Annotated in this window: 47 protein-coding genes (2 of these 47 cut by a window edge); 35 read left to right on the top strand and 12 right to left on the bottom strand. The window is 67.0% G+C overall.

What is annotated here, in order from left to right; translation table 11 throughout:
- Together BLQ10_RS07920 and BLQ10_RS07915 are read right to left on the bottom strand one after the other, a co-directional pair.
- A protein-coding gene (locus BLQ10_RS07920) for a galactose oxidase early set domain-containing protein (protein WP_254785459.1) crosses the window boundary here: on the bottom strand, positions 1–2,175 show its 5' portion. The gene continues 267 nt to the left of window position 1, outside the view; the window shows 2,175 of its 2,442 coding nt (coding positions 1–2,175); the start codon lies at positions 2,173–2,175; its stop codon lies beyond the left edge, outside the window.
- 485 nt (positions 2,176–2,660) lie between these two features.
- Positions 2,661–3,320, bottom strand: coding sequence for an acVLRF1 family peptidyl-tRNA hydrolase (locus BLQ10_RS07915; protein ID WP_091560377.1), 660 nt, complete (start codon positions 3,318–3,320; stop codon positions 2,661–2,663).
- 65 nt (positions 3,321–3,385) lie between these two features.
- On the opposite strand from BLQ10_RS07915, the gene BLQ10_RS07910 reads away from it, so the two are divergent.
- The 15 genes from BLQ10_RS07910 (at position 3,386) to nusB (ending at position 17,839) form a co-directional block, all read left to right on the top strand.
- Positions 3,386–4,852, top strand: coding sequence for a replication-associated recombination protein A (locus BLQ10_RS07910; protein ID WP_091560375.1), 1,467 nt, complete (start codon positions 3,386–3,388; stop codon positions 4,850–4,852).
- A gap of 253 nt (positions 4,853–5,105) precedes the next feature.
- Positions 5,106–5,504 carry a cupin domain-containing protein gene (locus tag BLQ10_RS07905; RefSeq protein WP_091560372.1) on the top strand — a complete coding sequence of 133 codons (399 nt, stop codon included), beginning with the start codon at positions 5,106–5,108 and terminating at the stop codon, positions 5,502–5,504.
- A gap of 187 nt (positions 5,505–5,691) precedes the next feature.
- Entirely contained in the window at positions 5,692–6,318 is a 627-nt protein-coding gene (gene rpsD / locus BLQ10_RS07900) for a 30S ribosomal protein S4 (protein ID WP_018773157.1), read from the top strand.
- A 167-nt stretch (positions 6,319–6,485) separates the two neighbouring features.
- Positions 6,486–6,860: a DUF948 domain-containing protein gene (locus BLQ10_RS07895; protein ID WP_091560370.1), complete on the top strand. Its 375-nt coding sequence runs from the start codon at positions 6,486–6,488 to the stop codon at positions 6,858–6,860.
- Positions 6,861–6,880: 20 nt separating this feature from the next.
- Positions 6,881–7,147, top strand: coding sequence for a DUF6167 family protein (locus BLQ10_RS07890; protein ID WP_254785458.1), 267 nt, complete (start codon positions 6,881–6,883; stop codon positions 7,145–7,147).
- A 175-nt stretch (positions 7,148–7,322) separates the two neighbouring features.
- Positions 7,323–10,001: an alanine--tRNA ligase gene (gene alaS, locus BLQ10_RS07885; RefSeq protein WP_091560368.1), complete on the top strand. Its 2,679-nt coding sequence runs from the start codon at positions 7,323–7,325 to the stop codon at positions 9,999–10,001.
- A gap of 10 nt (positions 10,002–10,011) precedes the next feature.
- Positions 10,012–10,596, top strand: coding sequence for a Holliday junction resolvase RuvX (gene ruvX, locus BLQ10_RS07880; RefSeq protein ID WP_254785457.1), 585 nt, complete (start codon positions 10,012–10,014; stop codon positions 10,594–10,596).
- Positions 10,593–12,374: an endolytic transglycosylase MltG gene (mltG, locus tag BLQ10_RS07875; RefSeq protein WP_091560364.1), complete on the top strand. Its 1,782-nt coding sequence runs from the start codon at positions 10,593–10,595 to the stop codon at positions 12,372–12,374. Before ruvX ends, mltG begins: the two co-directional genes overlap by 4 nt.
- Complete coding sequence (locus BLQ10_RS07870) at positions 12,371–13,255, top strand: shikimate dehydrogenase (protein WP_091560361.1); 885 nt, start codon at positions 12,371–12,373, stop codon at positions 13,253–13,255. Before mltG ends, BLQ10_RS07870 begins: the two co-directional genes overlap by 4 nt.
- Positions 13,256–13,281: 26 nt before the next feature.
- Positions 13,282–14,481, top strand: coding sequence for a chorismate synthase (gene aroC / locus BLQ10_RS07865; protein WP_091560359.1), 1,200 nt, complete (start codon positions 13,282–13,284; stop codon positions 14,479–14,481).
- Positions 14,482–14,546: 65 nt separating this feature from the next.
- On the top strand, positions 14,547–15,101 hold the full coding sequence (locus BLQ10_RS07860; protein ID WP_302847299.1) for a shikimate kinase: 555 nt from the start codon (positions 14,547–14,549) through the stop codon (positions 15,099–15,101).
- Positions 15,101–16,192: a 3-dehydroquinate synthase gene (gene aroB / locus BLQ10_RS07855; protein WP_091560357.1), complete on the top strand. Its 1,092-nt coding sequence runs from the start codon at positions 15,101–15,103 to the stop codon at positions 16,190–16,192. The genes BLQ10_RS07860 and aroB overlap by 1 nt, the downstream gene beginning before the upstream one ends.
- Positions 16,192–16,710, top strand: a complete 519-nt coding sequence (locus BLQ10_RS07850) for a tetratricopeptide repeat protein (protein WP_091560355.1) — start codon at positions 16,192–16,194, stop codon at positions 16,708–16,710. The genes aroB and BLQ10_RS07850 overlap by 1 nt, the downstream gene beginning before the upstream one ends.
- Before the next feature lie 155 nt (positions 16,711–16,865).
- Entirely contained in the window at positions 16,866–17,429 is a 564-nt protein-coding gene (efp, locus tag BLQ10_RS07845) for an elongation factor P (protein WP_018773146.1), read from the top strand.
- Entirely contained in the window at positions 17,429–17,839 is a 411-nt protein-coding gene (nusB, locus tag BLQ10_RS07840) for a transcription antitermination factor NusB (protein WP_091251831.1), read from the top strand. The genes efp and nusB overlap by 1 nt, the downstream gene beginning before the upstream one ends.
- A gap of 53 nt (positions 17,840–17,892) precedes the next feature.
- Here the strand turns inward: nusB and BLQ10_RS07835 are convergent, their stop codons facing one another.
- A complete protein-coding gene (locus BLQ10_RS07835; protein ID WP_091560353.1) occupies positions 17,893–19,146 on the bottom strand; it encodes a PrsW family intramembrane metalloprotease in 1,254 nt (417 codons plus the stop codon).
- A gap of 135 nt (positions 19,147–19,281) precedes the next feature.
- Here BLQ10_RS07835 and pyrR point away from each other — a divergent pair, with 135 nt between their 5' ends.
- The 13 genes from pyrR to BLQ10_RS07770 all read left to right on the top strand — a co-directional run bounded on the left by pyrR (position 19,282) and on the right by BLQ10_RS07770 (position 34,702).
- On the top strand, positions 19,282–19,893 hold the full coding sequence (gene pyrR / locus BLQ10_RS07830; RefSeq protein WP_091560352.1) for a bifunctional pyr operon transcriptional regulator/uracil phosphoribosyltransferase PyrR: 612 nt from the start codon (positions 19,282–19,284) through the stop codon (positions 19,891–19,893).
- The gene (locus BLQ10_RS07825; RefSeq protein ID WP_091560347.1) at positions 19,890–20,936 is read left to right on the top strand and encodes an aspartate carbamoyltransferase catalytic subunit; all 1,047 of its coding nucleotides are present in this window, start codon (positions 19,890–19,892) and stop codon (positions 20,934–20,936) included. The genes pyrR and BLQ10_RS07825 overlap by 4 nt, the downstream gene beginning before the upstream one ends.
- Positions 20,936–22,324, top strand: coding sequence for a dihydroorotase (locus BLQ10_RS07820; RefSeq protein ID WP_091560345.1), 1,389 nt, complete (start codon positions 20,936–20,938; stop codon positions 22,322–22,324). The genes BLQ10_RS07825 and BLQ10_RS07820 overlap by 1 nt, the downstream gene beginning before the upstream one ends.
- On the top strand, positions 22,321–22,842 hold the full coding sequence (locus tag BLQ10_RS07815; RefSeq protein WP_091560343.1) for a PH-like domain-containing protein: 522 nt from the start codon (positions 22,321–22,323) through the stop codon (positions 22,840–22,842). Before BLQ10_RS07820 ends, BLQ10_RS07815 begins: the two co-directional genes overlap by 4 nt.
- 40 nt (positions 22,843–22,882) lie before the next feature.
- Entirely contained in the window at positions 22,883–24,127 is a 1,245-nt protein-coding gene (gene carA, locus BLQ10_RS07810) for a glutamine-hydrolyzing carbamoyl-phosphate synthase small subunit (protein ID WP_091560469.1), read from the top strand.
- The gene (carB, locus tag BLQ10_RS07805; RefSeq protein WP_091560341.1) at positions 24,127–27,426 is read left to right on the top strand and encodes a carbamoyl-phosphate synthase large subunit; all 3,300 of its coding nucleotides are present in this window, start codon (positions 24,127–24,129) and stop codon (positions 27,424–27,426) included. The genes carA and carB overlap by 1 nt, the downstream gene beginning before the upstream one ends.
- Positions 27,419–28,285, top strand: a complete 867-nt coding sequence (pyrF, locus tag BLQ10_RS07800; protein ID WP_091560339.1) for an orotidine-5'-phosphate decarboxylase — start codon at positions 27,419–27,421, stop codon at positions 28,283–28,285. Before carB ends, pyrF begins: the two co-directional genes overlap by 8 nt.
- A gap of 179 nt (positions 28,286–28,464) precedes the next feature.
- Positions 28,465–28,782 carry an integration host factor, actinobacterial type gene (gene mihF / locus BLQ10_RS07795; RefSeq protein ID WP_175558520.1) on the top strand — a complete coding sequence of 106 codons (318 nt, stop codon included), beginning with the start codon at positions 28,465–28,467 and terminating at the stop codon, positions 28,780–28,782.
- Positions 28,783–28,823: 41 nt separating this feature from the next.
- A complete protein-coding gene (gene gmk / locus BLQ10_RS07790; RefSeq protein ID WP_091560334.1) occupies positions 28,824–29,396 on the top strand; it encodes a guanylate kinase in 573 nt (190 codons plus the stop codon).
- A 39-nt stretch (positions 29,397–29,435) separates the two neighbouring features.
- Entirely contained in the window at positions 29,436–29,696 is a 261-nt protein-coding gene (gene rpoZ, locus BLQ10_RS07785; RefSeq protein ID WP_090581074.1) for a DNA-directed RNA polymerase subunit omega, read from the top strand.
- Positions 29,697–29,748: 52 nt separating this feature from the next.
- A complete protein-coding gene (locus BLQ10_RS07780) occupies positions 29,749–31,056 on the top strand; it encodes a bifunctional phosphopantothenoylcysteine decarboxylase/phosphopantothenate synthase (RefSeq protein ID WP_091560331.1) in 1,308 nt (435 codons plus the stop codon).
- Positions 31,057–31,133: 77 nt separating this feature from the next.
- Positions 31,134–32,369, top strand: a complete 1,236-nt coding sequence (metK, locus tag BLQ10_RS07775) for a methionine adenosyltransferase (protein ID WP_091560329.1) — start codon at positions 31,134–31,136, stop codon at positions 32,367–32,369.
- Positions 32,370–32,527: 158 nt separating this feature from the next.
- Positions 32,528–34,702 (top strand): primosomal protein N', encoded by a 2,175-nt coding sequence (locus tag BLQ10_RS07770; RefSeq protein WP_091560327.1) that lies wholly within the window; start codon positions 32,528–32,530, stop codon positions 34,700–34,702.
- Positions 34,703–34,714: 12 nt separating this feature from the next.
- Here BLQ10_RS07770 and BLQ10_RS07765 read toward each other — a convergent pair whose 3' ends face one another.
- The 4 genes from BLQ10_RS07765 to BLQ10_RS07750 form a co-directional block, all read right to left on the bottom strand.
- Entirely contained in the window at positions 34,715–35,800 is a 1,086-nt protein-coding gene (locus tag BLQ10_RS07765; RefSeq protein WP_091560324.1) for a glycosyltransferase family 4 protein, read from the bottom strand.
- Positions 35,797–36,723 carry an alpha/beta fold hydrolase gene (locus BLQ10_RS07760; protein WP_091560323.1) on the bottom strand — a complete coding sequence of 309 codons (927 nt, stop codon included), beginning with the start codon at positions 36,721–36,723 and terminating at the stop codon, positions 35,797–35,799. Before BLQ10_RS07760 ends, BLQ10_RS07765 begins: the two co-directional genes overlap by 4 nt.
- 11 nt (positions 36,724–36,734) lie before the next feature.
- On the bottom strand, positions 36,735–37,604 hold the full coding sequence (locus tag BLQ10_RS07755) for an aldo/keto reductase (RefSeq protein ID WP_091560466.1): 870 nt from the start codon (positions 37,602–37,604) through the stop codon (positions 36,735–36,737).
- An 82-nt stretch (positions 37,605–37,686) separates the two neighbouring features.
- Positions 37,687–38,649, bottom strand: coding sequence for a sugar-binding transcriptional regulator (locus tag BLQ10_RS07750; RefSeq protein WP_091560465.1), 963 nt, complete (start codon positions 38,647–38,649; stop codon positions 37,687–37,689).
- Between the two features lie 171 nt (positions 38,650–38,820).
- On the opposite strand from BLQ10_RS07750, the gene BLQ10_RS07745 reads away from it, so the two are divergent.
- The 3 genes from BLQ10_RS07745 to glpK all read left to right on the top strand — a co-directional run bounded on the left by BLQ10_RS07745 (position 38,821) and on the right by glpK (position 43,039).
- Positions 38,821–40,572, top strand: coding sequence for a glycerol-3-phosphate dehydrogenase/oxidase (locus BLQ10_RS07745; RefSeq protein WP_254785466.1), 1,752 nt, complete (start codon positions 38,821–38,823; stop codon positions 40,570–40,572).
- A gap of 157 nt (positions 40,573–40,729) precedes the next feature.
- On the top strand, positions 40,730–41,482 hold the full coding sequence (locus BLQ10_RS07740; protein ID WP_091560318.1) for an MIP/aquaporin family protein: 753 nt from the start codon (positions 40,730–40,732) through the stop codon (positions 41,480–41,482).
- Between the two features lie 42 nt (positions 41,483–41,524).
- A complete protein-coding gene (glpK, locus tag BLQ10_RS07735; RefSeq protein ID WP_091560317.1) occupies positions 41,525–43,039 on the top strand; it encodes a glycerol kinase GlpK in 1,515 nt (504 codons plus the stop codon).
- A gap of 135 nt (positions 43,040–43,174) precedes the next feature.
- Here glpK and BLQ10_RS07730 read toward each other — a convergent pair whose 3' ends face one another.
- From BLQ10_RS07730 to BLQ10_RS07715, 4 genes are read right to left on the bottom strand one after another with little or no spacing between them, the layout of a single operon-like run.
- Positions 43,175–44,089, bottom strand: a complete 915-nt coding sequence (locus BLQ10_RS07730; protein WP_175558519.1) for a hypothetical protein — start codon at positions 44,087–44,089, stop codon at positions 43,175–43,177.
- Positions 44,090–44,117: 28 nt separating this feature from the next.
- Entirely contained in the window at positions 44,118–47,261 is a 3,144-nt protein-coding gene (locus tag BLQ10_RS07725; protein ID WP_091560314.1) for an efflux RND transporter permease subunit, read from the bottom strand.
- 1 nt (position 47,262) lies between these two features.
- Complete coding sequence (locus BLQ10_RS07720; protein ID WP_091560312.1) at positions 47,263–47,721, bottom strand: hypothetical protein; 459 nt, start codon at positions 47,719–47,721, stop codon at positions 47,263–47,265.
- A complete protein-coding gene (locus BLQ10_RS07715; protein WP_254785455.1) occupies positions 47,718–50,867 on the bottom strand; it encodes an efflux RND transporter permease subunit in 3,150 nt (1,049 codons plus the stop codon). Before BLQ10_RS07715 ends, BLQ10_RS07720 begins: the two co-directional genes overlap by 4 nt.
- Positions 50,868–51,742: 875 nt before the next feature.
- Here BLQ10_RS07715 and leuS point away from each other — a divergent pair.
- From leuS to BLQ10_RS07700, 3 genes are all read left to right on the top strand, one after another.
- Positions 51,743–54,274, top strand: coding sequence for a leucine--tRNA ligase (gene leuS / locus BLQ10_RS07710; protein ID WP_091560307.1), 2,532 nt, complete (start codon positions 51,743–51,745; stop codon positions 54,272–54,274).
- Between the two features lie 122 nt (positions 54,275–54,396).
- Complete coding sequence (locus BLQ10_RS07705; RefSeq protein WP_254785454.1) at positions 54,397–55,476, top strand: DegV family protein; 1,080 nt, start codon at positions 54,397–54,399, stop codon at positions 55,474–55,476.
- Positions 55,477–55,570: 94 nt separating this feature from the next.
- Positions 55,571–55,756: a hypothetical protein gene (locus BLQ10_RS07700; RefSeq protein ID WP_090581036.1), complete on the top strand. Its 186-nt coding sequence runs from the start codon at positions 55,571–55,573 to the stop codon at positions 55,754–55,756.
- 112 nt (positions 55,757–55,868) lie between these two features.
- On the opposite strand, the gene BLQ10_RS07695 is transcribed toward BLQ10_RS07700, so the two are convergent.
- Positions 55,869–56,357, bottom strand: coding sequence for a hypothetical protein (locus BLQ10_RS07695; protein ID WP_091560306.1), 489 nt, complete (start codon positions 56,355–56,357; stop codon positions 55,869–55,871).
- A 581-nt stretch (positions 56,358–56,938) separates the two neighbouring features.
- Here BLQ10_RS07695 and BLQ10_RS22705 point away from each other — a divergent pair.
- Positions 56,939–57,671 carry the 5' portion of a ComEA family DNA-binding protein gene (locus BLQ10_RS22705; protein WP_254785453.1) on the top strand. It continues 323 nt past the right edge of the window, so the window shows 733 of its 1,056 coding nt (coding positions 1–733); its start codon is at positions 56,939–56,941; the stop codon falls past the right edge of the window.

Here is a 57,671-nt window from a genome sequence, read left to right as displayed (position 1 = left end):
CGAGGTGATGGCCGGCCGGGGCCCCTTGAACAGGTACGGCGGGCTGTAGACCGAGATCCTGGCTTCGAAGGAATTATCCAGCGGATTGGAGCCCATGACCGCCACGCGGCCGTCCGGCAGGAGAATGGAGGTCGAATGGTAGTTGCGGCCAACAGGGTCTGCCGCCACAGTCTTCCAGGAGTTCGTCGACGGAGTGTAGATGGCAGCCGTCTGGATGTTTCCCGAGCGGTTCAACTGGGCGCCGTTCGCGGCCAGCACGGTGCGGTCGGGAAGGTTGAGGACGTTGACGTACATCTTGCCGGGTCCGGGGAGGTCCGGTCCGGGCACGTAGTGCGGGCTGGGCTGTTTGAGGTCGATGATGTCCACGAGGTTGATGGCGGGTGTATTGCCGTCAGCGTTGCCGCCGCCAACGATCATGAGTTTCTGGTCCTGGGCCGGACCAATGAAAACGGAGCCGGCCTGGTCCCTGAGATCCTTTTGCCGCAGCCCGGGTACGTCCCAGATCTGCGCGGTTGTCCAGTCGTAGATCGAGGATCCCGTCCCCGGCAGCCCGTTGCCGAAGGTGTGGCCCCCGGAGTAGAACATCCTGCCGTTTTCGAGGAGGAACATGTGCGGATAGGTGCCCCAGAAGCTCCACGTCTGCGGCACCTGGTTTTGCGGCAGCCACTTCATGGCCGAGGTGTCGAACATCTCCGTCAATACGGTGCCCTGGGCCTTTTCGTCGAGCCCGCCGGCAGACCAGATATCGCCGTTGCCCAGCTTCGTCAGCGACGGGTACCAGTGGGCCCCGGCCATGTCGGCCAGCTGATGGAAGGTGTCGTCGGCGGGGTCGAAGTAGTAGCTCTTCTTGGACCCCTGGAAGGTTGTCGGCCCCACGTTGGCGGTGGGGAACGCCTGGGTGCCGCCGGCGAGGAGCACTTTCCCGTCCGGCAGGGTCACGTGTCCGGCACAAAACATGTCGTAGGGCACGGGGATGTTCTTGAAGTCGTTTGTTGTGGGTGACCAGACCACCGCCCGGAACGATCCTGCATTGAAGTTCGTCTCGTCGTTGCCCGAACCGGCGATCAGCAACAGACGTCCGTCGTGGAGCAGTGTTGAATGCAGCGCCCGCACGGGCATTTGCGAGGACAGAGTTTCCCAGGATCCGACGGCGTCCGGCCCGCCCACCGGAGCCGGTCCCGCTGTCTCGTATTTGGTCAGCGAGTAGTTGGTGGTGGACAAGGTGCCGTTGCCGGCGATGGAAACCCCGAGGGAAATCCGGTCGACGCCGTTGGGGATCGCCGGCGTTCGTGCCTGGCCTGTCGTCCAGCCGGAAACGGGCGGCAACTCCTTGAGGTCGGTCCAGTACTGCCAGCCGTTGGCGGTATGGCTGAAGACTGTCAGTCCGGACGGGCCCGCGGCGGTGGTCTTGTAATCGACCTTGAGGTCGTACTGTTCCCCTGGCGTGACGGCGGGTGCGCAGCCCGGCGCGTCCGATTGGATGAGTTTTACGTCTCCGGATTGATAGGCCGTGACATTTAAGGAAAAGGATCGCGCTCCGGCGGGTGAATTCGTCGGGACGTCATTTGAGAGTGAACTCGCTATTTGCCGGTCTCCCCACCCGGCCAGCATAAAGCACGTTGGTGTTGGGGTTCCGCTTGCGAGGCTTCCGTTGATTATCAATTCGCTGGTGTTTTGTGTCGGCGCCGGGATTTCCGTCAGGGAATAGTCGTCGGTTGCGAGAGTTCCGTCAATTCCAAGCGAAAGCCCGAAACTGATAAAATCCGTTCCGTCGGGAATTGTGGGTGTAGGGGCAGTAGCGAGGGTCCAGCCCGCTGCAGGTGCCTGCTGCTGGATGTCGCCCCAGTAGCTCCAGCCCTGGGCGGTATGGCGGAACAGGGTGAGCGACACCGGCGCCGTGGACTTGTACCAGACCTGGATGGTGTAGCCGCGACCCGGGACCACGGCCGGCGCGCATTGGGTGCTCTCCTCCTGGATGAGCTTGCGATCGCCCGCCGTATGGCCCTGGAGAGTGACGGAGACCGCCCTGCCGCCGAGCCGACCCTCGACGAAGTTCCAGTTGCCTTCGGTTCCCCAGCCGGCCCGCTTGAAGCAAGTGGCGTCCACGGTTCCCTCCTCCAGAGACGAGTTCCTCACGAGATTGACGGCGTCGGCCGCCACGGCAACGGTGCCCACGACAAAATTCAGGGGGATAAGGAACGCCAGGATGAGCGCTACTAAGCGCCGGGGGCGTTGTAGGTTATTCACGGCCCGCCGCAATCTGTGCGATGCGTATTTTGCCGCTGTAAGTGCTGACTGCGGTGGGTGGTGATTCCGGATTTATCATTCTGGGAATCGGACGGTCAATGTTGCACATTGAATTCCCCATTTAGCGATTGATCTTCAGTGACAAATGATGCATTTGAGTCTATGGGCGACAAAATGCAAGGGAAACGAGTAAAAATTACTCGACTTCAAGCGGCGCCAGGCAGCGGCGTGTACTCAGGTGGTGGCCGGGGTTTCTGCAGAACTACTTGGTTATCGGGTGGAAGCCAAGGTCAGCGCCCTTCCGGCAGTCCCGCGCCGGCCGGAGCCGCTGGGCCTGAACGGCAGGGGCGCGCCAAAAGGATGTAGCAAAGAGAGCCGAAGCCGGCGTGCCGGGAACTACACGGCAGGACCCGCTACTGCGGGTCGGTCACCAGGATCCGTACCGAGCACAGGTCCGCGGCGGCCTTCTTCAGGACCGAGGCGCGTGGATCCGGGACGTCCAGAAACGCGAGCCGCGACAGGCCGGCGTAGCGTTTCAGGACGGGCTCGGCGAGCACCTGGTCCGCCAGCGTCCGGTCGCCGCCCGGCGCCAAATATTCGATCCGGTGCTCTGCGAAGATCCGTCCGGCGTGCTCGGCGACTGCTTCGACGAGGGCATCGGCCTGGTTGGCTCGCCGCCGCGCAAAACGCTGCTGGGACCAGCCGCCGGCGGCCGTCCGGGACTGGACGTGGCGCGTGCCGGTCTTGGCCGCCAGCACAGCGCCGGCGCTGACCACAGCCACCGAATATCCACCGCGGCGCACCAGCACGGTACCGATGCTCCGGCGCTGCCCGGCCAGCGAGGCCAGCCGCGAGATGGCGTCCTGGCCGCTCCCGGGCCGGCCGTCCACGGGCCAAGGCGCCCGGAGCACCGCCACGGCGCCGTCCGCGGCGCGCAACTGCAAGCCGGCGTCGAGCTCCTCCTCCACCAGTGCGCCGTCCATCAACGTGCCATGGCTCGCGGCGAAGCGGTCCACCCAGCCCGGCAGCCGGTCGCCGGAGACGAAGGCCACTCGGGTTTCGGGGCTGGACATGGCAGGCTTTCCGTTGCAGGGGTGATGGTGACAGGGCGGGCAGGAACTAGAAGTAGCCTATCTATGTGGATGATCTCTTTGGCGCAGGGCGGGACAACGCCGACGGAAGCGACGACCCTGGCGAAGATGTCAACGGCGGCGGCGACGATTCCGGCCACGCCCGGAGCCATGCCCGCTCTGGCGCCGGGTCAGCCTCGCCGCGGAGCCCGCTCGCCGTCCGGATGCGGCCGCGCACCCTCGATGACGTCGTGGGCCAGCAGCACCTGCTCGGCCAGGGCTCCCCGCTGCGCCAGCTGGCTGCAGGCTCCGACGCGACCGGCCCCGCCGGGCCGAGCTCCGTGATTCTCTGGGGTCCTCCCGGCACCGGCAAGACCACCCTTGCCCACGTCATTGCCAAGGGCCGCGGCCGGAAATTCGTCGAGCTCTCCGCCATCACCGCCGGCGTCAAGGACGTCCGTCGCGTGATGGATGAAGCGCTGACCGCACGCGACCTCTTCAAGACCACCACCGTCCTCTTCCTCGACGAGATCCACCGCTTCAACAAGGCCCAGCAGGACGCGCTGCTTCCCGGCGTCGAGAACCGCTGGGTGGTGCTGGTGGCGGCCACCACCGAAAACCCGTCGTTCTCCGTCGTGTCCCCGCTGCTGTCCCGCTCGCTGCTGCTGACGCTGAAACCTCTCACCGACGCCGACGTCGAGGGCCTGCTGCAGCGGGCCGTTGCGGATGTCCGCGGTCTGAACGGCAAGGCCGAGCTCAGCGCCGACGCGCTGGCGCACCTTGTCCGGCTCTCCGGCGGCGACGCCCGCCGCGCCCTGACTGCCCTCGAGGCCGCCGCTGGCGTCGCCTTCGGAGACACGGACGACACCGACGCCGCCGGCGCAGGAACGGCGGAGCCCGTCACGATCCAATTGCGGCACACGGAACGGGCCCTGGATGTCGCCTCGGTTCGCTACGACCGCGCCGGGGATCAGCATTACGACGTCGCCAGCGCGTTCATCAAGTCGATCCGGGGCTCGGACGTCGACGCCGCCCTGCACTATCTCGCCCGGATGCTGGAGGCCGGTGAGGACCCCCGGTTCGTGGCCCGCCGGATCGTGATCTCCGCGGCCGAGGACGTCGGCATGGCGGACCCGACGGCGCTGCAGACCGCCGTCGCGGCGGCCCAGGCCGTGCAGCTGATCGGCATGCCGGAAGGCCGCATCATCCTCGCCGAGGCCGTGGTGCATCTGGCCACCGCGCCGAAGTCCAACGCCGCGTACATGGGCATCAACCAGGCGATCGCCGACGTCCGCGCCGGGCTCGGAAACGGCATCCCGGCCCACCTGCGCGATGCCCATTACCCGGGCTCAAAGCAGCTCGGTCACGGCAAGGGCTACAAATACGCCCACGATGCCCCGCATGCCGTGGCCACCCAGCAGTACCCGCCGGACGACCTCGTCGGACGCAACTACTACCAGCCCACCGCCAACGGGGCCGAACGCGACATCGCCACCCGGCTCGAGCGGCTTCGGAAGATCATCCGCGGCAAGTGAAGGGCCCGTGACCAGCGGCTGTTCCGCCGCGGCCCCGCAGCGCGGAATCCGCCGTTGACATAGGGGCCAAGAGGTCTAACGTGGAATTACGTCAGCATCGATCTGCTGGCCCCCGTGCGGCGCAGGGGACAGCGCGGTCACATCGCCGGCTCTCGCTATCCGGACCCCTGAACGGCAGCCGGCTTCGCTCCATCCCAGATCGTTTAGCGCAAGCGTCCCTGCCCCGTCCCAGTTATTCCTCAGTGAGCGTCCCATGAGTATCAATTTCGTTTCAGCCATGGCAGTGAAGTCCTTCGATGTGCCCGACAAGAAGCGGTGCCCGGACAAGGCCGAATTCGACCTCTGCACAGTGAACGACTACTCGGTGGCCCGACTGATCCTGGGCCCGGGGTGGCGGTGGTCGGAGAACACCAGGCCCTACGAGCAGACTGAGGTGTGCCTGCACCACCATCTCGGTTTCTGCATATCCGGAGAAATGGAAGTCGAAACGGCCGAAGGGCTGCGCTCCACGATCCACGCCAACGACACCTACGCGATCCCGCCGGGCCACGACGAATGGGTAGTGGGCCCTAAACCGTTCGTGGCCGTGGAATTCCTGGGTGCGGCGTCCTTCGGGCGCAGCGGTGCCCGGGGAGTGCACGCCAGAGTCTGACTTCGGTCCGCCGGCCCGATCTGGTAGGCTGATTCGTTGTCTGGCAAGGCACGGACGCACAATCCATTGAAACTTCGCATTTGATGAGGGTTGCCCTGTGCCCAGTAGCAAAAGGCAGCGGTTGGCCGATGCTCTCCATCGTGGAGGCCAGTAACACTGACACACCGCAGATATTGGAAGGACACAAGTGGCTAACAACACTCGTGCTCGCCGTACCGCACGCCTTTCGCGTGCACTCGGCATCGCTCTGACCCCCAAGGCCGCCAAGTACATGGAGCGCCGCCCGTACGGCCCCGGCGAGCATGGCCGTGCCCGCAAGAAGCAGGACTCCGACTACGCCGTACGTCTGCGCGAAAAGCAGCGTCTGCGCGCCCAGTACGGCATCCGCGAAGCCCAGATGACCCGTGCCTTCGAAGAAGCACGCCGCACCAAGGGCCTGACCGGTGAAAACCTGATCGAACTGCTCGAAATGCGTCTCGACGCCCTCGTGCTGCGGGCCGGCTTCGCCCGCACCATCGCCCAGGCCCGCCAGCTGGTTGTGCACCGCCACATCCTCGTTGACGGCATCCGCGTTGACCGTCCGTCTTTCCGCGTCGGCGAGGGCCAGCTGGTTCACGTCCACAGCCGCAGCGAGACCATGCCTCCGTTCCAGGTTGCAGCAGCCGGCGCTCACCGCGACGTCCTGCCGATCGTTCCGGCTTACCTGGACGTCAAGCTTGACGCCCTGCAGGCCCGCCTGGTGCGCCGCCCCAAGCGTTCCGAGATCCCCGTGACCTGCGAAGAGCAGCTCGTCGTGGAATTCTACGCACGCTAATTCAAAAGGCAGCACCTACAAAGAAGCCCGTGGCAAGCGCCGCGGGCTTCTTTGTATGTAAGGTACTTGGGGGAGTTCCCCGGGAGCCGGTTCTGGCGGCCGGTTAAATCCGTCGGAACCCGACGCAACGAGCAGGTATCCACTGCAGTTCAAGGAGATGAGTGTCTATGTCTGGTGGCGATATTGCCGGCCTGATCGCGGCTGGGGTGTTTGCACTGCTGGTCCTGCTGCTCGCCGTGCCGATCCTGAAACTCGGGGGAGTGTTTGACGAGGTGCGGACCTCCATCCGCTCCATCAGCGATGGCGCTACCCCGCTCATGGACGAAGTCACCGCCACGGTGACCACCACCAACGAGCAGCTGAAGAAGGTCGACGGCATTTCCTCCAACGTCTCGGACGCCTCCGCCAACATCTCGGCGCTTTCCTCACTCATGGCCGCCACTCTCGGCTCGCCGCTGATCAAGGTGGCAGCGTTCAGCTACGGCGTGCGCTCCGCCTTCTCCACCAGCAAAAAGCCCGCCACCGGCCGTCGCAGCCGCTAAAGCCTCCAGGAGAACCTGACATGAACAGAATCATCTGGATGGGAATCGGCGTCGCGATCGGCGTCATCGCCTTCCGCAAGGTCACCGAAGCCCAGTCCGCCCTTGGCCCCGAGGGGCTCAACCGGGCCGTGGGACGGCTGGCGGACGGCCTGTACGACTTCGCCGACGCCGTCCGCGAAGGCATGGGAGAGCGGGAAGCCGAGCTCCGCTCCGCCCTTGGCATCGACACGGCAGCGGATATTGCTGGCGGCGGCACCGTTGCCCGCCGGGATGCGGTCCGGCGCTAGCCGGGAGAGAATTAGTAAGTACGGTGCCCCTCAGGGGCGTGCCGGCACGTCGGCACCTCTTAAAAGGAGTCCCGGATTGACGGGACCCGAATCAGTGCCGGACCTCAGCTTGTCCCGCGCAGCACAGACGCGGGCCACATAACGCAGTGAATATTGAAGGGTAAGAAATCAGCTCATGAAGTCGCAGGAGATCACCAAGCGCTGGATCGACTTTTTTGTCAGCAAGGGACACACCGCCGTGCCCTCCGCCTCCCTGGTCTCCAGCGACCCCTCACTGCTGTTCACCGTGGCCGGCATGGTCCCGTTCATCCCGTACCTGACGGCCCGTGAAGAGGCCCCCTACCAGCGGGCCACCAGCGTGCAGAAGTGCATCCGGACCGGTGACATCGAGGAAGTCGGCAAGACCGCCCGCCACGGGACCTTCTTCCAGATGTGCGGCAACTTCTCCTTCGGCGACTACTTCAAGGAAGACGCCATCAAGTTCGCGTGGGAGCTCCTCACCACCAGCGTGGACGACGGCGGGTACGGGCTGCCGCCGGAGCGGCTCTGGGTCACCGTCTACGAAGAGGACGACGAGGCCGAGCAGCTGTGGCTGAAGAACACCGGCATGCCGGCCGAGCGGATCCAGCGGATGGGCAAGTCCGACAACTACTGGTCCACCGGCCAGCCGGGCCCGGCCGGTCCGTGCTCGGAGATCTACTACGACCGCGGCCCGTCTTACGGCGTCGAGGGCGGCCCCATCGCCGATGAAAACCGCTACGTCGAGATCTGGAACCTCGTATTCATGCAGTACCAGATCGACAACGTCCGCTCCAAAGTGGATTTCGACATCACCGGCGAGCTGCCCAAGAAGAACATCGACACGGGCCTAGGCATGGAGCGGCTCGCGATGATCCTCCAGGACGTCGAGAACATGTACGAAACCGACCAGGTCCGTCCCGTGATCGACCGCGCCGCGGCGCTCTCCGGCCGGGAGTACACCTCCGCGGAGTCCGCCGAGGACCCGCACCACACCGACGACGTCCGCATGCGCGTGGTTGCCGACCACATCCGCTCGGCCCTCATGCTGATCGCCGACGGCGTCACCCCCTCCAACGAGGGCCGCGGCTATGTGCTGCGCCGCCTGATCCGCCGAGCCGTGCGTTCCATGCGCCTGCTCGGCGTCGAAAAGGCCTGCCTGCCCGAGCTGCTGCCGGCCTCGCGGGACGCCATGAAGGGCGTCTACCCGATCGTGGAGACCGACTTCGAGCGCATCAGCCGGATTGCCTACGCCGAGGAGAAGGCCTTCCTGCGCACCATCGCCTCCGGCACCGCCCGGCTGGAGGACGCCGTCAAGGAGTCCAAGGCCGCCAACCAGCCGCTCTCCGGCGCCGACGCCTTTGCCCTGCATGACACGTACGGCTTCCCGATCGACCTCACCCTGGAAATGGCCGAGGAAGCCGGGCTGAAAGTCGACGAGCCCGAGTTCCGCAAGCTCATGCTCGAACAGCGCCAGCGCGCCCAGGCCGATGCCAAAGGCAAGAAGGGCTCGCACGCCGACCTGAGCGCGTTCCAGGAGCTGCTGTCCGCCGGCGAGACCGTCTTCACCGGCTACACCGAGCTTCAGGGCGAGTCCAAGGTCCGAGGCATCCTGTCCGGCGGCCGGAAGGTCGCCCAGGCCTCCACGGGCGAGGAAATCGAACTGGTCCTGGCCGAGACGCCGTTCTACGCCGAGGCCGGCGGCCAGGCCGCCGACACCGGGCTGATCACCGGCGACGGCTTCGTCGTCGAGGTCCTGGACGTTCAGCGCCCCGTCAAGGGCCTCAGCGTGCACAAGGCGATTGTCCGCGAAGGCGAAATCGGGTCCGATTCGCTGGTTCAGGCCGCCGTGGACCGGGAACGCCGCCACGCCGCCGAGCAGGCCCACACCGGCACGCACATTGTGCACGCGGCCCTGCACCAGATTCTCGGCCCGGAGGCCCTGCAGCGCGGCTCCTTCAACAAGGCCGGCTACCTGCGCTTCGACTTCGCATGGGGCGAGGGCCTGAGCGCCGCCACCCGGTCCGAGATCGAGGAAGTCTCCAACATCGCCATCCGCAACAACTTCCGGGTGGAAACCAAGGTTATGGGGCTCGCCGAGGCCAAGGCGCTCGGCGCCATGGCGCTGTTCGGCGAGAACTACGGCAACGAGGTCCGGGTCGTGGAAATCGACGGCGCCTGGTCCCGCGAACTTTGCGGCGGCACCCACGTCGAGAACACCTCCCTGATCGGGAGCCTGTCCCTGCTCGGCGAACAGTCCGTCGGCTCGGGAAACCGCCGTGTCGAAGCCTTCGTGGGCATGGACGCCTTCCGGCATCTGGCCGCCGAGCGGGCACTTGTCACTGAGCTCACCGAAATGCTGAAGGTTCCCTCCGGGCTGCTCGCGGACCGGATTTCCAGCACGCTGACCAAGCTCAAGACGGCCGAAAAGGAACTCGAGCGGCTACGCAAGGAGCAGCTCACCGCCGCCGCTGGCCAGCTGGTTGGCACCGCCAAGGACGCCGCCGGCGTCAAGGTCATCGCACACGACGCCGGCCAGGTCAGCGGCGCGGACGACCTGCGCGGCCTGGCCCTGGACCTGCGGACGCGTCTCGGTTCCGAGCCCGCCGCCGTAGCGGTGGCCGGTGTCAGCAACGACCGCCCCGTCATCCTGATCGCCACCAACGAAGCCGCCCGGGGAACCGGAGTCAAGGCAGGCGCCCTGGTGCGGCTTGCCGCGGGCATCCTTGGCGGCGGCGGTGGCGGCAAGGACGACGTCGCCCAGGGCGGCGGCACGGACGCCGCCAAGGTCGGCGCTGCCCTCAGCGCCGTCGTGGACGCGATTACCCGGCGATAGCGGAGCCTACGTGTCTGAAGCTGCTGTGGCCGGCGTCTATCCCCGGGGTGTGAAGCTTGGGGTGGACGTCGGCACCGTCCGCGTGGGTGTGGCCGTCTGCGACCGCGACGGAATCCTGGCGACCCCGTTGCGCACGCTGCAGCGGAACGTGAAAAAGAACACCGACGTGGGTATCCTGGCCGCCCTGGCCGCGGAACTGGACGCCGTGGAGATTTTCGTGGGACTGCCGCGCACCATGAAGGGCGAAGAGCACGCCTCGGCCAGGATGGCCACAGAGTACGCGCAGTTGCTTGCCCGGGCCCTGCACGGCGCCGGATCTGACGTGCCCGTGCGCCTGATTGACGAGCGGCTCAGCACCGTGACCGCCCACCGCAACCTGCACGAAGCTGGCATGAGCAGCAGAAATCACCGTACAGTAGTTGATCAGGTTGCGGCGGCAGGTATTCTGCAACATGCGATTGATATGCAAAAGGCCAGGGGAACGGAGGTCGGAAACCGCGTGTACGCGGAGTCTGCGCCGGGGCCGACCGGAGGCGGCGCACAGACCGGCCCGGCCGTACAGACGCACACTTCAGAAGATGGAAGGCTACAGTGAGCCCGGTCAACAGAGACGACTCCTCCGGTGACGCCCTTAGTGGTGCCGGCCGACCGCTGACGCGCAAAGAGATCCGGGCCCAGGAAAAGCTCCTGGCGACGCAGGGACACAACGTGATCCCGCCGCAGGCTTTTGAGACGGGACAGGACGTTCCGACGCCGGCACCTGCGCCGGAGCGCGAGCTGCCGCAGGCCGCCCCGGAACTCCCCGACGCAGCACCGACCGTGCACGAAGACGCTGTTCATGAAGCGCCCGTGCACGAAGAGCCCGTGCACGAAGAGCCCGTGCACGAAGAGCCCCTGAACACAGAAGCTGTGCACGACGAAGCCGTGCACACAGAAGCTGTGCACGACAAAGCCGTGCACGAAGAGCCCGTCCGCGAAGACTTCACGCAGATGATCCCTGTCCGCGATATCCCTGGCCGCGAAGAGCCTGTCCGCGATGTCCCTGTCCGCGAAGAGCCCGTCCATGAGGACGCCGTCTTTGCGACGGCAGGCCAGCACGGCTATGAAGCCCGCCATGACGCGGCGGCCCACGGCACCCGCCCTCGCGGCGGTTACGCGCTGCAGCCCCACCATGTGGGACAACAGGATGAGGCCCACCATGTCTACGACGACTCCGTCGACCACCACGATCAGGCGCACCCGGACGCCGAGTACCACGGTGAGCCCGGCCACGAGCTGATGGCCGGAGCGGTCCGCTACGACAAGGTTCCGTCCAAGAAGGTCCGCCGCCGGCGCCGCTTCCTGGCCCTGGTGTTGTCCCTGACGGTCTTCGTCGTCGCAATCGCTGTTGGCGCGCAGTTCCTCAAGCCCCTCCTGGGCATGGACAAAATGGCCGATTACCCCGGCCCGGGGACCGGAAACGTCACCATCACGGTCGAACCCGGCGCCGGGCCGAGGTCCGTGGCCACCGAGCTGGAGTCGAAGAAGGTCGTGGCGAACGCGGACACGTTCTTGAAGGAGTTCACCGCTTCCGGCGGTGCCCTGAACCCCGGCACTTTCTCGATGCGCCAGGAAATGAAGAACTCCGATGCCGTGGCCGTCCTGCTCAACGAGGGCCAAGGCAAGGTCATGTACTTTGCGCTCAACGCCGGGTTGCGGGTCAGCGAGTCCCTGCAGGCGATTTCCGAGGGCACCGGGATTTCGGTTTCCGACTTGAAGGCGCTCAGCGATGCGCCCGCGCAGTTCGGCGTCCCGAAGAAAGCCAAGAACCTCGAGGGCTTCCTGGCGCCGGGGGAGTACCGCTTCCCGTTGGGCACCTCTGCCAAGGAGATTCTGCACAAGCTCGTCGGCACCACCCTGGATGAACTCAAGGCCCAGGGCGTCACCGATTCCGCGAAACAGTACGACGTCGTGACGGTAGCGAGCATCGTGCAGGCCGAAGGCGGCCAGGCCGAATACCGTGACGTCGCCGGCGCCATCTACAACCGCCTCAAGCCGAACAACACCGAGACGAACGGGCTGATCCAGTCCGATGCCACGGTCACCTATGGGCTGGGCATTCGCAGCTTCCACATCGACGAGGCCCAGAAGGCTGACAAGTCGAATCCGTACAACACCTACGCCAACCAGGGGCTGCCCGCCGGGCCCATCGGCTCTCCCGGCAAGACGGCCATTGACGCCGCCGCCAAGCCCAAGACCAACAGCTACCTCTACTGGGTCACCATCAACCTGGACACCAAGGAGACCAAGTTCTCCAAGACCCTGGCCGAACACAACGGGTACGTGGAGCAGTACAACGCCTGGTGCGCGGCCAACCCGGGACGTTGCGTATGACGCTGCGGGCGGCCGTCCTTGGGCATCCCATCATCCATTCGAAGTCGCCGGCGCTGCACCGCGCCGCCTACGCCCACCTGGGCGTGGACATAGCCTACTCCGCCATTGACGTGACCGAGTCCGCGCTGCCGGATTTCATGCGACAGGTCAGGGACGAGGCGCGCGCTGACGGTTCCTGGGTCGGGCTCTCGGTCACCATGCCGCTCAAGTCGGCCATGGTGGCGGAAGTGGACGAAGTCCGGGGCGTCGGGCGGGCACTCGGCGTCGTCAACACCGTTGCGTTCGAATCGGACGGCGACAGTGCTGCCCACACCAAGTTGGTTGCGTACAACACGGACGTCGCCGGGATCATCAACGCACTCCGGCACGCGGGGGCCGCCCCGGCGCCCACCGCCGTGATCCTCGGCGGGGGCGGGACCGCGGCCGCAGCCATCGCTGCGCTCAAGGAGCTGGGGGCGGTCTCTGCCGAGGTGTTCGTGCGCGATCCCGGCCGTGCCGGGGAGGCCCGCGGGGCTTCCGCTGCCGTGGGGGTCCCCGTCCAGGTGCTTCCCCTCGCCGGTGCGGCCGCCGCCGTCGCCGCGGCCGACGTCGTCATCTCCACGCTGCCGCCCCGCGCGGCAGACGCACTTGCCGCGGAACTGGCAGGAGCACAGCTTCCGGAGAGCCCGGGCGTGCTCCTGGATGTCTCCTACGATCCGTGGCCCAGCCGGATCGCGGCGGTCTGGCAGGAAGCCGGCGGCACGGTGGTCCCGGGACTTGAAATGCTCATCTACCAGGCGGTGGAGCAAGTGCGGCATTTCACCGGACTGGGCGAGGCCCTCCCGGCCGGAGTCATAGATGTGATGTGTGACGCAGTCGGGGCGCCTCGACGGGTGTTCTAACCGCCCGACGTGGCAGGATGGAATGTATGTTGCGTTGGTTGACTGCCGGAGAATCCCATGGCCCGGCACTGGTCGGAATAATTGAAGGCGTGCCCGCCGGTGTGGAACTCACCAGCGCCCACATCAGCGAGGCCCTGGCCCGCCGGCGGCTCGGCTATGGCCGCGGCGCCCGGATGAAATTCGAGCAGGACGTGGTCACGATCCTCGGCGGAGTCCGGCACGGCTTGACCCAGGGCGGCCCTGTCGCCATCCAGGTCGGCAATACCGAATGGCCCAAGTGGGAACAGATCATGTCTTCCGATCCCGTGGAGCCGGAAATCTTGGCCGACCAGGCCCGCAACGCCCCCCTGACGCGGCCGCGGCCCGGCCACGCCGACTTTACCGGCATGCAGAAATACGGCTTCGACGAGGCCCGCCCGGTCCTGGAGCGCGCCAGCGCCCGCGAGACGGCCACGAGGGTGGCGCTCGGCACGGTCGCCGCAGCGTTCCTCAAGCAGCTCGGGATCGAACTCGTCTCCCACACCGTGTCCATCGCCAGCGTTGCCGTGCCGGAAGGCCGGCCGCTGCCGGTCCCGGGCAACGTAATTGCCCTGGACGCCGATCCGCTGCGCTGCTTCGACCGCGAAACCTCGGACGCCATGGTGGCCGAGGTCGACGTCGCGCACAAGGAAGGCGAAACCCTCGGCGGCGTCGTGGAAGTGCTGGTCTACGGTCTCCCGCCGGGACTGGGCAGCTACGTCCACTGGGACCGGCGCCTCGACTCGCGCCTGGCGGCGGCTCTGATGGGCATCCAGGCCATCAAGGGCGTTGAGGTCGGCGACGGCTTCCGTACCGCGGCGCGCCGTGGCTCGGCCGCCCACGACGAGATCGTCAAGGACGCGGACGGCAAGATCATCCGCACGTCCAACCGCGCAGGCGGGATCGAGGGCGGCATGAGCATTGGCGATGTCCTGCGCGTCCGTGCCGCCATGAAGCCGATCGCCACCGTGCCGCGCGCCCTCAAGACGGTCGACGTCAGTACGGGGGAGGCCGCCAAGGCCCACCACCAGCGCTCCGACGTCTGTGCCGTCCCGGCCGCCGGCGTCGTGGCCGAGGCCATGGTGGCCCTCGTGATCGCCGAGGCGGTCACCGAAAAATTCGGCGGTGACTCCGTGCAGGAGACCGCCCGCAACATCAAGGGTTACCTGGGCAGCATTCCGGCGTCCCTGGACTCGATCGGCCAATAGTGCCGGCCGGGAAAACCGACGGGCACTCGACCGCGGCAGCGCCCGCGGCAAAAAATGCCGTCCCGGTGGTCTTGATCGGACCGATGGCCGTGGGCAAATCGGCAATCGGACAGCAGCTCGCGCAGCATCTGGGGTGCGCGTTCGTGGACACCGACGCCCTCGTGGTGGCCCAGCACGGGACGATCGCCGAGATCTTCGCCAGCCGGGGCGAGCACGCCTTCCGTGAGCTCGAGGCCCGGGCTGTGGCACAGGCCATCGAAGCAGCGCAGGGGAGCACCGCCGTCATTTCGCTCGGCGGCGGGGCTGTCCTTGACTCCGGTACACAGCAGCTCCTGGGCCGCTGTACCGTTGTGTATCTCGAATGCGACGCCGAGACTGTGGCGGAACGCATCGCCAGAAATTCGGGCCGGCCGCTCCTGGCCGGCGACGCCATGGGCCGGTGGCGGACCTTGTTCGCCACCCGGCAGCCGGTCTACGAGCGGCTCGCCGACCTCGTCCTCGATGTCCGCAGCGGCAGCGTTCCGGAGCTGGCCCACCGGCTGGAAGATGCGCTGGAGGAGCACGCCGTGGCGAAGACCGCGGCCGTGCCCACTCCGGCGGCGACAAAGGAAGTTGAATAGTGAGTACCGAATCAACCGTCATCAAAGTCACCGGACAAACGCCGGGTGAGAACTACGACGTCGTAGTCGGCCGCGGCCTTCTGGCAAGCCTGCCGGGCCTGCTGGGCGAGCGCGTCAAGCGCGTCCTGGTCATCCACCCCCGCGCGCTTCGGCTGACCGGGGACACCGTCCGGGAAGAGCTGGCCGCCGCCGGTTTCACCGCGCTGACCGCAGAAATACCCGACGCCGAAGAGGGCAAGCACATCGAGGTCGCCTCCTTCTGCTGGCAGGTGCTGGGGCAGAACGACTTCACCCGCTCCGACGCTGTCGTCGCCGTCGGCGGCGGCGCCGTGACGGACCTGGCCGGCTTTGTCGCCGCGACCTGGCTGCGCGGCGTTAAGGTCATCCACATGCCCACGAGCCTGCTGGGCATGGTGGACGCCTCGGTCGGCGGCAAGACCGGCATTAACACCGCCGAGGGCAAGAACCTGGTGGGTGCGTTCCACCCGCCCGCCGGCGTCCTCGCGGACCTCGACACGCTGGAGACGCTGCCGAAGAATGAGATCATCTCCGGCATGGCTGAGGTCATCAAATGCGGCTTCATCGCGGACCCGGCCATCCTGGACCTGATCGAAAAGGACCCGTCCGCGGTCTCCGATCCCCGCTCGGACCTGCTGCGTGAACTGATCGAACGAGCCATCAGCGTTAAGGCCCGGGTGGTCTCCGAGGACCTCAAGGAAACCGGCCAGCGCGAGATCCTGAACTACGGCCACACCTTGGGCCACGCGATCGAACTCGCCGAGCGCTACTCCTGGCGCCACGGTGCCGCCGTCTCCGTCGGCATGATGTTCGCCGCCGAACTCGCCCGCAGCGTCGGCCGGCTCAGCGACGCCGACGCCGACAGGCACCGCAGCATCCTCGAATGCCTCGGGCTTCCCATCACGTACCGCCGCGACCGCTGGCAGGCCCTCCTCGACGGCATGCGCCGGGACAAGAAGTCCCGGGGTGACCTGCTGCGGTTCGTGGTGCTCGACGGCGTCGGCCGGCCCGGGATCCTCGACGTCCCGGACACGTCACTGCTGTTTGCCGCCTACCAGGAGATTGCCTCCTGATGAACATGGTCAAGGGCGGCACGAGCGAGTGGCCGGACGCGGGTGTTCCCGGGGTCCGGATCAACCCGCAGACCCTGATGCCCCAGATCGTCAATGAGGAGGTCCTGGCCGAGGCGTTGGCGGTCTCAACGGACCCGGGGGACCTGATCCTCGTCCGGCTCGTCGAAGGGCACGCGGCCGAAGCCGCCGAGCTCCTCGCCGAGGCCCGCTACAAGGACCCCGGCTCGCTCCGCCTGCGGATCTTCGAGGCGGACGTGCTCCGGGTATCGAACCGGTTCGACCGGGCCGTCGAAGTGTTCCGCCAGCTCCTCGCCGAAACCCAGGGCACCTTGGAAGAGGCGGCCGTCCGCCAGCACCTCGGCCGGTCCTACTTCGCCGGCGGGAACGTTGGCGCCGCCGTCGAATCCTTCGCAAAGGCGCTGGATTTGCGCGTGGCCGGGTCGGCAGACGCGGCACTGATCTACGCCTCGACGGTGGCGCTGCAGCGCGCCCGGGACGTGCTGGAACAGCAGTCCTGAGCCTCCGTCAGCCAGCTGTCGGCGGGAACCGGTAGAATAGATCTTGGATTTTTGACAAATACGCGCTGGCGGGCCGCTTGGCATGCCGGCCCGGCATAGAACGTCTGGCTGATAGCACCGGCCAGATGGAACCAGAGAGAAACTAAGAGGATACAGTGGCAACCACTAACGACATCAAGAACGGAACCGTCCTTAAGCTTGAGGGCCAGCTTTGGAACATCATCGAGTTCCAGCACGTCAAGCCCGGCAAGGGTGGCGCGTTCGTGCGCACCAAGATGCGCAACGTGATGTCCGGCAAGGTCGTCGACAAGACCTTCAACGCCGGACTGAAGATTGAGACCGCCACGGTGGACCGCCGCGACTACCAGTACCTGTACCAGGACGGCGCCGACTTCGTCTTCATGGACACCTCGGACTTCGACCAGCTCACCGTTTCGGCCGCCACCGTCGGCGACGCCACCAACTTCATGCTCGAAAACCAGATGGTCAACATCGCCATTCACGAGGGCAACCCGCTCTACATCGAGCTGCCCCCGAGCGTCGTCCTCGAGATCACCTACACGGAGCCGGGCCTGCAGGGCGACCGCTCCTCGGCCGGCACCAAGCCCGCCACCCTCGAAACCGGGTACGAGATCCAGGTGCCGCTGTTCGTCGAGAACAACACCAAGGTCAAGGTCGACACCCGCGACGGCAGCTACCTCGGCCGGGTCAACGACTAGTGAGTGCGCGAGGTAAGGCCCGGAACCGGGCCCTCGATGTGCTTTTTGAGGCCGAGCAGCGCTCTGCCTCGGCGTTCGACGTACTGAAGTCCCGCCGCGAGCAGACAGACCAGATCGTCAACCCGTACACCCTCGAAATTGTCGAAGGCGTGGTGTCGCACCAGGCTGCCATCGACGAATTCCTGGAAACCTATTCGCAGGGCTGGACCCTGGAGCGCATGCCCTCCGTGGACCGCATCATCCTGCGAATCGGCACTTGGGAACTGCTCTACAACGACGACGTCCCGGACGGTGTGGCGGTCAGCGAAGCTGTGGCCCTGGCCAAAACGCTCTCCACGGACGAGTCGCCGTCGTTCATCAACGGCCTGCTGGGCCGGCTGCAGCAGCTGAAGCCGTCGCTGCTCGCCTGAGACCCCGTGCCACGAAGAACCCCGCCCAGGACATCCTGGGCGGGGTTCTTTCGTTAACCGACGACGGCGGCCCGGAGCGCGGCGATCTCGGCGAGCTGGTGCTGCTCATCGAGTTGGTGTGCCGGCACGTCCCGGCCGCTGAGGATCCGTTGCCGGGTGAAGGCAAGCTGGGTAGCCGCATCGAGCAAGGCCTTCATCTGCGCGCCCCGCCCGACGGACTTGGCCCAGCGCAGCGCAGATCGGCGTCCCCCGGCGGTGGCCAGCATTTCCACCTCGGCCGCGCTGAACCAGCCCGCGGCCGCGTATTCCTGGAGCCGCTGGCGGGTGAGCCTGCGCTCCGCCACCCGCAGCAGCCCGATGACCAGGACCGCCAGCAGGAAGATCGGCACCTGCACCAGCAGGTACTGGGCCAGGAAGTCCTGGCCCATCCGGTTCCAGCCGCTGTGCAGCAGCATCGCGGGGACGAGGCCGACGAAGAACGCCAGCACGGACAGCCCCGTGCGCCCGCGGCGCGCGGCGAAGCCCATGACCAGGCCGGTGGTTCCCGTGAAGATGGCGTGGGCGAAAGGGGACATGACCCCGCGGAGGAAGAACACCACCGCGAGGTCCGTGCCGGGGTCGCTGGACTCGGCGATCGCGCGGCCGAAGTAGAGGATGTTCTCGGTGAACGCGAAGCCTGCCGCGATCGTGAAGGCGAACACCACACCGTCCACCGGCCCGTTGAAGTGCTTCGGGGCGAAGAGCAGGAGCACCAGCAGCCCCAGGGACTTAGCGAATTCCTCCACCACCGGCGCCTGGACCGTCACGGCGAACGTCGTATAGTCCAGTCCCGAGGCAGGCCCCGCCACCAGCGAAAAATACGGCTGGATCAGCATCGTGACCGCTATCGAGACGGCGGCTCCCCAGACAAAGGCGAAAAGCAGCAGCGGCTTGGGCTCAGGTTCCCAGCGGTCGATGAAGCGCACCGTCAACAGCACGGTCCCCAGTGGGATCAGGGAGGCGATGAAGCCAATGACAAAGCCGGAGATTCCGGTCCTTTCCAGGAGGAAGGGCAGGACCAGGAAGAGGCTGACGAACGCGAGGAACCCGCCTGCCAGCACCAGGCCAAAGACGCCGGCGGAACTGCGGCCGCCCGGAAGGGCCGGCGGGAGCGCCGGCTCGAACTGGCCGCGGGTGTTGGCCGGGGCCCGCCGGTAGGAGGCCGGCTGGACACGCCCCAGCCACGTCGGGTTGGCCTGCTGGGGCAGCGGTCGCTGGCCGGCGGCGCCGGGGTGGTCGTGCCCGGGCCGCGGCTCGTTCGTCGTCATGGAATCGAGCCTATGTCCGTGTGAGGTTAAACGCATTCCGCGGAGACAGTGCGTCAGCCCCCCTGTGGTAATTTGAAAGAGCAAATAATCCTTTTTTAATTCCGTCCCGTGAGGCGGGGAAAGGGGAGACGAGCTTTGACTTCTGTGCCCTCAGCACCGGGTCCGGCGAAGGTGGTGCTCACCCGGGTTGTTCTCAACCAGGCTGACATCGACCGCGCCCTCACTCGTATCGCCCATGAAATTCTCGAGGCCAACAAAGGCTCCCAGGACCTCGTCCTGCTGGGCATCCCGCGACGGGGTTATCCACTCGCCGTCCGCCTCGCCGCCAAGATCGCCGCCGCCGATCCCACCGTGGACGCCGCCGCGATTGTCGGCCAGCTCGATGTCACCATGTTCCGCGATGACCTCTCGCACCAGCCCACCAGGCCGCCCTACCCCACTCAGCTCCCGCGCACCGGGATCGACAACAAAGTTGTTGTGCTGATCGACGACGTCCTCTACTCCGGACGCACCATCCGGGCAGCCCTCGATGCCATCATCGACCTCGGCCGCCCGCGGATTGTCCGCCTCGCCGTGCTGATCGACCGTGGCCACCGGGAACTGCCCATCCGCGCGGACCACGTCGGCAAGAACCTGCCCACCTCCTCGTCCGAGAAGGTCCGTGTCCGCCTGGAGGAAACCGACTCCGTGGACGGCGCACCCGACGGCGCCCCCGTGAATGAAGTGGTCATCGAGGCCACCGCATGAGGCACCTGCTCTCCACCGAAGACCTGAGCCTGCACGACGCCATCCGCATCCTGGACACCGCCGAGGAAATGGCGGCCGTGGGGGAGCGCGAGGTCAAAAAGCTCCCCGCGCTGCGCGGCCGCACCGTGGTCAACCTGTTCTTCGAGGACTCCACCCGCACCCGGATCTCCTTCGAAGCCGCCGCCAAGCGGCTCTCCGCCGACGTCATCAACTTCGCCGCGAAGGGCTCCTCCGTCTCCAAGGGCGAGTCACTCAAGGACACCGCCCAGACGCTCGCCGCGATGGGCGCCGACGCGGTGGTCATCCGGCACTGGGCCTCCGGCGCCCCGCACCGGCTCGCCGCGACCGACTGGATCGACGCCGCCGTCATCAACGCCGGCGACGGCACCCACGAACACCCCACCCAGGCGTTGCTGGACGCGTTCACCATGCGCCGGCACTGGTCGAAGCTGGCCGGCACGCCGTCGGCCGGTGCCGACCTCAAAGGCATGCGCGTCGCCATCGCCGGGGACGTGCTGCACTCCCGCGTGGCGCGCTCCAACGTCTGGCTGCTGCGCACCCTCGGCGCCGAAGTCACCCTCGTCGCGCCGCCCACGTTGCTGCCCATCGGCGTCGACAAGTGGCCGTGCGCCGTCAGCTTCGACCTCGACGAGACCCTCGCACAGGGCGTGGACGCCATGATGATGCTCCGGGTCCAGGCCGAAAGGATGAATGCATCCTTTTTCCCGACCACCCGCGAATACTCGCGCCGCTGGGGCTTCGACGACAACCGGCTCCGAGCCCTCGACAGCCTCGGACTCAAAGACACCATCATCATGCACCCGGGACCGATGAACCGCGGCCTGGAAATCTCCGCGGCCGCGGCCGACTCGCCCCGCTCCACCGTGCTGGCGCAGGTCCGCAACGGCGTCTCCATCCGCATGGCGGCACTGTACCTGCTGCTTTCCGGGGAGAACCGCGAACCGGCCGCGGCACCTGTATCTGCATCCGCGTCCCACGCCGCCAATCCGAACCTCACTTATTCCCACCAGGAGAGCCACTGATGGCCGAACAGCAACAGCACGCAGACAACAGCGCCGCCTACCTCATCCGAGGCGCCGCGATCCTGGGCGGGGCAGCCGAGGACCTCCTGATCCGGGACGGCGTGATCGCCGCCCGCGGCCGGCAGCTGGACGCCGACGGCGCCGGGGTGAGGGACGCAACAGTAATTGACGCCAGAGGCCTCATCGCGCTCCCGGGCATGGTGGACATCCACACCCACCTGCGCGAACCCGGCCGCGAAGATGCCGAAACCGTCGAAACCGGCACCCGGGCCGCCGCCCTGGGCGGCTACACGGCCGTCCACGCCATGGCCAACAGCACCCCGGTGGCGGACACCGCCGGCGTCGTCGAACAAGTCCTCACCCTTGGCCGGACCGCCGGCTGGGTGGACGTCCGGCCGGTGGGCGCCGTCACCGTGGGACTCGCGGGGGAGCAGCTCGCCGAACTCGGCGCCATGGCCGACTCCCGCGCCCACGTGCGGGTGTTCTCCGACGACGGCATCTGCGTGCACGATCCCGTGCTGATGCGCCGCGCCCTCGAATACGTCAAGGCGTTCGACGGCGTCGTCGCCCAGCACGCGCAGGAACCCCGGCTCACCGCCGGCGCCCAGATGAACGAGGGCGAGGTCTCCGCCGTCCTCGGCCTCGCCGGCTGGCCGGCCGTCGCCGAAGAGAGCATCATCGCCCGGGACGTGCTGCTGGCCCAGCACGTCGGCTCCCGCCTGCACGTTTGCCACGTCTCCACGGCCGGGTCCGTGGAGATCATCCGCTGGGCCAAGTCCCGCGGCGTCAACGTCACGGCCGAGGTCACCCCGCACCACCTCTGGCTCACGGATGAGCTCGCCCGCAGCTACGACCCCGTCTACAAGGTCAACCCGCCGCTGCGCACCGACGCCGATGTCCAGGCCCTCCGCGCCGCCCTGGCAGACGGCACGATCGACGTCGTCGGCACCGACCACGCCCCGCACCCGAGCGAACACAAGGAATGCGAGTGGGCGCAGGCGGCCATGGGCATGACCGGGCTGGAAACCGCGCTCTCCGTGGTGCAGCACACCATGATCGAAACCGGTTTGATGGGCTGGGAAGACTTCGCCCGCGTGACCTCCACGGCTCCGGCCGCGATCGGCCGGGTCCAGGACCAGGGCCGCCCGCTCGAGGCCGGGGAGCCCGCGAACGTCACACTCGTGGACCCGGCTGCGCGCTGGACGGTGGACCCTTCTAAGATGGCAACCATGGGCCGTAACTCTCCGTTTGCCGGCCGGGAACTGCCGGGGAAGGTAGTGGCGACGTTCTTCAAGGGCCACCCGACCGTTCTCGACGGAAAACTCAACACCCCGTACCGGTGGCCGGTCGACGCCGTCGACGCCGGACCGGCGGGCCGCCGCCCATGACGGTCAAGGACCTTTCCCTGCTCCTCACGCTCGTCCTGACCGGCGTCGCGCTTGTCCTCATCGCCGTCGGCTGGCGCAACCGCCTGCGCCGCCAGTCCGACGTCGAGGCCCTCCCCGAGGTTCCCGGCGAGCTTGGCGCCCCGCTGGCGGCAGCCGACGGCCAGTACGTCGCGTCCACCACCGCCGGCGACTGGCTGGACCGGATCGCCGTGCACAATCTGGGCATCCGCACCAACGCCAAGCTCAGCGTGCACCCCGAAGGCGTGCTGTTCGAGCGCGCGGGCGCCGGCCCGGTGTTCATCCCGACCGGACGCCTCACCGGTGTGCGGCAGGAAAGCGGCATGGCCGGAAAGTTCGTCGAGAAAGACGGCCTGCTGGTGCTCAGCTGGATGCTCGGTTCCCACGAGCTGGACACCGGCTACCGGACCCGCCGTGCCGAGGACAAGGCCGTGCTCCTGACCACCCTCCAAGATTTGATCTCCGCAGCCCCTCAGGCAGAAGCCGATAGTGGAAAGTAACGACGTGACGGAAGCCCACGAAGTGTCAGAAAAAACAGTGATGGAAAAAACAGTGACAGCAAACCCCACTGCACCCGCTGCAGCAGCATCCACCCCCGCGGTCCTCGTGCTCGAGGACGGCCGGATTTTCCGCGGCACCAGCTACGGCGCCACCGGAACGGCTCTCGGCGAGGCGGTCTTCGCCACCGGCATGACCGGTTACCAGGAGACCATCACCGACCCCTCCTACGCGCGCCAGCTCGTGGTCCAGACAGCGCCGCACATTGGCAACACGGGCGTCAACACCGACGACGCCGAGTCCCGCCGCATCTGGGTAGCCGGCTACATCGTCCGCGACGCCGCGCGCCGGCCCTCCAACTGGCGTTCCGAACGGTCCCTGGATGACGAGCTCGTCGAGCAGGGGATCGTCGGCATCCAGGGCGTCGACACCCGCGCCATCACCCGCCACCTGCGCGAACACAAGACCATGCGCGCCGGCATCTTTTCCGGCGACGCCGCCCGCGCCACGGACAAGGAACTCGTCGACGCCGTCCTGGCCAGCGCGCCGATGGAAGGCTCACGGCTCGCCGAGGAAGTCAGCGTGGACGCCGCGTACACGGTGGAGCCCAACGACTTCGGCTGGGACGGCGAGCCGCGGTTCAGCATCGCCGCCATCGACTTGGGCATCAAGCGCATGACCCCGGTCCGCTTCGCCGAGCGTGGTGTCCGGGTGCACGTGTTGCCCGCCACGGCGACCCTCGCCGACGTCCAGGCCGTCAACCCCGACGGCTTCTTCATGTCCAACGGCCCCGGCGACCCCGCCACCGCGGACAACCAGGTGGCGCTGCTGCGCTCCGTGCTCGATGAGAAGATCCCGTACTTCGGCATCTGCTTCGGCAACCAGATCCTGGGCCGGGCCCTCGGGTTCGGGACCTACAAGTTGCGCTACGGCCACCGCGGCATCAACCAGCCGGTGATGGACCGCCGCACCGGCAAGGTCGAAATCACCTCGCAGAACCACGGCTTCGCCGTCGACGCCCCGCTCGACGGCGCCACCCAGGCCCCCGAGGAACGCTTCGGCCGCGTCGAGGTCAGCCACGTGAGCCTCAACGACGACGTCGTCGAAGGCCTCGCCTGCCTCGACATCCCGGCCTTCTCCGTGCAGTACCACCCCGAAGCGGCCGCCGGCCCGCACGACGCCGCCTACCTCTTCGACCGCTTCATCGAGCTGATGGCGGACGCTTCTTCAAAGACAGAGACCGACACAAAAACTGCCACCGATTCCAAGACTGAGGACAAGAAGTAATGCCCAAGAGAACTGACCTCAAGAGCGTCATGGTCATCGGGTCCGGCCCGATCGTGATCGGCCAGGCGGCCGAATTCGACTACTCCGGCACCCAGGCACTGCGCGTCCTCAAGGAGGAAGGCCTGCGGGTCATCCTCGTCAACTCCAACCCGGCCACCATCATGACGGACCCCGAGTTCGCGGATGCCACTTACATCGAGCCGATCACCCCCGAAGTGGTGGAGAAGATCATCGCCAAGGAGCGCCCCGACGCGCTGCTGCCGACCCTTGGCGGCCAGACGGCACTCAACACCGCCATCGCGCTGGACAAGAACGGCGTCCTGGAGAAGTACAACGTCGAGCTGATCGGCGCCAACATTGCCGCGATCGAGCTCGGCGAGGACCGCGAGAAGTTCAAGGGCGTCGTGGAGCGCTGCGGCGCCGAGTCGGCGCGCAGCCACATCATCCACACCATGGACGAGGCCATCACCGCAGCCGAGGACCTGGGCTACCCGATGGTGGTCCGGCCCTCCTTCACCATGGGCGGCCTCGGCTCCGGCCTGGCCTACGACGAGGGCGACCTGCGCCGGATTGTCGGCCAGGGCCTGCAGTACAGCCCCACGTCCGAGGTGCTGCTCGAAGAGAGCATCCTCGGCTGGAAGGAATACGAGCTCGAGATGATGCGCGACAAGAACGACAACGTCGTGGTGGTCTGCTCCATCGAGAACTTCGATCCGGTCGGCGTGCACACCGGCGACTCGATCACCGTCGCCCCGGCCCTTACCCTGACAGACCGCGAGTACCAGCGGCTGCGCGACATCTCCATCGCCGTCATCCGCGAGGTTGGCGTCGACACCGGCGGCTGCAACATCCAGTTCGCCGTCGAACCGGACACCGGCCGCGTCGTCGTGATCGAAATGAACCCGCGCGTCTCCCGCTCCTCTGCCCTCGCCTCCAAAGCCACCGGCTTCGCGATCGCCAAGATCGCCACCAAGTTGTCCCTGGGCTACACCTTGGACGAGATCCCGAACGACATCACCCAGAAGACCCCGGCGTCCTTCGAACCGACCCTGGACTACGTGGTGGTGAAGGTCCCGCGCTTCGCCTTCGAGAAGTTCCCGGCGGCAGACCCCACCCTGACCACCACCATGAAATCGGTGGGCGAGGCCATGGCCATGGGCCGGAACTTCACCGAGGCGCTGCAGAAGGCCCTGCGCTCCCTGGAGCAGAAGGGCTCCCAGCTGGACTTCAGCCACGTCCCGGAATGGGAAGTTGCTGAGCTGATCGAGAATGCCAAGCGTCCCACCACCGACCGCCTGCACCAGGTCCAGCGCGCCCTGCTCGGCGGCGCCACCGTGGAACAGCTCTTCGAGGCCACCAAGATCGACCCCTGGTACCTGGACCAGCTCCAGCTGCTGAACGAGATCTCCCGCGAAATCCGGCAGGCCGCGGCGCTGACTCCGGAGATGCTGACCCGCGCCAAGCGCCACGGCTTCTCCGACGAGCAGATCGGTGCCCTGACCCACAACTCCGAGGACGTCGTCCGCGGCGTCCGGCAGGCCCTCGGCATCCGTCCGGTCTACAAGACTGTGGACACCTGCGCGGCCGAGTTCGCCGCGTACACCCCCTACCACTACTCCTCCTATGACGAGGAGGACGAGGTCGCGCTGCACGCCAAGCCGTCCATCATCATCCTCGGTTCCGGCCCCAACCGGATCGGCCAGGGCATTGAGTTCGACTACTCCTGCGTTCACGCCTCGATGGCGCTGCGCAAGGCCGGCTACGAGACCGTGATGGTCAACTGCAACCCGGAAACCGTCTCCACGGACTACGACGTCTCCACCCGGCTCTACTTCGAGCCGCTCACCCTGGAGGACGTGCTCGAGGTCATCGCGGCCGAGGAGCGCACCGGCGGCGTCATGGGCGTCTTCGTCCAGCTCGGCGGCCAGACCCCGCTCAAACTGGCCCAGCAGCTCGCCGACGCCGGCGTGCCGATCCTTGGCACCTCGCCGGAGGCGATCGACCTCGCCGAACACCGGGGCGCCTTCTCCCGCGTGCTCGACAAGGCCGGGCTCGTCTCGCCGAAGAACGGCACCGCCGTGTCCTTCGAGGACGCCAAGAAGATCGCGGACGAGATCGGCTACCCGGTCCTGGTCCGCCCTTCCTACGTCCTCGGCGGACGCGGCATGGAGATCGTCTACGACGAGCCCAACCTCTCCCGCTACATCGCCAACGCCACCGAAATCACCCCGGAGCACCCGGTGCTGATCGACCGTTTCCTCGAGGACGCCGTCGAGATCGACGTCGACGCCCTCTACGACGGCACGGAGATGTACCTCGGCGGCATCATGGAGCACATCGAGGAGGCCGGGATCCACTCCGGCGACTCGGCCTGCGTGCTGCCTCCCATCACCCTGGGCGGCAATGTGCTGGAACGGGTCCGGACCGCCACGCTGGCGATCGCCGAGGGCGTGGGCGTCCGCGGGCTGATCAACATCCAGTTCGCCCTGGCCTCCGACGTGCTCTACGTCCTCGAAGCCAACCCGCGCGCCTCACGCACCGTGCCGTTCGTCTCCAAGGCCACCGGTGTCCAGATGGCGAAGGCCGCGGCCCTGATCGGCACCGGCGTCACCATCAACCAGCTCCGCAGCGCGTACAAGATGCTGCCGGAGAGCGGCGACGGCTCCTCCCTGCCGCTGGATGCACCGGTCTCGGTCAAGGAAGCCGTGCTGCCGTTCAGCCGCTTCCGCACCCCCGAGGGCAAGGTGGTCGACTCCCTGCTCGGCCCGGAAATGCGCTCCACGGGTGAGGTCATGGGCATCGACAAGCACTTCGACACAGCCTTCGCCAAGAGCCAGGCGGCCGCCAACAACGCGCTGCCCACCGAGGGCAAGATCTTCGTCTCGGTGGCGAACCGGGACAAGCGCTCGGTCATCATGGGCGTCAAGCGGCTCTCGGACCTCGGCTTCGAGATCGTCTCCACCGGCGGCACGGCTGACGTGCTGCGCCGAAACGGAATCCAGGCCACCCCGGTCCGGAAGGTCGCCGAGGGCTCCAGCGCCGAAGGCGAAGGCACCATCGCCGACCTCATCATCGCCGGCGAGATCGATATGGTCTTCAACACCCCCTCCGGCGGCGAGGCCCGCAGCGACGGCTACGAACTGCGTGCCGCCGCGACGTCGATCGGCATCCCCTGCATCACCACCGTGGCCGAGTTCAACGCCGCCGTCCAGGCCATTGAGGCGCAGCGCACGTACGAATGGTCCGTCACGAGCCTGCAGGAGCACGCCGCGAACCTGAAGGCCCTGCAGGATGCCTGAGGCATCGACCGCCGAAACGCCCAGCCGGGAGTCCTTCGGCTCCCGGCTGGGGCGGGCCATGGCGGACCGCGGCCCGCTGTGCGTCGGCATCGACCCGCACCCGGCACTCCTGCAGCGCTGGGGGCTGACTGACGACGCCGCCGGGCTGGAACGCTTCTCGCTGACCGTTCTGGAGGCCGTGGCCTCCCTCGCTGCCGCGGTGAAGCCGCAGGTGGCCCTGTACGAGCGGCACGGCTCGGCTGGAATCGCCGTGCTCGAACGCACCCTGGCCGCGGCGGCGGAAGCCTCCGTGCTGAGCATTGCGGACGCCAAACGCGGCGACATCGGCTCCACCATGGCCGCTTACGCCGACGCCTGGCTTCGGGACGGCTCGGGCCTGGCCGCGGATTCGGTCACGCTGAGCCCGTACCTGGGCTTTGAGTCGCTCCGGCCCGCCCTGGACCTGGCGGCCGAGTCCGGTCGCGGGGTGTTCGTCCTCGCGCTGACCTCGAACCCGGAAGGTGCATCGGTCCAGCACGTTGGCGGGGCGGACTCCGTCGCGCGGCGGATCACGGAAGCGGCCGCGGTGGAGAACCGCCGCTATGACGGTTCGCTCGGTTCCGTGGGCCTGGTGGTCGGCGCCACGGTGGGCTCAGCCCTCACCGCACTGGATCTCGACCTGGCTGCGGTCCGCGGACCCATCCTTGCCCCCGGGCTGGGTGCGCAGGGCGCCACGGCCGCGGACCTGCGCCGCACGTTCGGTGCGGCCTATTCCCAGGTTCTGGGCACGTCGAGCCGGGACATCCTCTCCGCCGGACCGCAGCTGCAGCCCCTGCGGGACGCCGCGCGGCGCACCCTCGACGAACTCCTCGCCGCCTAGCGGCAGCCGCCAAGCCGGCCCGGGACCGGAACTGCCGGACCCGGGCTGCGGGCTTTCCGGTTCGGGGACGGTTTGCTCATGCCGGGGTCCGCAGATTTCCATTGATTTCTGCCGCCGCCAGCGGGTAGGTTCGGGGCAAGGGCATGAGTGCCCCGTCCCGCCATGCAGGGAGGACTTCAGTGAGTTTGAGACCCCTCACTCCGCAGGAGCGTTCCGACGCCCTTCGCAAGGCCGCTGCCGCAAGGGCCACCAGGGCCGAGGCAAAGGAGCGCCTCAAGACGGGAGAACTGACCATCGCCAAAGTCATCAGTGCCGCCGAAACCGACGACGCCATTGCCCGCATGAGAATCGTGGAGCTGCTCGAAGCCCTGCCCGGGATCGGCCGGGTCCGGGCGGCGGCCATCATGGACCAGCTTGGCATCGCACAATCCCGACGGGTCCGGGGCCTGGGAATCCACCAGCGCCGCGCGCTGGTAGATTTTATTGACGACAAATAGCTCGGTCCGCCGAGCTGCCCCACCACCGCCCAAAGGAATATGTGAGCAAGAAACCGGGACTGACAGTCCTCGCCGGCCCGACGGCTGTTGGCAAAGGCACCGTGTCCACCTACATCCGGGACAACTACCCCGGCGTCTGGCTGTCCGTATCGGCCACGACACGCCCGCCGCGGCCGGGGGAGCAGGACGGGATCCACTACTTCTTCAAATCGGCCGAGGACTTCGATTCCCTGATCGAAAACGGCGAATTGCTCGAGTGGGCCGTCGTCCACGGCCGGAACCGCTACGGCACGCTGCGCAGCACCGTTGACGCCGCCATTTCAGAGGGCCGCTCGGTGTTGCTGGAGATCGATCTGCAGGGCGCCCGTCAGGTCAAGCAGGCCGTCCCGGAGGCCCAGTTTGTGTTCCTCGCGCCCCCGAGCTGGGACGAAATGGTCCGCCGGCTGGTCGGCCGCGGCACGGAAAGCGCCGAGGAACAGCAGCAGAGGCTGGAAACCGCTAAACTAGAACTTGCCGCTGAACCGGAGTTCGACCACACCGTCATCAATGATGACGTTCGTCGGGCAGCGGACGAGCTTGTTTCACTCATGGGGCTGACCCCGAACCCGCGCTAGGCGCCGGGACGTACCGGCCCGTTAGAATTTGGAGAATTCGTGTCCACGAACCTTGAAGGCATCATCAACCCGCCGATCGACGAGCTGCTGAAGGCCGCCGACTCGAAGTACGGACTGGTGATTTTTGGTGCCAAGCGCGCACGCCAGATCAACGCTTACTACGCCCAGCTGCACGAGGGCCTGTTCGAGTACGTTGGTCCGCTGGTCGACACCAAGCTGAACGAGAAGTCCCTGTCGATCGCGCTGCGCGAGATCAACGAAGGCAAGCTCGTCTCCACGCCGATCGAAGCCGCAGAGTAATTCCCTCCGCGGGAAGAGCCAAGTAAACAGACTGCCTGTTGACGGAGATCACGTGCGCATAGTCCTCGGAGTCGGGGGAGGGATTGCCGCCTACAAGGTGGCATCGCTCCTCCGGCTTTTTACTGAAGCCGGGCATGACGTCACGGTCATCCCCACCGAGGCGGCCACCCGCTTCGTCGGCGTCGCCACGTGGGAGGCCCTTTCCGGGCACCCCGTGAGCAACAGCGTGTTCGACGCCGTCCACACGGTCAACCATGTCCGGCTCGGCCACGAGGCAGAGCTGATCGTCGTGGCCCCCGCCACGGCCGATCTCCTGGCCCGCGCGGCCACCGGCCAGGCCGATGACCTCCTCACCAACACCCTGCTGATGGCCGGCGACTGCCCGGTGCTCATGGCCCCGGCCATGCACACCGAAATGTGGCAGCACCCCGCCACCCAGGCCAACGTTGAAACCCTGCGCAGCCGGGGCGTGACGGTGCTGGAACCCGCGAGTGGCCGCCTGACCGGCGCCGACTCCGGGCCCGGCCGGTTGCCCGAGCCGGAGGCGATTTTCACCGCCGCCATGGCCCTCGCCGCAGCAACTGTTCCTTCGGCGGGGGCACCGGCCGCGGAGCCGGACGTGGACGCGGTCCTGGCTGCGGGTCCGTCAGCGGCACCGTCGGTGGTCCCGCCGTTGGCCGGGCTCACGGTGACCGTTAGCGCCGGCGGCACCCGGGAACCGCTGGACCCCGTGCGGTTCCTCGGCAACCGCTCCTCGGGCAAGCAGGGCGTGGCCCTGGCCGCGGCCGCCCTCGAAGCCGGTGCCCGCGTCCGCCTGCTGGCCGCCCACATGGAGGTTCCGGTGCCCGCCGGCGTCGAGGTCGTCCAGGTCGAGACCGCCCTGGAGTTGCGGAAGGCGGCGCTGCACGCGGCCGCCGACTCCAACGTCGTCATCATGGCCGCCGCCGTCGCGGACTTCCGCCCGGCGGACGTCTCCGGGACCAAGATCAAGAAGCGTGACGACGTCGCCGACCCGGTGATCAACCTGGTGCGCAACCCCGACATCCTGCGGGAACTGGTCGAGGTCCGCGACGCCGCGTCCAGGGATCAGCTGATCGTCGGCTTTGCCGCCGAGACAGGCGACGCCGGGGGCGACGTCCTCGAGTACGCCCGGGCCAAGCTGCGCCGGAAGGCCTGTGACCTGCTGGTCGTCAACCAGGTGGGCCGGGACTTGGTCTTTGGCGAAGACACCAACTCCGTAGTCATCCTTTCCCGCGACGGCTCCGAACCCCAAGAGGCGTCGGGTTCCAAATCCGACGTCGCGGCTGCCGTGATCGACCGGATCAGCGCCGAGCTGAGCCGGGCTGTACCGCCGGCGTAGCCCGGCGTAACCAACATCTCCTTAGCACGGGGACACACGCCGCCGGACGTCCGTTTTCCAACCAGTAAGGTAGTTGAGTGACTTTACCGCTGCACATCCCCGCCTTCCACGGGTCCACGCCCGCCGCGCTCCGGCTCTTTACGTCCGAGTCGGTGACGGAGGGCCACCCCGACAAGATCTGTGACCAGATCAGCGATGCGATCCTCGACGCCCTGCTCGACAAAGACCCCGAGTCCCGGGTTGCCGTGGAGACGCTGGCTACCACCGGGCTGGTCCACGTGGCCGGCGAGGTTACCACCGACGCCTACGTCGAGATCCCCCAGATTGTCCGGGAGACCATCCTGGGCATCGGCTACGATTCTTCGGCCAACGGCTTCGACGGCGCCCGGTGCGGTGTCTCGGTGTCCATCGGCCAGCAGTCCAACGACATCGCCGGCGGCGTGTTCAACTCCCTCGAAGCCCGCGAGGGACGCCAGGAGGACGACTACGACCTCCAGGGTGCCGGTGACCAGGGACTCATGTTCGGCTACGCCAGCGACGAGACAGCGTCCTACATGCCCGTGCCGATCTGGCTCGCGCACCGGCTCTCCGAGCGCCTGACCGAGGTCCGCAAGAACGGCGAACTCGCCTACTTGCGCCCGGACGGCAAGACCCAAGTCACGGTGGGCTACGACGGCGACCGTCCAGTCTCGGTCGAGACTGTCGTCATCTCCAGCCAGCACGCCGAAGGCACCAGCCTCGACCGGCTCCGGGCCGACCTCGCCGAGCACGTGGTGGGGCCGGTCATGGCGCTGTCCAACCTGGACACCTCACGGACCCGCAACATCCTGAACCCCGCAGGCGCCTTTGTCATTGGCGGCCCGGTGGGCGACGCCGGCCTCACCGGCCGCAAGATCATCGTCGATACCTACGGCGGCATGGCCCGCCACGGCGGCGGCGCGTTCTCCGGCAAGGATCCGTCGAAGGTGGACCGCTCGGCTGCCTACGCCATGCGCTGGGTCGCCAAGAATGTGGTGGCCGCCGGCCTCGCCAAGCGAGCCGAAATCCAGATCGCCTACGCGATCGGGCAGGCCCGCCCGGTGGGAACCTACGTAGAGACGTTCGGAACTGAAACCGTGGACCCGGCCCGGATCAGCGCCGCGATCGCCGAGATCTTCGACCTGCGCCCCCGGGCCATCATCGACGCCCTCGACCTCAAGCGCCCGATCTATGCCAAGACCGCCGCCCACGGGCACTTCGGCCGCGAAGACCCGGACTTCACCTGGGAACGCCTGGACCGGGTGGACGAGCTGAAGGCGTTCTTCAACGCCTGAGGCCCGGGCCACACCGTCCGAAGCCGTCGCGTCGGTTTGTTTTGACGGCGAGTTTTGTCAGTCCTGTGTGATGTGCTGTAGCCAGGCCGCCCCCCGGTGGCCTGGCTACAGTGCATTTGAGAAACCGGCATTTACGATCCCAAGGGGAGGTGCGAGCCGTGAGTCCCAATCCTGGCGGCGGCGCGCCCGGCGAACCGCAGCAGCTGTCCCTGCTCCAGGGCTTTCCCGCCTCCGCCGCGGAGGCGTCCGGGCCCGCCCTTGCTGCACAGCTGCCGGTGGCGCGGGTGCTGATCGAATCCTCGCTGCCACATCTGGACCGGCCTTTCGATTACAGCGTGCCTGCCGCCCTCGACGCCGAAGCCGTGCCCGGAGTCCGGGTCAAGGTCAAGTTCAACGGGCAGGAACTGGCCGGCTACCTGCTGGCACGCACAGCCGGGTCCGACGCCGGCCACCCGCTCGTGCCGCTGCACAAAGTCCTCTCGCCCGTCCCGGTCCTGACCCCTGCGGTGGCCGAGCTCGCCGGCCGGATCGCCTCGCGTTACGCCGGAACGGTCAGCGATGTCCTGCGCGTTGCCGTGCCGCCGCGCATGGCCAAATTGGAAAAGGAATTCGCCCCGGACGGCCGGCTTGACCCCGAGCTGTTCGGTACTGAGATGTTCGGTCTTGCGACCGCCGTGTCGCTTCCTTCGCCGGCCGCGGGAAGCGTGTGGGCCGCGTACCGCAACGGTCCGGCGTTCCTCGGCCACCTCGCCGCGGGGGAGTCGCCCCGGGCTGTGCTGACCGCCCTCCAGGGGTACGGGCCTAGCGGCTGGCCCAGGATGGTCGCGGAGGCGGTGGCCGCGGTGCGGATCTCCGGCCGCGGTGCCGTCGTGGTGGTGCCCGACTACCGGGACCTCGACCGGGTGGAGTCGGCCCTGCTGGAAGTCCTTCCTGCCGGCGACGTCGCCCGGCTCACCGCGGACGACGGCCAGACACCGCGGTACCGCAGCTTCCTGCGCGTCCTCAGCGGCGCGGCCGGGGTCGCCGTGGGCACGCGGTCCGCGGCCTACGCGCCGGTGCAGAACCTTGGGCTCGTGGTCTGCTGGGACGACGGCGACGACCTCCACATCGAGCAGCGCTCCCCGTACGCGCACTCCCGCGAAGTCCTCCTGCTCCGCGCGGGCCAGGAGGGGGCCGCGTGCCTGCTCGCGGCCCATTCCCGCAGCACCGAAACGGAGCGGCTGGTCGCCTCCGGTTGGGCGCAGGCCGTGGAAGCGGAGCGGACCGTCCTCCGGCGGACTGTCCCGCGCGTCCTGAACACGGCCGACAGCTATGAACTCGAACATGACCCGCTTGCCCGCATCGCCCGCCTCCCCGGCGCGGCCTGGCGGGCTGCCAAGGAAGGCCTGGAACGGGGTCCGGTCCTGGTCCAGGTGGCCCGTGCCGGCTACGCCCCCTCGCTGGTGTGCGAAACCTGCCGGGAACCGGCGCGCTGCACCGCCTGCAGCGGGCCCCTGGCCATCGCGGGTCCGGGAGGGAGCAGCGCCGTGCCGCAATGCCGCTGGTGCTCGTCCCCGGCCCCGGCCTGGCGCTGCGGCACGTGCAACGGTGTCCGGCTCCGGCGTGGCGCCACGGGAGCCCTGCGCACGGCGGAGGAGCTGGGCCGGGCGTTTCCGGGCAAACCGGTCATCACCTCCTCCGGGGACCAGATCAAGGCCACCGTTCCGGAGACGACGGCCCTCGTGGTTGCCACCGTCGGTGCCGAGCCGGTGGCCACCGGCGGGTACGCCGCAGCCCTGCTGCTGGACGGCGACTCGCTGCTGCGCCGCGAAAACCTGAGGGCGGGGGAGGACGCGGTCCGCCGCTGGTTCAACGCCGCGGCCCTGGTGCGGCCGGCACCCGACGGCGGTTTGGTGGTCATTACCGCCGACGACGCCGCCGGCGTTGGTGCCCTTTTGCGCTGGGATCCCGCCGGGTACGCCAGCCGGGAACTGGCGCTGCGGCAGGAGCTGCAGCTGCCGCCCGCCGTACGGGTCGCCTCCGTCACCGGCGGCAGGACCGCCGTCGGCCATTTCACGGATGCCATTCAGCAGCGGCTTGCGGCGCAGGGAACCGTCCTCCGGACGGCCGGGCCCGCGCCCCTCGTCCTGCCGGCGGCCGCGGGGGCCGGCCGCCCAGCGTTACGGGACTCAGCGCCGCGGGAATCCGGCGAGGAGGTCCGGACCCTGCTGTTCATCCCCTACGCCCAGGCCGCGGACGCCACGGCCGCCATGCGGGCCGCCAAGGCGGCAGCCGCAGCCAGGCGCAGCGACGACCCGGTGCAGCTGCGCCTGGACGGCGTGGACGTCCTCTAGCCGTGGCCAGAGCTAGCCCTTGTTCCGGCTCCGGAGCGCGAGGGCCTCTTCGGCCACGGCCACGAGCCGCCGCGCCGACTCGTCCCAGCTGAAGTCGGCGGCCCGCTCCACTGAACGCCGGGAACGGGCCTTCCACAAGGCGGGGTCCTCGAGCTGACGCACCGCCTCGGCAAACTCCGACGGCGAGTCGGGATGGACGTAGCTGACGGCGTCATCGCCGACTTCCCGGAAGATCGGGATGTCGCTGGCGATCACAGGCGTCCCGTGCGACATTGCCTCGACGAGGGGCAGACCATAGCCCTCGGCCCGGGACAGGCTGATCAGGGCGGTGGTGCGTGCCAGGAGAGCCTCGTACTCGGCGTCCGTTACGCCGTTGTGGAAGACGATGTTTGCGCCCTGCGGGGCCAGGGCCTCGAGCTCGGCCCGCCGCTCGGGAGCGATGCGGCTCAACAGGTGAAGAGTCATGTCCGGCAGTTCGGCCATGCCGCGGACCATGGTCTCCACGTTCTTGTAGGGCATGAACGAACCCATGTAGAGCAGCGTCTTGTCGGCCCCCGCCCCGGGGTCGCGCGGTGTGTGGCCGTGCTGGGGGGCGTTGCCCACGATTCTGACCGGGCGCCGGGTGAGCCGGTACTTCGCCATCAGGGCCGCCGTGGTGGAGCTGATGGTCGCCACGATGTCTGCCCTGTTCAGCAGGAGCCGCTGGGGCCAGAAGGCCTTGTGGTACAGGCGCCACAGGACCCTGACCGGGGCCGGCAGGAACCCGGGCGGGGCGGGGTGCTCGTAGTAGATGAGGTCGTGCAGGGTCAGCACCAGGGCGTACTTGCGGCCCCAGCTGCCCATGGTCTGCATGGGGCACACCACCACGTCCGCGCCCAGCTTGTTGATCCTCGCAGCCACGAAGAGCTCGACCGGGGACAGGGGGCTGTTGATCACGGTGTACGGAACGTCGGGCAGGAGCGCGAGCTGGCGGGGGTCGCTGATCAGCATCGAGACGTCAGCGATCCTGGCGGCCGCCGCGATCAGGCTGGCGCCGTAACGGCTGATGCCGTCGTGCTGGTCCAGCCGGGTGAAACGGGCATCAATGAGAATCTTCACGCGGCGTGGTCCTTTAGGAAGCGTCGGATGTAGCGGGCGGCGGGTTCGGGGGTTTCGTAGTGGATCAGGTGTCCGACGCCGGGAATGACTTCCAGCCTCCCGTCCGGAAGCCGCGCCGCGAGTGTGTGCTGGTCCGCCAGCATGGCGATCTCGTCCTTCTCTCCCGCGATCAGCAGCACAGGCAGCGTCAGTTCGCCGGCCACCTCTGTGACGTTGCTGCCGACCGAAGCCTTGAAAGCCTGAAGCAGGCTGTCCCGGTCCGCGAACGAGGAGAAGTAGGCGCTGTGCTGGGCGTGCACGAACCGGCGGATGTCCTTGTCCCCGGTCTTGGCCATGGTCACACTCATCACCCGCACGATCGCCTGGCTGCGCAGCAGGGCCAGCCCGAGCCGCTGGGGAAGGCGGGCCGCGGCCTCGTAGTAGAGCACCGCCAGCTTCGTCATCAGGCCCTTGGGCCCTTCGAGGGCGTGCGCCGCGATGGGATTGACAAGGATCAGTTCGGCCACCGCGCCGGGGTTGGCCGCCACGAAGTGGCTGGCGATGATCGATCCGAATGAATGTCCCAGCAGGACGGTATCCGCGCCCATGCCCAGCGCAGCCATGAAGCTGCCGAGGAAACTGCCGTAGGCGGGAACGCTGTGTTCGGTTCCCTTGAAGGCGCCCGAGCTGCCGAAGCCCGGCAGGTCCGGCATGATCAGGCGCATGTCCGTCAGCTGGTCGGCTACCCGGAGCAGGCCGTGGTGGTCGCCGCGGAAACCGTGCACCACCAAGATGGTGCGGGTTTCCGGGGTGACCCGGACGGGTTCGTAGACCCAGTACGCGATCCGGGCGCCGTCAACCTCAACCGACGCGGCCCGGGTACGGGCGTCAAGTCCGCCGCTGAACAGGGGCGTGCCTGAGGACCCGGTATCAACTTGTTCCATTGGTTCGAATCCTATGCGACGTTGTCGGGGTGGGAGCCGGTCCGGAGGCCGCGTTCGAGGCCGCCGATCTCCGACATGTCCAGCGGGGTGAGCTCAAAGTCGAAAACCTCGAAGTTTTCGCGGATCCGCCCGGACGAGCTGGCCTTGGGGATGGCGATGTTGCCGAGTTGCAGGTGCCAGCGGAGGATGATCTGCGCCGCGGTGCGGTCGTGTTCGGCGGCGAGGGCCAGGATCACGGGGTCCGTCAGGACCTGGCCGCGGCCCAAAGGACTCCACGCCTCAGTGCGGATGCCCAGCACCTCGTGCTTTTCCCGCAGTTCATCCTGCTGCAGCCAGGGATGAAGCTCGATCTGATTCACGGCGGGTACCACCTCCGCCGTTTGCAAGAGCCGGTCCAGGTGCTGCGGCTGGAAGTTGCAGACGCCGATTGCACGGACCTTGCCCTCGCGGTACAGCGTCTCCAGGGCCCGGTACGTTTCCGGGAACAGGTTACGCCGCGCGCACGGCCAATGGATCAGGTAGAGGTCGATGTATTCCAGTCCGAGGTTTGACATCGAGGTGTCGAACGCCCGCATCGTGGCGTCGTAGCCGTGGTCGTCATTCCAGACCTTGGTGGTGACGAAGAGGTCCTGGCGGGAAACGTAGGGTGCGGTTTCCCCGGGGCCGCCGCCCGTGCCCTCAAATCCCGACAGGGCCCCGATTCCCTTGCCGACGCCGGTCTCGTTGCCGTACATGGCGGCTGTGTCGAAGTGCCGGTAGCCGGCCTCGACCGCCATGGTCACCAGGGCGGCGGCGTCGGCCGGGGGGACCTTGTACAGCCCGAATCCCAGCCGGTCGATCAATACGCCGTTGTTCAGGGCCAGCCGGGGGGAGAGTTTCATGACAATGACTTTACCTACTGGCGCTGCCGGGCGGCGGACGCCGGTGCCGCCGGCCGCGTAGGTCACGGTGCGCCGCAGCCGCTCAGGACAGTCCGTCGAACCGGACGAGCCGGCGGGCGCTGGCCTCATCCAGGATCAGGTCGGTGGCCAGTCCTGCCGCCAGCGCGCCCCGGAGCCCATTGATCTTGGAGGCGCCGGACACGACGCAGATGCGGCGCCGCACCTGACGGAGCTGGGCCAGGTCCGGACCGGTGGACCGCTCGTTGAGCGTAATGCCGTCCGAGGACCCGTCAGCGCGGAAGAACACCGTGGCAACATCGCCCGCCACATCGGAGTTCGCGAGGACGTTCAGGTCGTCTTCATCGAGGTAGCCGCCGGCGTAGACGTGGCTGGGATAGTCGGCGTCGACCGATCCGACACCAAAGATCGCGATGCTCATCCGCGCCTGCAGCTCCAGGATCCGCTGAACACTGCGTTCATTCCACATGGCCGTTTTGGTCGCGGCGTGGTCGAAGAAAGCCGGCACGGGAAACTGTTCCACCCGTGCACCGTACGCGCTGCCGAATCGCCGCATGATGTCGGAGGCGTAGGTGATGCCGGTGGTCTGCATGTTGCCGGCGCCGTTGAGCTGGACGATCACGCTGTCGTGGGTGATCTTGCGGGTCAGGTGCCGGCTCACGGCGCTCAGGGTGGAGCCCCACGCGACGCCGATGATGGCGTTGGAGTCCACCAGCGGTCCGATCGTCCGGGCGGCCTGCATGGCCACACGGTCCAGTGTTTCCGCCTCGTTGAGGGTGTCCACCACCGGAACAACGTGTACATCCACCTTGAACTCGGCGCGGATCATGCTCTCAAGTTCGGGGCCGGTGTCCAGCGGGCTGCGGATCTGGATCTGCACCAGACCCGAATCCCGGGCCGCCGACAACAGCCGTGAAACCGTGGACCGGGACGTCCGGAGCTCGCGGGCAATGGCGTCCATGGTCAGGTCCTGGAGGTAATACAACTGGGCCGCGCGGAGGGCGTCGGACTGGCGTGAACGCGTCATGAAATTTCCCATCTGCACGTTTGTGCATAGTGCTTGACTCCATTTTCCATTAGTCCAAAGAATAGTGTTGAACGGCGCCGCGCCACAGGCGCGCCGCACAGAACCAAACCCAAGGGAGCAGTTTTGGGACAGAAGGACTCAGTCGGCACACCGGCGAACGATCGCGCCTCGGTGCAGAAGCTGCTGACGCGGCGGCACGCGCAGGTTCTGGTCATCGGCGGCGGAATCAACGGGGTGGGCACCTTCCGCGACCTGGCCCTGCAGGGCGTCGACGTGGCGCTCGTTGAGCGTGGCGATTACTGCCAGGGCGCCAGCGGCGCCTCGTCCCACATGATCCACGGCGGCATCCGGTACCTCGAAAACGGCGAGTTCCGCCTCGTCCAGGAATCCGTGGTCGAACGCAACAGGCTCCTGCGGATCGCACCGCACTACGTCAAACCGCTGCAGACCACGATCCCGATCTTCAGCACTTTCTCCGGCGTCCTGGCCGCCCCGATGCGCTTCCTGACCCACAAGCAGGGCAAGCACACCGAGCGCGGAGCCTTCCTGATCAAGCTCGGCCTCAGCATGTACGACTTCTTCTCCCGCGACGGCGGCACGGTTCCGCGCCATCAGTTCCGCGGACGCAAGCGCGCCCTGGCCGAGCTGCCCCGCCTTCACCCCGGGATCAAATATGCGGCCACCTACTTCGACGCCTCAGTCCACAACCCCGAGCGCCTCACCCTCGATGTGCTCCAGGACGGCGAGAAGGCCGGCGGCGCGGACAGCCAGATGGCCCGGGCCAGCAACTACGTCTCGCTCGTCTCGACGGGGGCCGCGGGCGGCGCCACAGGCGGAACCGGCGCCACCGGGACGGGAACCACAGGCACAACAGTCCAGCTGCGCGATGAGCTGACCGGCGAAGTGTTCGACTTCACCGCCGACGTCATCGTGAACACCACTGGCGCCTGGGTCGACCTGACCAACGAGGCGATGGGGGCGGCGTCGTCGTTCATGGGCGGGACCAAAGGTTCGCACATCGTGCTGGACCATCCGGAGCTGCTCGCGGCGTGCAACGGCCGGGAAGTTTTCTTTGAGCATACTGATGGCCGGATCGTGCTGATCTATCCGATGGGGGACCGCGTCCTGGTCGGCACCACCGACGTCGACGCCGACATGGCACAGGACGCCGTCTGCACCGAGGCGGAAATCGACTACTTCTTTGACCTGATCGGCCACGTGTTCCCGGGCATCCCCGTGGACCGGGATCGGATTGTCTACACCTTCGCCGGAGTGCGCCCGCTTCCGAAGCATGACGCCACCCAGCCCGGGTTCGTCAGCCGGGACTACAGGATCGAACGCCGCGCGGCGGCGGGCCGGGCCGTCCTCAGCCTCGTGGGCGGCAAGTGGACCACATTCCGGGCCCTCGCCGAGCACCTGAGCAACGACGTCCTGGCCGAACTCGGCATGGAACGGAAGGTCTCGACGGCGAAGCTCGCCATCGGCGGCGGCGCCGGGTTCCCGGACAGCGAGGACGGTGTCCAGCGCTGGATCAAGGCCCATATGTCGGCCGGCCGCGACGCCGCCCGCGTAACCGGGCTGCTGACCCGCTACGGGACCCGTGCCGAAGAAGTCATCCGCTTCCTGGACGCTGACCAGGCAGGTGCACCCGACAGACTGCTGCACTCAACACGCGAGCTCAGCACCCGCGAATTGGAGTTCATGGCGGCGCACGAGCAGATCGGACACCTCGTGGACGTCCTCATCCGCCGCACCTCGTTGGCCTTCCGGGGACTCGTGACAGGGGAACTGCTGAACGAAATTGCCGACACACTTTCGGGCCCGCTCGGCTGGGATGCGGCTCGCCGGGCCAAGGAGATCAGCCACACGCAGGAGGTGCTTGAGCGGTTCCACCGCGTCCAGGTCCACAGCCTGGTCGCCTGATACGACTTGCGTGCCCGGGCAGGGAAGCCCGGGTGCAAGCACTGCGCGGTCCGCCCTGGCGGCCGGCGCAGTGGCTGGCCGGCAGCACCAACACGCTGCCGGCCCCACGGCCTTCCAAACTCGCGAAGGGCCGACAACAGAAAAAGAGGAGTCAAAGATGTCTCTTGGAATAGTATTCCTGTCCGAAGTATTCGGAACCGCAATGCTGACCCTGCTGGGTTGCGGCGTTGTGGCCAACGTTGCGCTCAGAGGCACCAAGGGCAACAACGGCGGGTTCCTCATGGTCACCTGGGGGTGGGGCATTGCCGTCTTCTGCGGTGTCTATGTTGCCGTCCAGTCCGGGTCGCACCTGAACCCCGCGGTCACCCTCGGCCTGCTGCTCAACGGCAAGAGGTTGTACGCTCCCGGCGTTCCGGTCGACTTCGCCTCAACCCTGACCTACTTCGGCGGTGAACTGACCGGTGCCTTCCTGGGTGCCGTCGTCATGTGGCTGGCCTACCGGCAGCACTTTGACGTTGAATCAGAGCCAGCCAGCAAGCTGGCCGTCTTCTCCACCGGCCCCGCGATCCGCTCCAACCCCTGGAACCTGGCCACCGAGATCATCGGCACCTTTGTCCTCGTGTTTGTCATCCTGACCTTCGGCGGGACACCTTCCGGACTCGGACCGCTCGCAGTCGCCCTGCTCGTTGTCGGCATCGGTGTATCCCTCGGCGGGCCTACCGGCTACGCCATCAACCCGGCCCGTGACCTCGGCCCCCGCGTCGCGCACGCCCTGCTCCCGATCAAGGGCAAGGGGTCCTCCGACTGGAGCTACTCCTGGATCCCGGTCGTGGGACCCCTGATCGGTGGCGGCCTGGCCGGACTTGTCGCCGCGTTCGTGCCGATCATCGCCCCCGTAATCCCTCTCTAACCGCCAGTTCAACTGCCACGCTAAACAGACAAGGACGTCAATATGAACCAGTACGTAGTCGCCATCGACCAGGGCACCACGAGCACGCGCGCCATCGTGTTCGACCACAGCGGCAGCATTGTCTCCTCAGGCCAGATGGAGCACGAGCAGATCTTCCCCCAGGCCGGCTGGGTGGAGCACAATCCCGCTGAAATCTGGAACAACACCCGCGAAGTGATCGGCTCCGCCCTGTCCAAGGCGAACCTGACCCGTCACGACATCGCCGCCGTCGGCATCACCAACCAGCGCGAAACGGCGGTTGTGTGGGACAAGACCACCGGCGAGCCAATCTACAACGCCATCGTGTGGCAGGACACCCGCACCCAGCCGATCGTGGACGAGCTCGCGAAGGAGGGAGGACCGGAGCGCTTCAAACAGAAGGTCGGCCTGCCGCTGGCGACCTACTTCTCGGGCACCAAGATCAAATGGATCCTGGACAACGTCGAGGGCGCCCGGGCCAAGGCGGAGGCCGGCGACCTCGTCTTCGGTAACACCGACTGCTGGGTACTCTGGAACCTGACCGGCGGGACCGACGGCGGAGTGCACGTCACCGACGTGACCAACGCCTCGCGGACGATGTTCATGGACCTTGAGACGCTGTCCTGGGACCAGGAGATCCTGGACGCGTTCGGCGTCCCGGCCTCCATGATGCCGGCCATCAAGTCCTCCTCCGAGGTCTACGGCACGGTGCACACCTCCCAGTTGCTGCGCGAGGTTCCTGTGGCCGGCATCCTGGGCGACCAGCAGGCGGCCACGTTCGGCCAGGCGGCGTTCGATGCCGGCGAAGCCAAGAACACGTACGGCACGGGCTGCTTCCTGATCTTCAACACGGGCGAGGAAATTATCCACTCCCAGAACGGGCTGCTGACCACCGTTGGCTACAAGCTCGGCGGCGCGGCGCCGCACTACGCGCTGGAGGGCTCCATCGCCGTCACCGGTTCGCTGGTCCAGTGGCTCCGGGACAATCTCGGCCTGATCAGCAGCGCTCCGGAGGTCGAGACCCTCGCGGCCTCGGTGGAGAACAACGGCGGCGTGTACATTGTGCCGGCGTTCTCCGGCCTCTTCGCGCCGTACTGGCGTTCGGACGCCCGCGGCGCCATTGTGGGCCTGACCCGCTATGTGAACAAGAACCACATCGCCCGCGCGGCGCTGGAGGCCACCGCCTTCCAGACCCGTGAGGTCCTCGACGCCGTCAACGCCGACTCCGGTGTGCCGCTGACGGAACTGAAGGTCGACGGCGGTATGGTCGCCAACGACGCGCTCATGCAGTTCCAGGCAGACATCCTCGGCGTGGCGGTCATTCGTCCGAAGGTGGTCGAGACGACGGCGCTGGGCGCAGCCTACGCGGCCGGCCTGGCCGTCGGATTCTGGAAGGACCTGGGCGAGTGCTCGGCCAACTGGGCCGAGGACAAGCGGTGGGAGCCGCAAATGGACCAGGCCGAGAGGGAACGCCAGATGCGCCTCTGGAAGAAGGCCGTCACCAAGTCCATGGACTGGGTTGACGAGGACGTCCGGTAAGGGCACGCCCTGACCCGCCGGGTGCCGCCCCGGCGGGTACGGCTTCGGCGGACAATGAAGAGCTCCGGCCAGGGAAACCCGGCCGGAGCTCTTCATTGTCCGGCTCCGTTTTGTCCCTCAGGAGGCGGGCCGCACTTACCGGTTTGTCACGACAGCGCGAGGCGTCTTGGCGTAGACGTCCTTGCTGACCGTGTAGCCGCGGCGGTCAATCGCCAGCGCGCGCGCATTGACCTTGGCCAGTTCCGTTCTGTTGAGTTTCTTGATCTTGACCAGATCCATGAACTCCTGGTCTTCTCCGCCCACTGCCGTCACTTTGATAAGCCCGGTCCTGGGCGCGTAATACTTGCGCTGGTGGCCCGCGCTCGGCGGGTCCAGCGGGTTGAACTCATCGATCACCATGACGTCGTCATAGCACCCCTTGGGCACACAGACGCACAAGTGCTTGTACTTGACGTCGCCGCAGTCCAGGAAGTCCACGCTGGGGGCGTAGGCCTGGACGTAGGCAGGCGTGTTCCGGTGCGGCTCGGCCTGCATCGCGATGCCGGCCCGGGCCTTGTCCATGCCGCTGATGAACGTGCTGGGGGCGCCGGCAAGCTTGCCGTTCTCGTACTCCTCCGGATACTCACCGAAGAGCCACACCGTCCCCCTCCTCGTCTGGGCGAAGAAGGCGAGCTCGGACTCCACGAGTTCACCGTTGGAGTAGTCCCGGTCCCAAATCGCGATCGTCTTGACCCCGTCGATGACCTTGGTCAGGCCAGTGACGATGCTGACCACCGTGCGGGCGGTCGTCCCGTCCGGCGAAACTACCTTGCCGGTGGTGGTGCGCTGCATTCCGGGCTTCAGCGTGAGCCACTTGTTGTCAATCTCAGGCTTCGCCGGGAAAGCGGAACGGTGGAACGACAACGCCGAGCCGGGGCCGCACAGTTCCTGGGAACTGGCGGCCCCCGGGGCGGCCGCCACCGCCGTCGCCGCGGTCGCCGCCGTCAGCGACGCCACCACCAGCAAGAGCGCGGAGCCGTAAGCGGTTAATCTCTTCGATCGTGGTGTCATCTGACTGGCCTCTCTTGCGTGGTTGGTGTTAGGCGGCTGGTATGGGTTCCGGCTCGCGGGACCCGCGTTCACGTGCCGGACCTTTCTTGGCGAACCGAAGGTAGAGCGGTGGAACGATGAAAAGGTTGACCAGTGTCGAAGTCACCAGCCCGCCCAGGATCACCACGGCCATGGGGTGCTCGATCTCATGGCCGGGGCGGTTGCCCATGACCACCAGCGGCACCAGTGCGAGTGCGGTGGCGAGCGTGGTCATCAGGATTGGTGACAAGCGTTCGGCCGCGCCCCGCAGGACCAGGTCCCGGCCGAACGGCATGCCCTCGAACTGTTCCAGATGCTGGCAGTGGTTGATGAGCAGGATGCCGTTGCGGGCGGCGATGCCCATCACTGTCAGGAACCCGACCAGCGACCCGAGGGACAGGATTCCGCCGCTCATGTGCGCGGCGATCACGCCGCCCACCAGTGCTACCGGCAGCGTCAGGATGCCAAGGGTGGCAAGCCGCCAGCTGCGGAAGGCCGCCTGGAGCAGGAGGAACACCACAACCAGGGCGCCGGCCGCGAAGACGAGAAGCCGTTGTGAGGCAGCCTGCCGCTCCGCGTATTCGCCCAGGATGTCTGCGCTGTAACCGGTGGGGAACTCCACCGACTTGAGGTCGGATTCGAGTTTCTCGACGACTTTAGCGAGATCGCCTTCCTTGACGTTGGCGCTGACATCGAGTCGGCGGGACCCTTCCGAACGCTCAATGACGTTGGGAGTGGGCTTTACCGCGATCTTGGCGACATCGGCCACCCGGATCACCTGTCCGCTGGGAGTGTCCAGTGGGAGGTTCTCGATGCTTGTGACGCTGGTCCGGATCTCGGGAGGACTCCAGACCTGGACGTCGTAGGCTTTGCCGTCCCGGTAGACGTCGCCGACCTCCTCGCCGGACACCAGGGTGGCGGCGGCACGGCGGACGTCACCGGGCTTGAGGCCATAGCGGTTGGCGGCGTCCAGGTTCACCTCGACGTCCACCTGCGGAACGTTGACCTGCAGGGCGACTTTGGCTCCGATTGCCCCCTCGATGCCGGCAAGGACAGTCTTGACCTTGTCCGCCTGCTTCTTCAGCGTGTCCAGGTCATCGCCGTACACCCGGACGACGATCGAGTAGCCCGTGCCGGTGAGCACCTCGCGGACACGTTCCTTGAGGTAGGTCTGGACGTCCCGGTGGATGCCGGGGTACCCGTCCACGACCTGCTGGACAGAGGCCAGGGTCTTGTCGTAGTCGACCGACGGGTCAACGCTGATCCAGTTCTCTCCAAAGTTGACGCCCACCACCTCATCGGCGGCGAAAGCCTGACCGATGTGGGACCCGCAGTTGTTGACGCCTGGAATGGTCATCAGCTCCCTGCAGGCCAGTTGGCTCACGCGCACTTCCTCGGCATTGGAGGTGCCGGGTTGCGTGACCCAGTGCATGAGGAAGTCGCGTTCCTTGAACGATGGCAGCAGCGACTGACCCAACAGCGGTGCCGCTATGATTCCGACGACGCCGAGCGCCGCCACCGTGAGATAGCCCGGGAGCGGACGCTTCACGATGGGCCGCAGAGCAGCGCCGTACCAGCGCTTGAGAACCCGGACCACCGGCGGATCCCGATCCTCGAGCTTGGCATTGCGCAGGAAGATATACGCCATGGCCGGCGTGACCGTGAGGGCCACCAGCATGGACGCCATCACGGCCAGGGTGTAGGAGGTGGCCAGGGGGCGGAAGAAGGCGCCGGTCAGCCCGTCCAGGAAGAAGATCGGCACCGTGGCGGCGACGATAATCAGGGTGGCGTAGACAATGGGCCCGCGAACTTCCAGGGAGGCATTGACGACCACACGGGCGGTACTTTCGGTCCCGCCGCTGGCCCGGTGGTGCCGGAGTCGTCTGACGATGTTCTCGACGTCGATGATGGCATCGTCCACCACGACCCCCACGGCAATCACCAGCCCCGCAAGCACCATCGTATTAATCGTGCCTCCGGTCCAATAGAGCACCAGGGCCGCTGCCATCAGCGACAACGGGATCGCCGTCACACTGACGAGCGCCGTCCGCCATTGGAAGAGGAAGACGCTTAGCACCAGGACCACCAGGAAGCAGCCCAGCAGCAGCGCGAGGCTCAGGTTGCCGAGGGACTCCTCGATGAACGAGGCAGGCCGGAACAAGGTGGTGTCGACCGCGATCCCGGTCAGGCCGGGCTGCAGCTCCTTGAGCGCTTCCTCAACCCCGCGCGTGACTTCCAGCGTGTTGCCCCAGGGCAGCTTTTCGACAATGAGCATAAGTCCGGGGCCGCCGTTGATGACCGCGTCACCGATCAGTTGCTGGTGGTCCTCCACGACGTTGGCCACGTCGGCGAGCCGCAGGGGAGGCAGTCCCTCACGTTCCTCCAATGGCACTTGGGCAAGGTCCGCCGGAGACGTGATGGGTTGTACGTGCCTGATGGTCAAGCTCTGGCTGGGCGTTTCCAGCGCCCCTCCGGTGCCGATCAAGGCACCGGGAGAGTACTTGAGCAGGCCGGCGTCCAAGGCGTCGGACGTGGAGTCCATGACGTTCTCCAGCGTGACGTTGTTGGCCGCCAGCTTGGCCGGATCAACCTGGACCTGCAGCATCTGAAGGCGTTCGCCCCAGATCGCCACGTTCGCGACGCCCGGCACCCGCAGGAGGTGTGCCCGGATATTCCAGTAGGAAACCATGGACATCTCGATCAGGGAGCGAGTCTCGGAGGACAGCCCGATCTTCATGACACGGCTGGTGGAGGACAGCGGCTGGAGCATCACCGGCGGCGCGGCCCAGGTAGGCAACGTCGGTATGACCGTTGCCATCCGCTCCGACACCAGTTGCCTGGCGGTGAGCAGATCGGTTCCGGGCTTGAACTCCATCACAATGGCGGACAGCTGCGACACAGACTTCGACCGCATCTGGTCCAGGCCGCCGATGCCGTTGAAGGCCTCCTCCATCGGAACCGTCACGAGTTCCTCCACTTCGGAGGCGGTGAGTCCCAGACACGCCGTCTGGACCTCGACGCGGGGCGGTGCAAACTCGGGGAAAACATCCACCGAAGCACTGCTGAGTTGCGCGCCGCCCACGATCATGAGGGCCGCCGCCATCGCAATGATGATCGATCGGAACCTCAGACTTGCAGCGACAATCCGGCGCATGTCAGTGCGCCGTATCGAATTCGGCGCCGAAGAGTTCAGCGGCGCCGACGGTCACGATTGTGGTGCCGGCCGCGGGGCCGGCCGAGGCCGTGACCACTCCGTCCTCCACCTTGGCTACAGTGACCGCCTGCCGCTGGTAGACCCGCGGGGCCGGGTTGGTGTAAACCCAGGTTTTTCCGCTGGCGTCATAGAGCAGGGCTGCGTAGGGCACGACGACGTCCTTCCCCTTACCGGCTTTGACGGTTTCGGTCTTCAGGTCGAGGCGTTCGACTCCCTTTTCGGTCAAGGTCAGCTTGGCGATGCCTGTTGCGGCATTCTTTTCCACCTTGGCGGGCTCGTTAGCCGATACGGCGGCGGGGGCCGCCGCCGTCGTCTGGGCACATGCGGGCAGCGCGAACAAAAGTGCTGCGCATACAGCGGCCGCCAGGGGCAGGCGCCGCAGGGGCTGTTGGCTGGTCATTTTGCTTCCACCTTTTCCTGCGTAACGGGCTGGACGGGAACTTCGGCTTCGTAGACTTCGGCCCACTCTTCCGGGGCGGACCTGGGCCCGAACCAGAGTGCGAGCAGGGGGAGTACGAAGATCCCGATGAGGGTTGTCGTGATGAGTCCGCTGACAATGATCAGGGCCATCGGACCCAGGAGAGCCCCGCCCACGGCGCCGCCGAAGAGTCCCAGCGGGATCAGGATCGCCATCGTGATCAGGGCGGCCTTGAGGATGGGCGATACCCGGTCCCGGGCCGCCATCATGATCACCTTGTCAGGGGATTCGTGCGGGACAGCCCGCCACAGCTCATCCGTCCTGGCCGAGAGCAGCGTCGCGTTGCGGACAGCGACGGCCAGCACCGCGGCAAACGCCGTGAGCGCCAGCACGGTGATGGCGCCTCCCGCGATCCACGCTGCCACGGCGGACCCGGCCAGCGCGGCAGGGAGGGAAAGGAAGATGGCAAGCGCCAGCTTCCAGCTCCGCACCGCTGTCTGGAGAAGGAGCAGGATTGCCAGGAGGGCGGCCGCGCCGATCCAGAGAACCAGGGCGTCCCCGGCGAGCTGTTCACTGTACTTCGTGGGGATTTCGGCGTGGTATTCCAGTGGGAACTGGATCTGCTCGATCGCCGAGTTGATATCGCGCTGGATGTCCGCGAGCGGCCGCCCGCTGACCTCGGCCACGACATCGATCCGGCGCGAAGTGTCATCGTGCAGGATCACGGCCTCATTGGGAACGAGCCGGACGTCGGCGATCTGGCCCAGCTGGACCTGGCCGCCGCTTGGCGTGTCGAGCAGAAGTTCACGAATGCTGGTCAGGTCATCCCTGACACCCGCCGCGCCGCGCACCACCACTTCAAAGACCTTCTGCTGTTCGAAAAGGTTGCCGACGACGATGCCTTGTATCAGGGCGGCAGCGGCGCGCCGTGCGTCGCCGGGTTTGATGCCGACCTTTTGCGCCGCCTCGAGGTTGACCTCAACTTCGACGATGGGCGTCATGGCGCTGGCATTGATCGTCGGGTTCTTTACGCCGTCGACCTGTTCAACCGCCTTGCGGACCTCTTCGGCCTTCTCGCGCAGGACCGGCAGGTCGGTTCCATAGACACGGACGGCGAATCCAGGATCCATGCTGCTGCGCTGTTCACCGATCTTCTGCTGGGAGTAGTTCACCACGTTGTGCGCAATGCCCGGGTAGCCCTGGACGACGTCCCGGACCGCCTGCTCCGTTTCGGAGAAGTTGGCATCCGGTGTGATGGATACCCAGAGTTCCGCGGAGCTGTTCCCAACAACCTGGTCGGAGGAAATGGCCCGGCCGATATGCCCGCCCACTCCCGAAACCCCCGGCAGGGTCCGCAGTTCATCTGACGCTTTCGACGCCACCCGGCGGACCTCGTCGTTGGACGTGCCTGCCATCGAGTCCCACTGCACCAGGAGCGTCCGGTCCGGAATCGTCGGAACGACCGCCCGGTTTCCGACCAGCTGGGATGCGGCGGCCAGTCCCAGCAGTCCTACGACGGCGACAGCGACGACGCCGAGCGCGGTGCGGGAGCGTGAGGCCTCGAGGGCCCGGTTGTAATAGGACCTGGCCCGGACAACAGTTGGCGAGTCCGCCCGCCGGGCTTTCTCACCCGGAAGCAGAAGATGCGCCAGGACCGGTGTCACGGACAAACCCACCAGCATCGACGCGGCAAGGGCCAGTGCCAAGGACCAGAAGAGCGGCTGGAAGAACGCACGGCCGACTCCCGTAACGAACAGCGTCGGAACGAGGGCAAGGGCCATGATGAGGGACCCGTGGAACAGTGGTGTGCGGACGCTGCGGACAAGCTGGACCATACGCCACTTGATAGTGGCATCGGTCTCGGTCTCGGTGGTCCGCAACGGACGGCGCCGTTGCGCCTGCACGTCCTCCACGATGTCTCCCACAATCACGGAAACACCAAGGATGATGCCGGCCAGGATCGAGATATTCAGTGTGGAGTCGAGTAAGTAGAGCACCACTCCTGCCGCCATGACTGTCGTCGTGATGGCCACGAGGGCGATCACGGCGGCACGCCAGGAACGGAAGAGGACCCAGAAGAGCAGGACGGCTATCAGGAGGCTCACGAGCAGCGCCGCGCCGAGTCCGTCCACGGCATCCTGCAGGAACGAGGCGGGCCGGAAGACGGACGTATCCATCTGGATTCCGGAAAGCCCTGGCTGCATGTCGTTCAGGGCGGCTTCGATGTCCTTGGTGACCTGCAATGCGCTGGTTCCGGGGAACTTCTCCACGACCAGCAGGAGGCCTGTATCCTGACCGACGACGGCATCGCCGATTAGCGGCTGGTGGTCCTCCTTCACCTGGGCAATGTCGCCTAGGCGCAGGGGAGGCTGGGCGTCCTCGACACTGACCTTGGCCAGGTCTGCGGGCGTTCGGATGGGCAAGACGTGCTGGATGCCCAGACGCTGGCTCGGCGATTCCACAAACCCGCCCGTGCCGGGGGTCGACGCCTCCAGGAAGCTCAGGGGCGACACCCAGACTGCGTTGCCTGTGGTCTTGATGATCTGTTCGAGCGTGACGCCCTTGTCACGCATCTGCGTGGGGGTCACCTCGACTTGGAGCTGCTGCTCGCGCTGTCCCCAAATGGAAACGTTGGCGACACCGGGGATGCCGATCAGCCGCGGCTTGACCTTCCACCGGGCCAGGACCGACATTTCGATCCCGGAGAGCTCCTTGGAGTTCATCCGGACCATCAGGACGCGGCTGGTTGACGACAGCGGTTGCATGATCAGTGGCGGCGCGGAAACATTCGGCAGTGCGTGGGCCTGGGTCATGCGTTCGGCCACGAGCTGGCGCGCGCGCAGAAGGTCTGTGCCCGGCTCGAACACGAGCTCGATTGAGGACAGGCCGGGAACGGACTTGGACCGGATTTCATCGAGCCACGCCACCCCGTTAAGGAGGTCGGCCTCCATCGGAGCGGTGATGAGCTGTTCGACTTCGGCAGCTGAGAGGCCCAACGCTTCGGTCTGGATTTCGACGTGTGCGGGGGCAAACTCGGGCATGCTGTCGATGGCTACGCTGGGGACGTTCACTACCCCGAAGGCAATGAGTCCGGCGGCCACGGCGAGAACCAGGATGCGGAACTGCATACTGAAACGGGTGATCCAGCCGAACATGGCTAGCTCTGTTCCTGGGAGCTGGCCTGGCGAGCGCGGCCAGCGGGGGTTTTCGGTAGGTGCACGGAAGAATTACGCAAGTGATACATGACAGGCTCCTCAACCTGAGACCATTTGCGAATCCCCCCAAGAGATCCCCTTTGCTGATCTTTATCGAATAGTGTTCCCATTTGAATCGTTTGGCAAGGTCAAAACTCTGGGCCACGTCACGGGCTTTTCACGGCTTTCTCCCAGTTTGAAGACGAATAATGCCCTTTCGGGGCGGACTTCGTGGAACTGCCCGGACTCCCGCCGGCAGCTCCCCGTGTATTGGTCGGTTTTATACCTGTTTTTTCTCGAGGAGCTACCTGAATTTCGGTTTCGACTACTCGCCTGGGACGTTCTGAAGTGGGCTGTAAGTACCGCTATTCCATAGGTATGGCAGTTGTAACAATTTTGGACATAGCGGCCCGCGAAGTGCGCCGGAACGTGAGTCGACTGCGACTACCGGGCCGCATCGCGGCCCTCGGTTCAGCGCGAACCAGCCCGAGGGGCTAAAGTGGTCCTATGCGCGCCGTGCTCCTGCTTAGCTAGCCGCCCGGCATCCCGACGAGACCTCGATTCCGAAGAGTCCCCGGATTGCCGAGCGGCGGCCCCTCCATGTCGAGGGGCTTTTGTGTGTCCGGGGTAAATTCCGGGGCGCAAAGGACGAAGTAACAGCAGGAGTACCACGTACGGACAGTATGGGGTCAGGGCCGGGCAACCGGCCGTGGCAGTGCAGACTTGATGGTGAACAGGCCTGGCGGCAGGCAGGCCTGAAGGTAGACAGGCTTGAGTTAACAGGCCGCATAGAACAGAAGAGGCCAGCAGTGAGCGTTCAGCCGGAAACACAGACCGGATCACCAGCAGCCGCGGCGGAGGGGCCCGAGGAAGGTGCCTACAGCTTCGCGGCAATGGAATCCAAATGGCCGCAGGTCTGGGAAGACCTGAAGGTCTTCACGCCGCTCGACGACGGCTCAAAGGAACGCCGCTACGTGCTGGACATGTTCCCGTATCCGTCAGGTGACCTTCACATGGGCCACGCCGAGGCATTTGCCATGGGCGACGTTGTGGCGCGCTACCTGCGCCAGCAGGGTTACGACGTGCTGCACCCGATCGGCTGGGACTCCTTCGGCCTGCCCGCAGAGAACGCAGCGATCAAGCGCAACGCGCACCCCAGTGAGTGGACGTACGCCAACATCGACACCCAGGCGGCGTCGTTCAAGCGCTACGCCATTTCAGCGGACTGGTCCCGCCGGCTGCACACCTCCGACCCGGAGTACTACCGCTGGACCCAGTGGCTGTTCAAGCGTTTCTACGAGCGTGGACTGGCCTACCGCAAGGATTCACCCGTCAACTGGTGCCCCAAAGACCAGACTGTGCTGGCCAACGAACAGGTAGTCAATGGCGCCTGCGAGCGGTGTGGCACGCCCGTAACCAAGAAGTCCTTGAACCAGTGGTACTTCAAGATCACCGACTACGCCGACCGCTTGCTCGATGACATGGACGAACTGCGCGGGCACTGGCCCGAGCGCGTCCTGGCCATGCAGAAGAACTGGATCGGCCGCTCCGAGGGTGCCCACGTCAACTTCGTGATCGAGGCCGACGGCGGCAAGGCCGCCAAGGATGTCACCGTCTTCACGACGCGTCCGGACACCCTCTACGGCGCCACCTTCTTCGTCGTCGCCGCCGACGCGCCGCTCGCCGTCGAACTGGTCACCGACGAGCACGCCGCCGCCCTGGACGCCTACCGCGAACAGGTCAAGGCGCTGTCCGAGATCGAGCGCCAGTCCACGGAGCGCGAGAAGACCGGCGTCTTCACCGGACGCTACGCGACCAACCCGCTCAATGGCGAGAAGCTGCCCGTCTGGGCCGCGGATTATGTCCTGGCCGACTATGGCACGGGCGCCATCATGGCCGTCCCGGCCCATGACCAGCGCGACCTCGACTTCGCCAAGACCTTTGACCTGCCCGTCCGGGCAGTGCTGGACACCGGCGAGGAAGACCCCGCAGCCACAGGCATCGCCACCACCGGCGAGGGGACTCTGATTAACTCCGGCGGCCTGGACGGGCTGCCGAAGGCCGAGGCCATCCCGGCCGCCATCGAGATCCTGCGTGAGCTGGGCACCGGCGAGAAGTTCGTGAACTTCCGCCTGCGTGACTGGCTGCTCAGCCGGCAGCGGTTCTGGGGCACCCCGATCCCCATCATCCACTGCCCGGCCTGCGGCGAGGTCCCGGTCCCGGACGATCAGCTGCCTGTGACCCTGCCGGCGGACCTGCGCGGCGAAGACCTGTCCCCGAAGGGCACGTCCCCGCTGGCCGCGGTCGAAAGCTGGGTCAACGTCGAGTGCCCGAACTGCCACGGCCCGGCCAAGCGGGACACGGACACCATGGACACGTTCGTGGATTCCTCCTGGTACTTCCTGCGCTTTGTCTCCCCGCAGTACACCCAGGGCCCGTTCGATCCGGAGAAGATCAACGACTGGATGCCGGTTGGCCAGTACGTGGGAGGCGTGGAGCACGCGATCCTGCACCTGCTCTATGCCCGGTTCTTCACCAAGGTCATCCACGACCTTGGCATGATCGAAGCGGACGAACCGTTCAGTGCGCTGCTGAACCAGGGCCAGGTGCTCAACGGCGGCAAGGCCATGAGCAAGTCCCTGGGCAACGGCGTCGACCTCGGCGAGCAGCTGGACAAGTTCGGCGTGGACGCCGTACGCCTGACCATGATCTTCGCCTCCCCGCCAGAGGACGACGTCGATTGGGCGGACGTATCGCCGTCAGGCTCCGCGAAGTTCCTGGCCCGCGCCTGGCGCCTCGGCCAGGATGTGACGAGCGAACCCGGCGTCGACTTCGCCACCGGTGACCGTGCACTGCGCACCATCACCCACCGCACGATCGCCGATGCGCAGGCCCTGCTGGACAACAACAAGTTCAACGTGGTTGTGGCAAAGCTGATGGAACTGGTCAACGCAACCCGCAAAACTATTGACGCAGTCGGCGGTGCCGGCGGCGCGGACCCGGCAGTCCGCGAAGCCGTGGAGGCCGTTGCCGTCATCCTGAGCCTGTTTGCGCCGTATACCGCCGAGGACCTGTGGAACGTCCTGGGACACCCGGCCTCGGTCGCCAACGCCGGCTGGCCCACGCACGACGACGCCTTGCTCGTGGAGGACACCATCACGGCCATCGTCCAGGTGCAGGGCAAGGTGCGGGACCGCCTGGAGGTCTCCCCGGACATCTCTGAGGAGGACCTGCGCGAACTCGCGCTGGCCTCGGAAAACGTCCAGCGCGCCCTCGATGGCCGTGCCCTTCGCACGGTGATCGTGCGGGCGCCTAAACTGGTCAACATCGTCCCGGCCTAGCCGGTCGCACCAGCCTGCACTGGCCGTCGGGCGATACCGGCGGCCAGTGCAGAGAACATGAGGGGCACGGCTGCCCTGGCCGGAGAAAAAAGTCCATGCGTCCCGACAGCAGGAGGTCCCTCGTGCCAGACCGCGAGCCGTCAGGCTGGCCATGGCTGCGCGAGCGGCTTGTTCGCCTTCGACAGGGCCCCCGGGGCGGCCCCGAAGCGGCTCCCGCCGCCGTCGTGCAGGTTGCGGTGGTCACAGACTCTGCCGCGGCGTTGCCCGCGGACTGGGTCCGGGCTTTCGCTGCCGACGGCGGGCTGACCGTGGTTCCGATGCCGGTCATGGTCGGCGCCGAAATCTACGGCGAGGGTGAGGACGACATTGCCGAGACCATCGCCGTGGCCCTCGCCAGCGGCAAGCCGGTCAAGACCTCGCGTCCGTCACCCGGGCAGTTTGAACACGCCTACCGGGCGGCCAGCGAGCGTGGCTTCCAGTCCGTGGTCTCGATCCACATCTCCGGTGGGCTGTCCGGGACTGCCGACGCCGCCCGCCTGGCGGCCCGACGGGTCGGCATCCCGGTAGAGGTCCTCGACTCCGGGACGGTTGGGATGGCGCAGGGGATGGGCGTGCAGGGCGCCGTCGTCGCGGCCGCCGACGGCAGGGACGCGGCCGGCGTGTTGGCCTTCGCGCAGGACCGGCTGGACCGCACCAAGGTGTATTTCTATGTTCCGAGCCTGGAACAGCTGCGTCGGGGCGGCCGGATAGGGGCCGCGGCCTCGCTGTGGGGAACCATGTTCTCCATCAAACCCATCCTGGCGGTTGAAGATGGCCGGATCATCCCGCTGGAAAAGGTTCGGTCTGCGGCGAAGGCCATCGCACGGCTGGAAGAAATCGTTGCGGCCGATGCCTCCACGCGTGCTGCCGGGCAGGCGCGGCTGGCTGTGCACCACTTCGGAAACCAGGCCGAGGCCGAGGAGCTTGCCAGGCGCCTGGCCGTGGCATTGCCGTCTTGCCCGCCGGCCCAGATCAGCGCCCTCCCTGCCGTCCTGGCCGCCCACGCGGGGCTCGGCGTGCTGGCGGTGATCGTGGGGGAGGGCAGCACCCCCGGAAGCCCGAACTCCAGCGGTGCCACTACGATCCGCGGGGAATCGGCGGCCCGCGGGCTGGACGGCGGGGAACCGGACGCTGGCCGGGCAACCGCGCGCGCTGGCGACTAGCGCCGGAGTCCTCCGTGATGGGCGAAAGGCTGGCCGGGAGCGGGCGGCGGGGGTAAAGTCACTCCACCGAACCCCAGCGAACCCGGAGGACGCCATGGCAATGCAGGTGCACCACGTAGCCCAGTTCGATCGCGACGTTGCCGAAGAGGTGACCAAATGGCTGAAATACCTCAAGGGCCAAGTGACCAGCGTCCAATTCCTCACCACCACCGTGCCGGATCCCAAGGCCGCTGACAAATGGCGGGTACAGTACGAGGCCTACATCACCTACCAGCAGTGAATCCCGGACTGAAGCTGCGTCTCATGGGGTAGGCGCGGGCGTCTGCGACGGCGTTAGCGTCGTTGTCTGCTGGGACGTCGGCGAGGGCGTCGGCGTCAGCGGAAGTGTCGGCTCAAGCGTCTGGGAAGGCGTTGGCGTCGGCGGAAGTGACGGCGAGGGAGTCGGCTGGAGCGCCTGCGGTGGCGTCGGCGTCAGCGTCAGCGGAAGTGACGGTGGGGGAGTCGGCTGGAGCGTCTGCGGTGGCGTCGGCGTCAGCGGAAGTGACGGTGGGGGAGTCGGCTGGAGCGCCTGCGGTGGCGTCGGCGTCAGCGTAAGTGACGGCGGGGGAGTCGGCTGGAGCGCCTGGGGTGGCGTCGGCGTCAGCGTAAGTGACGGCGGGGGAGTCGGCTGGAGCGTCTGCGGTGGCGTCAGCGGAGTCGTCGGCTGGAGTGTCTGCGAGGGCGAGGGTGTCAGTGGAGTCGTCGGCAGAGATGTCGGCTGGAGCGCCTGCGGTGACGTCGGCTGGGGCGCCTGCGAGGGAGTCAGAGGAGGCGTCGGCTGGGACCCCTGCCGACCCGGCTTGATGGTGTAGCTGGGTTGCGGGCTCGAGCCGTTGACCCAAAGTGCCGCAGTCACCCTACGGGCGCTCCCAGGCTCCAGCCACCAGAGCACCTGGACGTTGCAGTGGTAGACAACCGTGAAATTAGCGACGGCGCCCCCCGGCGGAACCGAATGAATCGACGTGGCGGCCGTCTGGGTGGTCCAGATGAAATTCTGGTCGGCCCGCATTCCTGCCGTGCCGTCAACCGTCACGTGCGCTATGCCGTAGAGGCCGTGCTGCGGGCAGAAACTGCCGTCAAGGGAAATGTTGACGGTCTGCGTTGAGGTAGCTTGCGTTGTGTCTGCCACCGCAGGCGGGCCCGGCAGCATGGCGCCACCAAGAGCCACGAGCGCCGCGAGCCCAAACAACCACTTCATTGCACACCAGCTTTCGACGCCTGATGGTCACATCCAGGCGATCAGGGTTGCCCCCAGCCGGCAAAGTCTTCTCGATTGGATGCAGACGTTACCACCGGGTCCTAGGGGGCACCAGCGTAGGGAATACTTGCCCGGCGCCGCGAAATTACGCGTATTACTCGGGTATTTCCACATACGCCTGGTGCTGGATGTCGTCGAGGGAGAGGGTTGCCTAGAGTCGCTTCCATGTCACGCCGATTCCCGGGAGCTGAATCCGCCAGCGGAGTTAGGGTTGCCCGTGAACGCCTGGCGGCGACGCTGCGAGATGCCGGGGGTGCCGCCGATGCCGGGAATGCCGGCGACGCCGTTGATTCACCGTCCGCCGGCGGCGCCGTTGATTCGCCGAAGGCCTGGAGTTCGGGGATGTCGTTGGACGCGCACCGGGCGGCGGATCTGTCCTCGGGGCTGTTGGAAGTTCCGGAGTCCGGCCGCCCCGGCCAGTCCCTGGCCGCCGCGGTCGCCGGTGGTGCCGGCGGGCGCCGTGCCGGCGGCGCCGGAACGCACGCCATGCAGCCCCCTGGGCGCGGGGACGTAGCAAGGGCGCCGCTCTCCGCGTGGCTGCGGGCCAGGACCGGTGTGCGTGCAGCGGCTCTGCTGGGCGTCCTCGCCGCGGTGTTGGGCGGCTGCTTCTGGTGGCAGGCCGGCACCGGCGGCGCGCAGGTGGTCGCGCTCAGCGAGTCCGCCACCGTCTCCGACTCCGCCTCCGCCGCGGAGGACGCACGCGATCCGTCACCCGGCGAGACCATCGTGCCGCTGGGAGAGGATGCCAGCGCGGGGCCCGAAAACATCGAAGTCCATGTGGCCGGCGCCGTGCTCAGGCCGGGGGTGGTTCAGTTGCCGGCGGGAAGTCGGCTGTTCGAAGCGATTGCAGCGGCCGGTGGGGCCAAGGGCACAGCGGATCCGGACCGGCTCAACCTGG

Origin of the sequence: Arthrobacter sp. ok362 (assembly GCF_900102785.1) — a bacterium.
In the GTDB taxonomy this organism is placed as follows: Bacteria; Actinomycetota; Actinomycetes; order Actinomycetales; family Micrococcaceae; genus Arthrobacter.
Note: the sequence above shows the minus strand (reverse complement) of the source record. Positions and strands in the feature narration are given on the sequence as shown.

Coding starts and splice junctions, on each gene's coding strand:
- BLQ10_RS07915 (WP_091560377.1), bottom strand. CDS start 3,320: ATGTCCAGCCCCGAAACCCGAGTGGCCTTCGTCTCCGGCGACCGGCTG.
- BLQ10_RS07905 (WP_091560372.1), top strand. CDS start 5,106: ATGAGTATCAATTTCGTTTCAGCCATGGCAGTGAAGTCCTTCGATGTG.
- BLQ10_RS07895 (WP_091560370.1), top strand. CDS start 6,486: ATGTCTGGTGGCGATATTGCCGGCCTGATCGCGGCTGGGGTGTTTGCA.
- BLQ10_RS07890 (WP_254785458.1), top strand. CDS start 6,881: ATGAACAGAATCATCTGGATGGGAATCGGCGTCGCGATCGGCGTCATC.
- alaS (WP_091560368.1), top strand. CDS start 7,323: ATGAAGTCGCAGGAGATCACCAAGCGCTGGATCGACTTTTTTGTCAGC.
- BLQ10_RS07870 (WP_091560361.1), top strand. CDS start 12,371: ATGACGCTGCGGGCGGCCGTCCTTGGGCATCCCATCATCCATTCGAAG.
- aroC (WP_091560359.1), top strand. CDS start 13,282: ATGTTGCGTTGGTTGACTGCCGGAGAATCCCATGGCCCGGCACTGGTC.
- BLQ10_RS07850 (WP_091560355.1), top strand. CDS start 16,192: ATGAACATGGTCAAGGGCGGCACGAGCGAGTGGCCGGACGCGGGTGTT.
- BLQ10_RS07835 (WP_091560353.1), bottom strand. CDS start 19,146: ATGACGACGAACGAGCCGCGGCCCGGGCACGACCACCCCGGCGCCGCC.
- BLQ10_RS07825 (WP_091560347.1), top strand. CDS start 19,890: ATGAGGCACCTGCTCTCCACCGAAGACCTGAGCCTGCACGACGCCATC.
- BLQ10_RS07820 (WP_091560345.1), top strand. CDS start 20,936: ATGGCCGAACAGCAACAGCACGCAGACAACAGCGCCGCCTACCTCATC.
- BLQ10_RS07815 (WP_091560343.1), top strand. CDS start 22,321: ATGACGGTCAAGGACCTTTCCCTGCTCCTCACGCTCGTCCTGACCGGC.
- carA (WP_091560469.1), top strand. CDS start 22,883: ATGGAAAAAACAGTGACAGCAAACCCCACTGCACCCGCTGCAGCAGCA.
- carB (WP_091560341.1), top strand. CDS start 24,127: ATGCCCAAGAGAACTGACCTCAAGAGCGTCATGGTCATCGGGTCCGGC.
- pyrF (WP_091560339.1), top strand. CDS start 27,419: ATGCCTGAGGCATCGACCGCCGAAACGCCCAGCCGGGAGTCCTTCGGC.
- BLQ10_RS07760 (WP_091560323.1), bottom strand. CDS start 36,723: ATGGAACAAGTTGATACCGGGTCCTCAGGCACGCCCCTGTTCAGCGGC.
- BLQ10_RS07755 (WP_091560466.1), bottom strand. CDS start 37,604: ATGAAACTCTCCCCCCGGCTGGCCCTGAACAACGGCGTATTGATCGAC.
- BLQ10_RS07750 (WP_091560465.1), bottom strand. CDS start 38,649: ATGACGCGTTCACGCCAGTCCGACGCCCTCCGCGCGGCCCAGTTGTAT.
- BLQ10_RS07740 (WP_091560318.1), top strand. CDS start 40,730: ATGTCTCTTGGAATAGTATTCCTGTCCGAAGTATTCGGAACCGCAATG.
- glpK (WP_091560317.1), top strand. CDS start 41,525: ATGAACCAGTACGTAGTCGCCATCGACCAGGGCACCACGAGCACGCGC.
- BLQ10_RS07730 (WP_175558519.1), bottom strand. CDS start 44,089: ATGACACCACGATCGAAGAGATTAACCGCTTACGGCTCCGCGCTCTTG.
- BLQ10_RS07725 (WP_091560314.1), bottom strand. CDS start 47,261: ATGCGCCGGATTGTCGCTGCAAGTCTGAGGTTCCGATCGATCATCATT.
- BLQ10_RS07720 (WP_091560312.1), bottom strand. CDS start 47,721: ATGACCAGCCAACAGCCCCTGCGGCGCCTGCCCCTGGCGGCCGCTGTA.
- BLQ10_RS07715 (WP_254785455.1), bottom strand. CDS start 50,867: ATGCAGTTCCGCATCCTGGTTCTCGCCGTGGCCGCCGGACTCATTGCC.
- BLQ10_RS07700 (WP_090581036.1), top strand. CDS start 55,571: ATGGCAATGCAGGTGCACCACGTAGCCCAGTTCGATCGCGACGTTGCC.